This window comes from Rhizobium sp. 268, assembly GCF_036571585.1.
In the GTDB taxonomy this organism is placed as follows: domain Bacteria; phylum Pseudomonadota; class Alphaproteobacteria; order Rhizobiales; family Rhizobiaceae; genus Rhizobium; species Rhizobium redzepovicii.
In genome coordinates, this window is sequence record NZ_JAPPSO010000011.1 from 170665 (window position 1) to 226713 (window position 56049).

Annotated in this window: 56 protein-coding genes (2 of these 56 cut by a window edge); 28 read left to right on the forward strand and 28 right to left on the reverse strand. The window is 61.7% G+C overall.

Annotated features, from left to right (window positions below; genetic code table 11):
* Together OS035_RS22195 and OS035_RS22200 are read right to left on the reverse strand one after the other, a co-directional pair.
* Positions 1-172: the 5' portion of a cell envelope integrity protein TolA gene (locus tag OS035_RS22195; protein WP_183777516.1), read on the reverse strand. Its footprint begins 1178 nt before the window's first position; the window shows 172 of its 1350 coding nt (coding positions 1-172); it begins with the start codon at positions 170-172; its stop codon lies off the left edge, out of view.
* A 57-nt stretch (positions 173-229) separates the two neighbouring features.
* Positions 230-655: a hypothetical protein gene (locus OS035_RS22200; RefSeq protein ID WP_183777515.1), complete on the reverse strand. Its 426-nt coding sequence runs from the start codon at positions 653-655 to the stop codon at positions 230-232.
* Positions 656-831: 176 nt separating this feature from the next.
* On the opposite strand from OS035_RS22200, the gene hemP reads away from it, so the two are divergent.
* From hemP to OS035_RS22235, 7 genes are all read left to right on the forward strand, one after another.
* Positions 832-1014 (forward strand): hemin uptake protein HemP, encoded by a 183-nt coding sequence (gene hemP / locus OS035_RS22205; protein WP_097629192.1) that lies wholly within the window; start codon positions 832-834, stop codon positions 1012-1014.
* A gap of 19 nt (positions 1015-1033) precedes the next feature.
* Positions 1034-2083, forward strand: coding sequence for a hemin-degrading factor (locus tag OS035_RS22210; protein WP_183777514.1), 1050 nt, complete (start codon positions 1034-1036; stop codon positions 2081-2083).
* A 12-nt stretch (positions 2084-2095) separates the two neighbouring features.
* Entirely contained in the window at positions 2096-3025 is a 930-nt protein-coding gene (locus OS035_RS22215; RefSeq protein ID WP_183777513.1) for a heme/hemin ABC transporter substrate-binding protein, read from the forward strand.
* Positions 3026-3027: 2 nt separating this feature from the next.
* Entirely contained in the window at positions 3028-4140 is a 1113-nt protein-coding gene (locus OS035_RS22220; protein WP_183777512.1) for a FecCD family ABC transporter permease, read from the forward strand.
* Positions 4141-4160: 20 nt separating this feature from the next.
* Complete coding sequence (locus tag OS035_RS22225; RefSeq protein ID WP_097629087.1) at positions 4161-4955, forward strand: heme ABC transporter ATP-binding protein; 795 nt, start codon at positions 4161-4163, stop codon at positions 4953-4955.
* 149 nt (positions 4956-5104) lie between these two features.
* Positions 5105-5449 carry a DUF883 family protein gene (locus tag OS035_RS22230; protein WP_003590628.1) on the forward strand — a complete coding sequence of 115 codons (345 nt, stop codon included), beginning with the start codon at positions 5105-5107 and terminating at the stop codon, positions 5447-5449.
* Between the two features lie 9 nt (positions 5450-5458).
* The gene (locus OS035_RS22235) at positions 5459-5857 is read left to right on the forward strand and encodes a hypothetical protein (RefSeq protein ID WP_331814081.1); all 399 of its coding nucleotides are present in this window, start codon (positions 5459-5461) and stop codon (positions 5855-5857) included.
* Between the two features lie 608 nt (positions 5858-6465).
* Here OS035_RS22235 and OS035_RS22240 read toward each other — a convergent pair.
* Together OS035_RS22240 and OS035_RS22245 are read right to left on the reverse strand one after the other, a co-directional pair.
* Entirely contained in the window at positions 6466-7023 is a 558-nt protein-coding gene (locus tag OS035_RS22240; protein WP_003565924.1) for an RNA polymerase sigma factor, read from the reverse strand.
* A 10-nt stretch (positions 7024-7033) separates the two neighbouring features.
* Positions 7034-7240, reverse strand: coding sequence for a NepR family anti-sigma factor (locus OS035_RS22245; RefSeq protein ID WP_097629193.1), 207 nt, complete (start codon positions 7238-7240; stop codon positions 7034-7036).
* Between OS035_RS22245 and OS035_RS22250 the strand changes: the two genes are divergently transcribed.
* From OS035_RS22250 to OS035_RS22275, 6 genes are all read left to right on the forward strand, one after another.
* Positions 7227-7469, forward strand: a complete 243-nt coding sequence (locus OS035_RS22250) for a hypothetical protein (protein WP_331814082.1) — start codon at positions 7227-7229, stop codon at positions 7467-7469. The two genes, OS035_RS22245 and OS035_RS22250, sit on opposite strands and share 14 nt — an antisense overlap.
* Positions 7470-7493: 24 nt before the next feature.
* On the forward strand, positions 7494-8288 hold the full coding sequence (locus OS035_RS22255; RefSeq protein WP_003581798.1) for a response regulator: 795 nt from the start codon (positions 7494-7496) through the stop codon (positions 8286-8288).
* Positions 8289-8479: 191 nt separating this feature from the next.
* Complete coding sequence (locus OS035_RS22260; protein ID WP_179867179.1) at positions 8480-9475, forward strand: sensor histidine kinase; 996 nt, start codon at positions 8480-8482, stop codon at positions 9473-9475.
* 520 nt (positions 9476-9995) lie between these two features.
* Positions 9996-11357, forward strand: coding sequence for an NAD(P)-dependent oxidoreductase (locus tag OS035_RS22265; RefSeq protein ID WP_097629089.1), 1362 nt, complete (start codon positions 9996-9998; stop codon positions 11355-11357).
* 15 nt (positions 11358-11372) lie between these two features.
* Positions 11373-12686 (forward strand): NAD-dependent dihydropyrimidine dehydrogenase subunit PreA, encoded by a 1314-nt coding sequence (gene preA, locus OS035_RS22270; RefSeq protein WP_097629090.1) that lies wholly within the window; start codon positions 11373-11375, stop codon positions 12684-12686.
* Positions 12687-12919: 233 nt separating this feature from the next.
* A complete protein-coding gene (locus OS035_RS22275) occupies positions 12920-13006 on the forward strand; it encodes an SEC-C metal-binding domain-containing protein (RefSeq protein WP_245426883.1) in 87 nt (28 codons plus the stop codon).
* Positions 13007-13133: 127 nt separating this feature from the next.
* On the opposite strand, the gene ftrA is transcribed toward OS035_RS22275, so the two are convergent.
* On the reverse strand, positions 13134-14135 hold the full coding sequence (ftrA, locus tag OS035_RS22280) for a transcriptional regulator FtrA (protein ID WP_097629091.1): 1002 nt from the start codon (positions 14133-14135) through the stop codon (positions 13134-13136).
* A gap of 71 nt (positions 14136-14206) precedes the next feature.
* Here ftrA and OS035_RS22285 point away from each other — a divergent pair, with 71 nt between their 5' ends.
* Positions 14207-14617 (forward strand): rhodanese-like domain-containing protein, encoded by a 411-nt coding sequence (locus tag OS035_RS22285; protein ID WP_097629092.1) that lies wholly within the window; start codon positions 14207-14209, stop codon positions 14615-14617.
* A 35-nt stretch (positions 14618-14652) separates the two neighbouring features.
* Here the strand turns inward: OS035_RS22285 and OS035_RS22290 are convergent, their stop codons facing one another.
* The gene (locus OS035_RS22290; RefSeq protein WP_331814083.1) at positions 14653-15675 is read right to left on the reverse strand and encodes a zinc-dependent alcohol dehydrogenase family protein; all 1023 of its coding nucleotides are present in this window, start codon (positions 15673-15675) and stop codon (positions 14653-14655) included.
* Positions 15676-15778: 103 nt separating this feature from the next.
* On the opposite strand from OS035_RS22290, the gene OS035_RS22295 reads away from it, so the two are divergent.
* The 3 genes from OS035_RS22295 to OS035_RS22305 all read left to right on the forward strand — a co-directional run bounded on the left by OS035_RS22295 (position 15779) and on the right by OS035_RS22305 (position 19958).
* Positions 15779-16678: a LysR family transcriptional regulator gene (locus OS035_RS22295; RefSeq protein WP_097629094.1), complete on the forward strand. Its 900-nt coding sequence runs from the start codon at positions 15779-15781 to the stop codon at positions 16676-16678.
* 176 nt (positions 16679-16854) lie between these two features.
* On the forward strand, positions 16855-17391 hold the full coding sequence (locus OS035_RS22300; RefSeq protein WP_097629095.1) for a biliverdin-producing heme oxygenase: 537 nt from the start codon (positions 16855-16857) through the stop codon (positions 17389-17391).
* Entirely contained in the window at positions 17388-19958 is a 2571-nt protein-coding gene (locus tag OS035_RS22305; RefSeq protein ID WP_097629096.1) for an HWE histidine kinase domain-containing protein, read from the forward strand. Before OS035_RS22300 ends, OS035_RS22305 begins: the two co-directional genes overlap by 4 nt.
* 3 nt (positions 19959-19961) lie before the next feature.
* Here the strand turns inward: OS035_RS22305 and OS035_RS22310 are convergent, their stop codons facing one another.
* Positions 19962-20639 (reverse strand): TetR family transcriptional regulator C-terminal domain-containing protein, encoded by a 678-nt coding sequence (locus tag OS035_RS22310; RefSeq protein WP_003590606.1) that lies wholly within the window; start codon positions 20637-20639, stop codon positions 19962-19964.
* Positions 20640-20913: 274 nt separating this feature from the next.
* Between OS035_RS22310 and OS035_RS22315 the strand changes: the two genes are divergently transcribed.
* Genes OS035_RS22315 through hydA form a run of 3 tightly spaced genes read left to right on the forward strand, consistent with a single transcriptional unit; the run spans position 20914 to position 24209 of the window.
* Complete coding sequence (locus tag OS035_RS22315; protein ID WP_097629097.1) at positions 20914-22167, forward strand: Zn-dependent hydrolase; 1254 nt, start codon at positions 20914-20916, stop codon at positions 22165-22167.
* The gene (locus OS035_RS22320) at positions 22167-22745 is read left to right on the forward strand and encodes an endonuclease domain-containing protein (RefSeq protein ID WP_097629098.1); all 579 of its coding nucleotides are present in this window, start codon (positions 22167-22169) and stop codon (positions 22743-22745) included. Before OS035_RS22315 ends, OS035_RS22320 begins: the two co-directional genes overlap by 1 nt.
* Before the next feature lie 9 nt (positions 22746-22754).
* Positions 22755-24209: a dihydropyrimidinase gene (gene hydA, locus OS035_RS22325; protein WP_097629099.1), complete on the forward strand. Its 1455-nt coding sequence runs from the start codon at positions 22755-22757 to the stop codon at positions 24207-24209.
* A 58-nt stretch (positions 24210-24267) separates the two neighbouring features.
* Here hydA and OS035_RS22330 read toward each other — a convergent pair whose 3' ends face one another.
* Entirely contained in the window at positions 24268-24681 is a 414-nt protein-coding gene (locus tag OS035_RS22330) for a cupin domain-containing protein (RefSeq protein ID WP_012558715.1), read from the reverse strand.
* 94 nt (positions 24682-24775) lie between these two features.
* Between OS035_RS22330 and OS035_RS22335 the strand changes: the two genes are divergently transcribed.
* The 6 genes from OS035_RS22335 (at position 24776) to OS035_RS22360 (ending at position 33789) form a co-directional block, all read left to right on the forward strand.
* On the forward strand, positions 24776-25561 hold the full coding sequence (locus tag OS035_RS22335; protein ID WP_097629100.1) for an ABC transporter ATP-binding protein: 786 nt from the start codon (positions 24776-24778) through the stop codon (positions 25559-25561).
* Between the two features lie 231 nt (positions 25562-25792).
* Positions 25793-26722: an ABC transporter permease gene (locus OS035_RS22340; protein ID WP_183777511.1), complete on the forward strand. Its 930-nt coding sequence runs from the start codon at positions 25793-25795 to the stop codon at positions 26720-26722.
* Positions 26719-27846 carry an ABC transporter permease gene (locus OS035_RS22345; protein ID WP_097629103.1) on the forward strand — a complete coding sequence of 376 codons (1128 nt, stop codon included), beginning with the start codon at positions 26719-26721 and terminating at the stop codon, positions 27844-27846. The genes OS035_RS22340 and OS035_RS22345 overlap by 4 nt, the downstream gene beginning before the upstream one ends.
* A gap of 59 nt (positions 27847-27905) precedes the next feature.
* Positions 27906-28877, forward strand: coding sequence for an ABC transporter substrate-binding protein (locus OS035_RS22350; protein ID WP_097629104.1), 972 nt, complete (start codon positions 27906-27908; stop codon positions 28875-28877).
* A 388-nt stretch (positions 28878-29265) separates the two neighbouring features.
* Positions 29266-30456, forward strand: a complete 1191-nt coding sequence (locus tag OS035_RS22355) for an efflux RND transporter periplasmic adaptor subunit (protein ID WP_183777510.1) — start codon at positions 29266-29268, stop codon at positions 30454-30456.
* A 12-nt stretch (positions 30457-30468) separates the two neighbouring features.
* Positions 30469-33789: an efflux RND transporter permease subunit gene (locus OS035_RS22360; RefSeq protein ID WP_331814084.1), complete on the forward strand. Its 3321-nt coding sequence runs from the start codon at positions 30469-30471 to the stop codon at positions 33787-33789.
* A gap of 105 nt (positions 33790-33894) precedes the next feature.
* Here the strand turns inward: OS035_RS22360 and ureG are convergent, their stop codons facing one another.
* The 19 genes from ureG to OS035_RS22455 form a co-directional block, all read right to left on the reverse strand.
* The gene (gene ureG / locus OS035_RS22365; RefSeq protein WP_003590582.1) at positions 33895-34506 is read right to left on the reverse strand and encodes an urease accessory protein UreG; all 612 of its coding nucleotides are present in this window, start codon (positions 34504-34506) and stop codon (positions 33895-33897) included.
* A gap of 88 nt (positions 34507-34594) precedes the next feature.
* Complete coding sequence (locus OS035_RS22370; RefSeq protein WP_331814085.1) at positions 34595-35266, reverse strand: urease accessory protein UreF; 672 nt, start codon at positions 35264-35266, stop codon at positions 34595-34597.
* A 6-nt stretch (positions 35267-35272) separates the two neighbouring features.
* Positions 35273-35854 (reverse strand): urease accessory protein UreE, encoded by a 582-nt coding sequence (gene ureE / locus OS035_RS22375; protein ID WP_331814086.1) that lies wholly within the window; start codon positions 35852-35854, stop codon positions 35273-35275.
* Positions 35855-35938: 84 nt separating this feature from the next.
* Positions 35939-36802 carry a GGDEF domain-containing protein gene (locus tag OS035_RS22380; RefSeq protein ID WP_097629110.1) on the reverse strand — a complete coding sequence of 288 codons (864 nt, stop codon included), beginning with the start codon at positions 36800-36802 and terminating at the stop codon, positions 35939-35941.
* A 330-nt stretch (positions 36803-37132) separates the two neighbouring features.
* Positions 37133-37804: a TIGR02117 family protein gene (locus OS035_RS22385; RefSeq protein WP_331814087.1), complete on the reverse strand. Its 672-nt coding sequence runs from the start codon at positions 37802-37804 to the stop codon at positions 37133-37135.
* 33 nt (positions 37805-37837) lie between these two features.
* Positions 37838-39550, reverse strand: a complete 1713-nt coding sequence (gene ureC / locus OS035_RS22390; RefSeq protein WP_183777504.1) for an urease subunit alpha — start codon at positions 39548-39550, stop codon at positions 37838-37840.
* A gap of 3 nt (positions 39551-39553) precedes the next feature.
* Positions 39554-40192, reverse strand: a complete 639-nt coding sequence (locus tag OS035_RS22395) for a Urease operon accessory protein (RefSeq protein WP_331814088.1) — start codon at positions 40190-40192, stop codon at positions 39554-39556.
* 1 nt (position 40193) lies between these two features.
* Complete coding sequence (locus tag OS035_RS22400) at positions 40194-40601, reverse strand: lysozyme inhibitor LprI family protein (RefSeq protein WP_331814089.1); 408 nt, start codon at positions 40599-40601, stop codon at positions 40194-40196.
* A 12-nt stretch (positions 40602-40613) separates the two neighbouring features.
* On the reverse strand, positions 40614-40919 hold the full coding sequence (locus OS035_RS22405) for an urease subunit beta (protein ID WP_097629114.1): 306 nt from the start codon (positions 40917-40919) through the stop codon (positions 40614-40616).
* Positions 40920-40928: 9 nt separating this feature from the next.
* Positions 40929-41180: a DUF1272 domain-containing protein gene (locus OS035_RS22410; protein WP_097629115.1), complete on the reverse strand. Its 252-nt coding sequence runs from the start codon at positions 41178-41180 to the stop codon at positions 40929-40931.
* Positions 41181-41190: 10 nt separating this feature from the next.
* On the reverse strand, positions 41191-41493 hold the full coding sequence (locus OS035_RS22415; protein WP_003561955.1) for an urease subunit gamma: 303 nt from the start codon (positions 41491-41493) through the stop codon (positions 41191-41193).
* A 20-nt stretch (positions 41494-41513) separates the two neighbouring features.
* Positions 41514-42335: an urease accessory protein UreD gene (locus OS035_RS22420; RefSeq protein ID WP_097629116.1), complete on the reverse strand. Its 822-nt coding sequence runs from the start codon at positions 42333-42335 to the stop codon at positions 41514-41516.
* A gap of 148 nt (positions 42336-42483) precedes the next feature.
* Complete coding sequence (urtE, locus tag OS035_RS22425; protein ID WP_097629196.1) at positions 42484-43179, reverse strand: urea ABC transporter ATP-binding subunit UrtE; 696 nt, start codon at positions 43177-43179, stop codon at positions 42484-42486.
* A gap of 18 nt (positions 43180-43197) precedes the next feature.
* Positions 43198-43716 (reverse strand): hypothetical protein, encoded by a 519-nt coding sequence (locus OS035_RS22430; RefSeq protein ID WP_097629197.1) that lies wholly within the window; start codon positions 43714-43716, stop codon positions 43198-43200.
* A gap of 76 nt (positions 43717-43792) precedes the next feature.
* Positions 43793-44548 (reverse strand): urea ABC transporter ATP-binding protein UrtD, encoded by a 756-nt coding sequence (urtD, locus tag OS035_RS22435; RefSeq protein ID WP_183853035.1) that lies wholly within the window; start codon positions 44546-44548, stop codon positions 43793-43795.
* A gap of 5 nt (positions 44549-44553) precedes the next feature.
* Positions 44554-45717, reverse strand: coding sequence for an urea ABC transporter permease subunit UrtC (urtC, locus tag OS035_RS22440; protein ID WP_097629117.1), 1164 nt, complete (start codon positions 45715-45717; stop codon positions 44554-44556).
* Complete coding sequence (urtB, locus tag OS035_RS22445) at positions 45714-47366, reverse strand: urea ABC transporter permease subunit UrtB (protein ID WP_097629118.1); 1653 nt, start codon at positions 47364-47366, stop codon at positions 45714-45716. Before urtB ends, urtC begins: the two co-directional genes overlap by 4 nt.
* Before the next feature lie 114 nt (positions 47367-47480).
* Positions 47481-48773 carry an urea ABC transporter substrate-binding protein gene (gene urtA / locus OS035_RS22450; protein ID WP_054182904.1) on the reverse strand — a complete coding sequence of 431 codons (1293 nt, stop codon included), beginning with the start codon at positions 48771-48773 and terminating at the stop codon, positions 47481-47483.
* 189 nt (positions 48774-48962) lie between these two features.
* Positions 48963-50867, reverse strand: coding sequence for a phosphatase PAP2 family protein (locus OS035_RS22455; protein ID WP_097629120.1), 1905 nt, complete (start codon positions 50865-50867; stop codon positions 48963-48965).
* 177 nt (positions 50868-51044) lie between these two features.
* Between OS035_RS22455 and OS035_RS22460 the strand changes: the two genes are divergently transcribed.
* Complete coding sequence (locus tag OS035_RS22460; protein WP_097629121.1) at positions 51045-54431, forward strand: hybrid sensor histidine kinase/response regulator; 3387 nt, start codon at positions 51045-51047, stop codon at positions 54429-54431.
* Positions 54424-55341 carry a response regulator transcription factor gene (locus OS035_RS22465; RefSeq protein WP_097629122.1) on the forward strand — a complete coding sequence of 306 codons (918 nt, stop codon included), beginning with the start codon at positions 54424-54426 and terminating at the stop codon, positions 55339-55341. Before OS035_RS22460 ends, OS035_RS22465 begins: the two co-directional genes overlap by 8 nt.
* Before the next feature lie 115 nt (positions 55342-55456).
* Here OS035_RS22465 and OS035_RS22470 read toward each other — a convergent pair whose 3' ends face one another.
* Positions 55457-56049, reverse strand: partial view of a branched-chain amino acid ABC transporter substrate-binding protein gene (locus tag OS035_RS22470; protein WP_097629123.1) — the 3' portion only. It continues 529 nt past the right edge of the window; 593 of the gene's 1122 nt are visible here — the last part of the coding sequence; its start codon lies off the right edge, out of view; its stop codon occupies positions 55457-55459.

Sequence of the window (56049 nt, forward strand, 5' to 3'; positions counted from 1 at the left end):
CAAAACGCGTGTAGTGGATCACCGTTTCGCCGGCTGGCTGCAGCTGGGCATTGCGCAGTTCGGAAAGCTCATGGCCAGGATGCATGCCGGGCATATTGTCGTTCAGGCTACTATCGGCGTCCGCCTCCCCGATGAGCACCTGTCTCGATCTGGACTTCGCTGAAATCGCCATTGTGTACGCCTTAGACAGCCTGAAACATGTCCGCCGGAGATCATCCCCGGCGTTATCTTAGCCCGCGAAGGGAACCGAAATCTGCGAGCGGGTGACGAGACCCTTCATGCATTCGCCCGCAGCCGGCCCGTCGCAGACTGGCGTGTCGTTGATCAGGATGCGGGTCACGCTCTCGCATTTGACATTCGGCATATCGAACTGGCGCACGCGCTTCTTGCCCTGCGGCAGATCGCGGAAATCGAGCACGGTGATGCGGTCGACGGCATTCTTGTCGTTGAAGAAGGCTAGCTCGAAGGAGACCTTGTTGATGGCGGCGGGCAACTGATTCAGCGCCACGAAGGTCATCATGCAGCCCTTTTGCGAGGGCGCGAGCGCATTGAGTTCGACATCGAGGGAAGATGCCGGTGCCGCCTCCTGCGCCTGACATACGCTTGAAATCGCCATCGCCATGCCGGCTGCAACAGCCGCAAACCTACCTGTCATAAAACCTTCTCCGTCATCGGCCCGAGCCGCCCGCAGGCAGCTCCTATCAGCAATTTCGAAAACTTGACCGTAATAGTATCCTATTGCATCTTTAAAAAACTATGAGTAAGAAAGTCAAGATAAATGTCATCGCAACCGGGCCTCAGATCCCCGGCCTCACGGAATTGCCAACCGAAATGATGGTTGAAAAGCCAGATAACTTTAAGCACGTGCCGCTGCCGAGCGAGCCCGCGGCGCAGCACCGGATCCTCGAAAGCGCAGATCTTTTCCGCGGCACGAACGAGATCATGATCAGACACGAGGGCGTGACCTATCGCCTGAAGATCACCCGTCAGGGCAAGCTCATTCTCAATAAGTAAGGCCAATAGTAGGTAAGACATGACCGAACAGACAAGACCGGCGCCAGCCGAAATCCGGGCGTTTCGCGCCAAAAATCCGAAGATGCGCGAGCGCGATATCGCCGCCCAGCTGAAGATTTCCGAGGCGGCCCTCGTCGCCGCCGAAACCGGCATCAGCGTCACCCGCATCGATGGCAGTGCGCTGAAATTTCTCGAACGCGTCGCGAGCCTCGGCGAAGTGATGGCGCTGTCGCGCAACGAAAGTGCCGTGCACGAAAAGATCGGCGTCTTCGAAAACATCAAAAGCGGCATACAGGCCGCAATCGTTCTCGGCGAGAATATCGACCTGCGCATCTTCCCGAGCCGCTGGGAACATGGCTTCGCCGTATCGAAGAAGGATGGCGATCAGCTGCGCCTTAGCCTGCAATATTTCGACAAGGCGGGCAACGCCGTGCACAAGGTGCACCTGCGCCCCAATTCGAATGTCGAGGCCTATCACGCGCTGATCGCCGCGTTGAAGCTGGAAGACCAGTCGCAGGACTTCGTCGAGGCCGAGACCTCAGAGACCGTCGATGAAACCGCCGACGTCAGCCGCGACGAGCTGCGCGACAACTGGAGCAGGCTCACTGACACGCACGAGTTCTTCGGCATGTTGAAGCGCCTGAAGATCGGCCGCCAGGCGGCCGTGCGCAGCGTCGGCGACGACTATGCCTGGAAGCTCGATAACAGCGCGACCGCGGAGATGATGCATGCCTCGGTGAAATCCGGCCTGCCGATCATGTGCTTCGTCGCCAATGACGGCATCGTCCAGATCCATTCCGGCCCGATCTTCAACGTTCAGGCCATGGGCCCATGGATCAATATCATGGACCCGACCTTCCATCTGCATCTGCGCCAGGATCACATCGCCGAGACTTGGGCGGTGCGCAAGCCGACCAAGGACGGCCACGTCACCTCGCTTGAGGCTTACAATATGCAAGGCGAGATGATCATCCAGTTCTTCGGCAAACGGAAGGAAGGGTCCGACGAACACGCCGAGTGGCGCGAGATCATGGAAAACCTGCCGCGGGCAGCAAGTGTCGCCGCATAAAGGATTGCAACGATGACGATGCGTAACAATCTGCGCCGGATCCGCCCCTGGCAATTGGCCCTGACGGCGGCCGTCATGGCACTGCCGCTGATCCCGTCGGCACCGGCGCTCAAAGGCCTCGCCTTCGTCCGCCCCGCCCACGCCGAGGAAAAGAAGCTCGACACCTCGCGCCTGGTTTCCGTCGGCGGCGATATCACCGAGATCGTCTATGCGCTCGGCGAGGAAAGCCGGTTGATCGCCCGCGACACGACCAGCACCTATCCGGAGGCGGCGCTGAAGCTGCCCAACTTCGGTTACATGCGGGCGCTCTCGCCTGAAGGCATCCTTGCCATGAACCCGACGGCGATCATCGCCGTCGAGGGGTCAGGCCCGAAGGAGGCGCTGGCCGTCCTGAAAAATGCCAGCGTGCCCTTCGAGACCGTGCCGAGCCCTTTTACCCGCGATGGCATCATCGCCAAGATCGATCGCGTCGGCGCGCTGCTTAACGTGCCCGAAAAGGCGAAGACGCTTGAGGAAAATGTAGCGGCTGATCTCGATGCGGCGATCACTGAGGCCGAAAAGCGCCCGGAGGCCGAACGCAAGCGCGTTCTCTTCATCCTCAGCGCCCAGAACGGCCGGATCATGGCATCGGGCACCGGCACGGCGGCCGATGGCATCGTCAAGCTCGCCGGCGCCATCAACGCCATCGGCGCATTCCCAGGTTACAAGCCGCTGACGGACGAAGCGATCATCGAAGCCAAGCCCGACATCATCCTGATGATGAACCGCGGCGATGGCGCCGGCACCACGAACGAGGACTTGCTGGCTCAGCCGGCGATCGCGTTGACGCCGGCTGGCGAGAAGAAGGCGATCATCCGCATGGACGGCATCTACCTGCTCGGCTTCGGCCCGCGCACCGCAGCCGCCGCGCGTGAGCTCAACGCGGCGATCTACGGGGGCTGATCATGGCGCTGCCGCAAGCCATGATGGAACAAAGGCGCCCACTGCCGATGGCGGAGATCAGCGCAAACCGGCAGGCGGGCGACAGAACGAGGCTCTCCTCTTTGGTCATCGTGTTGCTCGTTATCGGCTCGGTCTTCTCGATGCTGTTTTCGGTAACGACGGGCGCCTCGGATGCCTCGATCCTCGACGTTGTCGGCAACATGGCCGGTTCCGAGGCAGCACTGAGCACACGTGACCGGATCATCATCTTCGACATCCGTCTGCCAAGAGCGATCCTCGGCTTCCTGATCGGCGCCTCGCTGGCCGTTTCCGGCACGGTGATGCAGGGGCTGTTCCGCAATCCGCTAGCCGATCCCGGCCTCGTCGGCGTCTCTTCAGGCGCAAGCCTCGGTGCGGTCACCATGATCGTGCTCGGCGGCAGCCTTGCAGCGCCGCTTCAGGCACTTCTCGGCATCTATGCCCTGCCGGCGGGCGCCTTTGGCGGCGGTCTCTTCACGACGCTGCTGCTCTACAGGATCGCTACACGTCACGGCCAGACCTCGGTGGCGACGATGCTGCTGGCCGGCATCGCGCTCGGCGCGCTCACGCTCGCCCTCACCGGCCTGCTGATCTACCTGGCCAACGACCAGCAGCTGCGCGACCTGACATTCTGGAGCATGGGATCGCTGGCCGGCGCCACATGGACGAAGATCGCCGCCGCCGTGCCGATCATCCTGTTGTCTTTCACCGCCCTGCCCTTCATGGCTCGCGGCCTCAATGCCATCACGCTCGGCGAGGCCGCCGCCTTTCATATGGGCGTGCCGGTGCAGCGGCTGAAGAATGTCGCTGTCGTCGGCGTCGCCGCAGCGACCGGTGCGTCCGTCGCCGCCAGCGGCGGCATCGGTTTCGTCGGCATCGTCGTGCCGCATATCCTGCGTATGGCGATCGGCCCGGACCATCGTTTCCTGCTGCCGGCCGCAGCTCTGCTCGGTGGCTCTCTGCTGATTTTCGCCGATGTCCTGGCGCGCACCTTGGTCGCCCCGGCCGAGCTGCCGATCGGCATCATCACCGCGGCAGTCGGCGGGCCGTTCTTCCTGTGGATTCTGCTGAGGCAGCGTTCGCGCCTTGCCCTGTGAGCGCTGTCGTGAGTGACGAGATGATCGAAGTGTCCGGCCTCTCCGTGCGCCTTTCCGGCAAGACCATCATCAGCGACGTCACTTTTACGGCCAAGGCCGGCGAGCTGACGGCGATCGCCGGGCCGAACGGGTCCGGCAAGACGACGACGATGAAAGCCATATCGGGCGAGCTTACCTATGGTGGCTCGGTGCGCATCGGCGGCGACGAGGTGAAGGAGCTGAAACCCTGGCAGCTTGCCGCCATTCGCGGTGTGCTGCCGCAGGCAAGCACCATCTCCTTTCCCTTCACCGTGCGCGAGATCGTCCGCATGGGCCTCACATCGGGCATCAACCTCAATCCCGACAAGGCCGAGCAGACGGCAGCCGCCGCACTTGCATCAGTCGACTTGACCGGCTTCGAAGGCCGTTTTTATCAAGAACTATCCGGCGGCGAGCAGCAGCGCGTTCAGCTTGCCCGCGTGCTCTGCCAGATCGCCGAGCCTGTCGTCGACGGCAAACCTTGCTGGCTGCTGCTCGACGAGCCGGTCTCAAGTCTCGACATCAGCCACCAGCTAACGATCATGACGCTTGCCCGCAATTTCTGCGAACGCGGCGGCGGCGTCATCGCCGTCATGCATGATCTCAACCTGACAGCGCTCTTCGCCGACCGCATCGTGCTGATGAAATCCGGCCGCCTCGCCGTTGCCGGCGGCATCGGTGACGTTTTGAGGGACGAGAACATGCTCTCGGTATTTGGCTGCGCGCTACGAATCAACCAGGTGCCGGCCGACGGCACGCCCTTCATACTCGCCCACAGCGCCGTTTCCCAGCGCTGACCGCCCGCGCGGCGGAACTTTTGCCCGCCCGGGACGTTTTTCGGCAGTGATTTGGGTCAATGCCGCGCGATATCTTTCATGCAACGGACGGTGGTGACCCCAGTGCGAAATAGGCGGGCTTGCGCGCGCCCCAGCCAATGGAGACAGCCATGAGCTATTCTATCTTCCAGTCCGGCCGCAGCCGCCGCAACGGCACCTTTCACAATCTGGAATCCGGCATCGAGGAGCAGGTCGAGGCGCTGCGCGACGAACTCGCGGAACTGACGCGCCTGGTCGGCAAGAATTCACGTCACCAGAGCGAGAAAATCCGCAGCCAGGCTGGCGCCGGTTATGAGGAACTGCTCAGCCGCAGCGAGGATCTCTTACGCGAATTGCAGCACGGCTATGAGCGCGGCACGACCGAAATGCGCGACACCGTGCGCAAACATCCGCTGGCAACCCTCGGTGCGGCAGCCGCTTTCGGCCTCGCCATCGCCTTCCTAGCCCGCCGCTGAGGAAGCGCAATGCCGTCGATCCTCAGTCTCGTGACGGGCGCAAGCGTGCACCGAACCGTTGCACGCGCCAAGCGCAATAGCATCATCGTCGCGCTCGCCGCGCTTTTTCTCCTCACCGCCTATGCGCTGGCTGTGACCGCCGGCGCCATCTGGCTCGCCGGCATCTACGGCGCGTTAGGCGCGGTTCTCTTTCTCGCCGCCTGCGCACTGCTGATCGCCATCATTGCGCTAGTGGTGATGGCGGTTATCAATACCCGGGAAAAGCGTCGCGCCCGCGAGCGCCGCGCCGCACTGGAATCGATGGCAGCAGTCGGCCTCGGCCTAATCCGCGCCCAGCCGCTCCTGACCGCCGGCGTACTGGCGGCCATCGTCGCGGCCAATCTGGTGGGGACGAAGCGGGAGGATTGACGGCTGGGACAAGGCGTCCACCCTGACCCCTTTGCCAAAACCAGGGAGAAGACCACTCAATTGGTATGGGATGGATGCTTTAACGGTTCATCCCATCTCTCCAGCCTTCAGTTTCCTGCTGTCCGGAGCGGCGCGCGAAGTCCACTCATGCGTCGGCCGTTGAGCATCAAGCCGGAGGAGTCTGGGGCAGGCCAGAGCCGGATAGCTGCTCTACACTCCGATTGCCAGCCCCTCGGGAGAGTTTTATCTCGAGTGGGTATTGGCTATGCCACGTTGTATGCGGTTTAACAGTTCGTGGAGAACTGCTCATGAACGCCGGTACTCCTCCTCGTGCGCCAGTGAAAAAATAGGCAAGGACGGTCAGCCCATCCTCCCTCATTCCTGTGCTCGTAACAGGGATCCAGCCACGGAGCGTCCGCGCCGTGAATGAATTGATCACCGAAAAAAGTCTTTCGCGCCCAAGGACTTGGGCGCGCTGGATTCCTGTGACGAGCACAGGAATTAGTTGGAGAGGGAGTGCCCTGATGGCGTCGGCCAAGCAGATGCTCGTTCTGCTCGGCAACCGACAACGCCAGAAAAGCCGGAGCCTAACAGGGCAACCGGCTTGCTCAAAACGCAAACGCCTTCGACGTCAGCGGTGCAGAGGTAGCATCCGGGCCGAAATCGGCTTCGCCTGAAATCTGCAGCAATTCCTGCAGCCGCTGGCGGGCGCGGTTGACGCGGCTCTTGATGGTGCCGACGGCGCAGCCGCAGATTTCGGCCGCTTCCTCGTAGGAAAAACCCGAGGCACCGACGAGGATGATCGCCTCGCGCTGATCCGGCGGCAGCTGGTCGAGCGCCTTCTTGAAGTCCTGCAGATCGAGGGCGCCGTATTGCGAGGGGTGCATCGCCATCGATTCCGTGAACAGCCCGTCGCTGTCTTGGATCTCGCGGCCGCTCTTGCGCATCTGGCTATAGAGTTCGTTACGCAGGATCGTGAAGAGCCAAGCCTTCATATTGGTGCCCATCTCGAAATGATCCTGCTTGGCCCAGGCCTTCATGATGGTGTCCTGGACGAGATCATCGGCACGATCATGCCGCCCGATCAGCGAAATGGCGAAGGCGCGGAGACTTGGGAGGGCCGCCAGCAGTTCCCGCTTGAAGCTGGGTTGCGCTTTATCTTCCATGCGCATGATCCTATTCGGCCATCTTGGCAGAAGCCATCATTTCGGCATGGTCAAGCTTTTCGAGAAGGTCGAGGAAACGATCGGGAATCGCCTCCTCCTGCGCGGAGGCATAGAGCGACCGTAGCCTGACGCCGATCTGATTGTTCGGGTCCAGGATATCGCTTGCCCGCAGCTCCAGCTTGCGCTGATCGGCTGCATCTTTCTTGCGTGTCGTCATCAATTCGTCTTCTCGCCGGTTGTCTGTTGAGGCGCGCACGGGGCTGATCGCGATTTCAACCATCGACACCGAGCCTTCGCTTGTCGATGTCGCTGGCATATTTTGCTGGATGGGTCAAAACGCTACGCCCTTTCTTCGTCGGCTTGATAATGCGGCGCGACAAAAAAAGTTCCTGCCGTTCCGGAACTTTTTTATCAAGGCGGCGTTAATCGGTCATTGGAGCCAATGACCGGCCTGCATACGGGAGCCCTTAATGACACTTTCCACTCGAATTGCGCCGCACCTGCCTTATCTGCGCCGCTATTCCCGCGCCCTTACCGGCACTCAGACTTCGGGCGACGCTTATGTCGCCGCCGTCCTCGAAGCTATCATCGCCGATCTCACCATTTTCCCGGATACGGCGAATGACCGGGTGGCACTCTACAAACTGTTTACACAATTGTTTGGTTCCACCGCCGTCCAGATTCCAGAGCCGACTTCGCCCTATGCCTGGGAACAGCGCGCCACCCTGAACCTATCCAAGGTTTCGCCGGGCGCCAGACAGGCCTTCCTGCTTGCCTCCGTGGAGAATTTCCGCGTCGCCGAGATCGGCGAAATCCTGGAACTCGACGAACAGGACGTCATGCGTCTGCTCGACATGGCCTCGCAGGAGATTTCCCGTCAGGTCGCGACCGACATCATGATCATCGAGGACGAACCGCTGATCGCCATGGATATCGAGCAAATGGTCGAAAGCCTCGGCCATCGCGTCACCGGCATTGCCCGCACCCATGCCGAGGCAGTGGCGCTCTACAACAAGACCAAACCGAGCATGGTGCTGGCCGACATCCAACTGGCCGACGGCAGCTCCGGCATCGACGCCGTCAACGACATTCTCAAGACCTCGAGCGTGCCGGTGATCTTCATTACCGCCTTCCCGGAAAGGCTTCTGACCGGCGAGCGCCCGGAACCGACTTTCCTTGTTACCAAGCCGTTCAACCCAGACATGGTCAAGGCGTTGATCAGCCAAGCTCTTTTCTTCAACGAATCGACCAGAGTGGCCGCCTGAGACGCAATTTTCCGGCCTTCGGAACCAAATCGCCAAAGCAGACGTTCCGGTGCTACCGGGACGCTCCGCTGCTTTAACGGTTTTTGCAGCGCTTTGTTCTAAAGTTGACGGGCGGCGTCTCTATGGGCGCTTCCTTCAGCAACGTTCAAGATGTCACAAGGAAAGGCGGCCGAGTGAGTACGACTGAACCATTGTCCGGCATGCCTTTTACCTTCGAGGGCAAAGCCGCAATGATGGAGCGCGCGCTCGGCAGCGCCGGGATTTCAATCCTCTGCCAGGATGCCCGGCTGGCAATCTTCTATGCCGAAAATCTGCCGCCTCATTTCGCTGCACTTTTCACGCCCGGCGACGGTGATGCTGCCCTGTTCGGCGACGCGCACGGCCGGTATCTGACGGCGCTGAAATACAAGGTGCTGGAAACCGGTATGCCCAACAATGCCGAGGTCGAAATCGACGTCGACGGCGAAATGCGCACCTATGAGTTGAAGATCCAGCGCACCGGCAAACGCGGCACCCATGGACTTCTGTCGGTGATGGCGGAAGTCACCGAAAGCCGGCATCGTGAAAAAGTCCTGAAATCGCTGTTGCGCGAACTTTCGCACCGCTCCAAGAACCTTCTCGCCATCATCCAGGGCATCGCCACGCAGACGGCGCGCAACACGCTCTCCCTCGACAGCTTCCTGCTCAAATTCCGCGGACGGCTGCAATCGCTGTCCAACTCGCAGGATCTGATCACCGATTCAAGCTGGCGCGGTGCCTATCTCTTCGAACTAGCCGAAAAGCAATTCGCTCCCTACTGGCCGGAAACGGCCGGCTCCATGCCGATCTACGGCATCAATGCCCATCTGACACCGAATGCCGCCGTGCATCTCGGGCTCGCCCTCCACGAACTCATCGTTAACTCCGCCTCCTATGGCGCGATATCCGGTGGCGCCGCCTCGATCACCTTGAATTGCCGCGACGCCATGATCGGCGACAGGAAGGCGATTGAAGTCACCTGGGCCGAGGTGCTGCAGAACCAGGCGGAAGTCCACGAATTCAGCGACAACAGCTTCGGCCGCACCGTGCTCGAGCGTGTCGTGCCCTCGTCGGTCAACGGCAAGGCGGAGCTCAATCTCGTTCCCGGCCGCATCGAATATCGTCTGACTATTCCGGAAACCGAATTCGAAATCTTCAAGCGCGTGTGAAAGCCTGACGCCTAAAGCGCGTCGCGTCAAATTTGATCATGCGACGCGCTTTAGCTCTTTGTTTTTACGCATCTCGTTGCCGCAAAACCGCTGCACACTTTTGCGCGACATGCTCCAGGAAACGGGACTGCCGAACGGAAAAACAGCCGGTGCGAGGGCGGCGCACCGGCTGTCTTCACTCACCGGGAGGGGACCGTGAGTACGTCCGGATAGTGGGTTGGGGGCGCGCATGTTGGGTCGATGCGATCACCATCCGGATATCGCAATAACGACGACCTCCGACATTGGTTCCCTCCACCGACAAAAATATTGGACTTTTTTGAATCTTTTTTCGGATGTGCTTCTGCCGCCGCCCGCGCAATCATTTTACCGATAGGCACGTGCATAAATTAAGGCGATAAAACAGATACTTGCCTCGATGCGTCGAAGGCAAGTCCGTCAAAATTTTACCGTTTGATAAATTTTTAAACCTGAGTTACGCTTCCCTCACAGGCCGTTTACCAATAATGAGGGAACTTCAATGGAACGACTGGAAACTGGGATTCATGCCGGCCGGCTTTCGCCCGCCGAGTATGAGGCTAATTTTTCCGATCTTCATCCGCGCCTCGACAATCACGAGGCGCTGGTCGCCGCCGACCGCTGTTATTTCTGTTATGACGCGCCGTGCATGACGGCCTGTCCCACCTCGATCGACATTCCGCTGTTCATCCGCCAGATTTCGACCGGCAATCCGATCGGCTCGGCCAAGACGATCTTCGACCAGAACATCCTCGGCGGCATGTGCGCCCGCGTCTGTCCCACCGAAGAGCTGTGCGAACAGGCCTGTGTGCGCAACACGGCCGAAGAACGCCCTGTCGAGATCGGCCGCCTGCAGCGTTATGCGACCGATACCGCCATGCAGGCCGGCAGGCAGTTCTACGCCAGGGCCGAAGCATCAGGCAAGACGATCGCCGTCGTCGGCGCCGGACCGGCCGGCCTTGCCGCCGCCCATCGACTGGCCGTGAAAGGCCATTCCGTCGTCATCTATGATGCCAGGGAAAAATCCGGCGGCCTCAATGAATACGGCATCGCCACCTATAAGACGGTCGACGATTTCGCCCAGGCGGAAGTCGACTATGTGCTTTCGATCGGCGGCATCGAGGTTCGCCACGGCGCCCTTCTCGGCCGCGATTTTTCGCTTGCCGATCTGCAGGCGCAATATGACGCCGTCTTCCTCGGCATCGGCCTTGCCGGCGTTAATGCGCTGCGCATCGACGGCGAGAACCTCGCCGGCGTCGACGACGCCGTCGATTTCATCGCCGCACTGCGCCAAGCCGAAGACAAGAGCCAGATCGCCATCGGTCGCCGTGTCGTCGTCCTCGGCGGCGGCATGACGGCGATCGACGCTGCCGTCCAGGCCAAGCTGCTCGGCGCCGAGGAGGTGACGATCTGTTACCGCCGTGGCAAGGAGCACATGAACGCGTCGGAATATGAGCAGGATCTGGCAAGCTCCAAGGGTGTCATCATCCGCCACTGGCTGGCGCCGAAATCGATCCTTTCGCAGGACGGCAAGGTCGCCGCCATCGAGGTGGAATATACCAGGATCCTCGAAGGTCGCCTCATCGGCACCGGCGAAACCGGCGTGATCGCCGCCGACCAGATCTTCAAGGCGATCGGCCAGAGCTTTGATGCCTCCGGCCTCGGTTCGCTGCGCATGGAATCCGGCCGCATCGCCGTCGATGCCGAAGGCCACACCTCGCTCGACGGTGTCTGGGCCGGCGGCGACTGCGTCTTCGGCGGCGACGATCTCACGGTTTCCGCCGTCGCTCACGGCCGCGACGCGGCTGAATCCATCCATCGCACCCTCACCGCAGCAGCCGCTCCGGCTGTCGCGGTTGCCTGAAGGGGAGAATGAAAAATGGCTGATCTCCGCAATAATTTCGTCGGCATCAAGTCGCCTAACCCGTTCTGGCTGGCCTCCGCGCCGCCGACCGACAAGGCTTATAACGTCGAGCGCGCCTTCAAGGCCGGCTGGGGCGGTGTGGTCTGGAAGACGCTCGGCGAGGAAGGCCCGCCCGTCGTCAACGTCAACGGCCCGCGCTACGGCGCGATCTGGGGCGCCGACCGCCGCCTGCTGGGCCTCAACAATATCGAGCTCATCACCGACCGCGACCTCTACACCAATCTCAGGGAAATGAAACAGGTCAAGATGAACTGGCCTGATCGGGCGCTGATCGCCTCGATCATGGTGCCCTGCGAGGAACAGGCCTGGAAATCGATCCTGCCGCTCGTCGAAGAGACCGGCGCCGACGGCGTCGAACTCAATTTCGGCTGTCCGCACGGCATGTCGGAGCGCGGCATGGGCTCCGCCGTCGGCCAGGTGCCGGAATATATCGAGATGGTCGTGCGCTGGTGCAAGCAGTACACCCGCATGCCCATCATCACCAAGCTGACGCCGAATATCACCGATGTCCGCCGCCCCGCCCGCGCCGCCAAGGCCGGCGGCACCGATGCCGTCTCGCTGATCAACACGATCAATTCGATCGTCTCGGTCGATCTCGACAACTTCGCCCCAAACCCGACAGTAGGCGGCAAGGGCAGCCATGGCGGCTATTGCGGCCCGGCGGTCAAGCCGATCGCGCTGAACATGGTGGCCGAGATCGCCCGCGATCCCGAAACCTACGGCCTGCCGATCTCCGGCATCGGCGGCATCACCACCTGGCGGGACGCCGCCGAATTCCTCGTTCTCGGCGCCGGCAACGTCCAGGTCTGCACCGCGGCGATGACCTACGGTTTCAAGATCGTGCAGGAGATGATTTCCGGTCTTTCCGACTGGATGGACGAAAAAGGCCATCGCAGCCTCGACGATATCACCGGCCGCGCCGTACCTAACGTCACCGACTGGCAGTATCTGAACCTCAACTATATCGCCAAGGCGAAGATCGACCAGGACGCCTGCATCAAATGCGGCCGCTGCCACATCGCCTGCGAGGACACCTCCCACCAGGCGATCACCAACGTCGTCAACGGCCTGCGCCATTTCGAAGTGATCGAGGAGGAATGCGTCGGCTGCAATCTCTGCGTCAACGTCTGTCCGGTCGAGAACTGCATCACCATGGAGCCGCTTGCCGCCGGCACCCTCGACAAACGCACCGGCCGTACTGTCGACCCGAACTACGCCAACTGGACGACACACCCGAACAACCCGATGGCCCGCCAGGCGGCGGAGTGATCGGTCTGACACGCCGCGGAGAAAACCACTCCGCGGCGTTGCCCGGAGCCGGTAATAGAGTTAGGGGGTTCATGCTGCACGATCGCAGCGTGTAACCGCAGAGGAGGCAGCCATGGCTCGCAAACACCTCACCGACTTCAGCTTTTGAGGTCACGTCGAAACGACGTAAATCCTTCCCGTCCGAAGCCCGGGTCAAGACCGGCTCGCAGATCATTCATGGCGACGTTGAACTGATCGAAAAACTCGGCCGCAACGATCCCTGCCCCTGCGGTTCCAGGAGGCGGCTTCAAGAACTGCTGCCTACGATCCGGCCGCTTTGACGGCATCGAAAGGGATCACTATTTTTAGAGACCGCGATTGAACGTGGACGGCGCCCTCCATCGAAGGGCGCCGTCTATTGCCGCGTTCAGGTCGCGAAGTGAGACAGAAATGCAAGCGTGAGGTGGGTCAAAGACCGAACGACCGCCTGTAAGCGCTCGGGCTCGTCCCGAGCCGCTTGCGAAAATGATGCCGCATCGTCGCCAGCGTGCCGAAGCCGCTTGATATCGCGATGTCGTCGAGCGACACCGCAAGCTCTTTCTCGAGAAGGTCACGGGCATGGCGCAGCCGCTCCTTCAGCAGCCATTCGCCGACACTGAGACCCGTCGTCGCCTCGAACCGGCGCTGGAAGGTGCGCATGCTCATGCCCGCTCTTTTCGCAAGCAGGCTGATCGGCTGCTCCTTAGAAAGATTTCCACGCATCCATTCGATCAGCGGTCCCAAGCGAATGCCCTCACGCTCTTCAGGAACCGGCGCGCTGATGAACTGCGCCTGTCCGCCTTCGCGGTGCGGCGGCACGACAAGGCGGCGGGCGACGCTGTTTGCCGCCTCCGCGCCGAAATCGCCACGCACCACATGCAGGCAGAGATCAATGCCGGCAGCACTGCCCGCGGCCGTCAGCAGGCTGCCTTCATCGATGTAGAGAACGCCGGCATCGAGCGCAATATCGGGATAACGCGCGGCGATCGGAGCGACGTAGCGCCAATGCGTCGTCGCTTTGCGGTTGGCAAGCAGTCCGCATCCGGCCAGAACCGCAATGCCGGAGCAGAGCGACATGATGCGCGCGCCGCGCTGATGCGCTGCCCTCAGCGCTGCGGCGAGCGGCTCGGGCACCGGCGCATCTATCGCCCGCCAGCCTGGCACGACGATCAGATCCGCCTCATCAAGCACCTCCAGGCCATTGTTGACCCCGACCGTCAGCCCTCCTGCAGCGCGAAGCGGCCCGGGCTCGATGCCGCAGACAAGAAAACGATACCAGCCTTCGCCCATCTCCGGGCGCGGCAGGCCGAAGACCTCGTAGGCGATGCCGAATTCGAAGGTGCAGAGCCCGTCATAGGCAAGGGCTGCGACCAACGGTCCTGTCGTCTGCTGTGGTGAAAAGTTTGGCATGATCTTTACGCTGTCGGTCATGATGGCCAATTTCGCAAAGCTCTAGCATCGGCGATACCAGGCGGCAACTCCAACATGGAAAGGAAAGACCGATGCCAAGCCCCGTCGCCGAAATCCCTGCCGCCGAGCCTGATCTCGCAGCATCCCACTATGCCGCCAAGCTCGCCTTCGAAACCGATTGCTCGGATGTCCACGCCGCCTTTGCCGGCGCCAAAGTCGATTTCATTCTCCTCGACGTGCGCTCGCCGGCACTGTTTGCGCAGTCCCACCTGCCGGGAGCGGTCAACCTGCCGCACGGCAAGATGACCGCGCACCGCATGTCGGAATGGGCAAAGGACACCCTCTTCGTCGTCTATTGCGCCGGTCCCCATTGCAACGGCGCCGACAAGGCCGCTTTCCGCCTCGCCAGGTTGGGCCTCAAGGCCAAGCTGATGATCGGCGGCATGACCGGCTGGGCCGACGAGGGTTTCGCCTTCGAAAGCCAAGCCGTTGCCGCCGAATAGAAAACCGCTCCCCTCTGAGGGAAGGGAGCGCATTCTCAGAACTCGATGACGACCTTGCCGAACGGGCCGCGATAGAGATGATCGAGCGCCTGCGGCAATTCCTCGAAAGAATAGCGCCTGTCGATCGCGGGCTTCAGCCCGGTCTGATCGACAGCCCGCACCATATCCTCCAGCGCCCGGCGATGGCCGACGGTAATTCCCTGCACGACAGGCGCTTTGAGAAGCAATGGCGCCACGGGAGCCGACACTTCGAAACCTTCGAACACGCCGATCACCGAAATGCGGCCGTTGACCGCCACAGCCTTCAGCGCCTGGCCGAGATGCGGCCCGCCTACGATTTCGAGCACATGGTCGGCGCCATAATCGCCGGTCAGTTGATAGAGCTGCTCCACCCAGTTGCCCTCGTGCCGGTTGATCAGATGATCGGCGCCGAGGGCCGATGCACGTTCGAGCTTTTCGCCGCTGCCTGATGTGATGAAGACTTCGGCGCCATGCGCCTTGGCAATCTGCAGACCGAAGAGCGCTACACCGCCGGTCCCTTGGACCACCACCTTGTCGCCAGCCTTGAGCTTGGCGCATTCGACGAGCGCAAACCAAGCCGTCAGTCCAGCGCACGGCAATGTGCTTGCTTCGGCCGCATCGAGCGTTTTCGGTGCAAGCGAAAACCATTCCTCGGAAAGCACCGTGTGCTCGGAAAGTACACCAGGATAAAAGCCCCCGCGCGTCTGGTAAGGCGGGTTGCGGGCAGTACCAGGCCCGCGTCCGTCGATCCAATCCGGGGAAAAGGTGGAGATCACCCGATCGCCGGGTTTGAAGCGGGTGACCTCAGGCCCGACGGCATCGACCACGCCTGCCATGTCCGAGGCCGGCACGAAGGGGAATTGCAATGGCAGACCCATGCCGCTCTCAAGCACCAGCCTGTCGCGGAAATTGAGGGAGACGGCCTGCGTGCGCACCCGGATCATCGCGCCTGACACCTCGGGAATTCTACCCTCGCCGATCTTCAGATTGGCCAGCGGGCCGATGGCATCGGTCTGCCATTGTCTTGTCTTCTGCATTTTTATGCTCCTTCTCGATGGGCGGAGCAGCAGATATATCGTTGAATATTCCTCTCTAGTTGCGATATTAAATCGTCAGAATGGTGCCGTTTGGGAAACAAAGATGGAGCAGTTGAAGGGAATTTCGATTTTTGTCGAGACTGTCGAGGCTGGCGGTTTCTCTGCCGCCGCCGACCGGCTCCATCTCACCCGCTCGGCGGTCAGCAAGACGATTGCAAGGCTGGAAGAACGGCTCGGCGTCCGGCTCTTCAACCGCACGACCCGTGCCCAGAACCTGACTGACGAAGGCCGATTCTTCTACGAGCGCTGTCTGAGAGCGGTCGAGGAAATCCGCATCGGCGAGGCCCAGCTTGAATCGGGCAAGCGCGAAGTCCGCGGCCGTCTGCGCGTATCGATGCCGATGCTGTTTGGCCGCCATTGCGCCGCCCCGATCCTGGCCCGCCTGCTCGAAGACCATCCGGATCTCGAACTTGACCTCTCCTTCAGCGATCGCGTCGTCGATCTTCTGGAAGACGGTTTCGACCTCGCCGTTCGCAACGGCCCGCTGAAAGACAATCCCGACCTGATGGCGCGGGCGATCGCCCGACAGCCCATGACCGTCTGCGCTTCGCCCGCTTATCTGGAAAAATACGGGGTGCCGCAAACATTGGACGATATCGCCCATCACCAGGGCATCGTCTATCGCCGGGGTGATAACGACAAAGCTTGGACCTTTCCAGCTGTCGCGGGGCCTGCACGCGAAATTCTGCCGAAATCGCGACTGCGGCTCGACGATCTCGCCTCGATAGCCGACGCCGCTGTCGCAGGCCGAGGGCTTGCCTGGCTGACTTGCTGGCTGGTGCGCGACAGGGTCTTGTCGGGCGAACTTGTGCGGGTTCTGACCGATAGGCCGCCAAGCATCTTCGACGCCTATGCCGTCTGGCCGAGATCGCCCGTCATGCTGCCGAAGGTGCGCCTAGCCATCGATATGCTGGCGGCCGATCTACCGCGCCTGATGGGCTGACGTCCGGCTGCGCCTTTTCAACATTCGAAGGAGGCGAACAACGAGCTGCGAAGAAGAGGGGAAGCCCATGTTTTTCTATGGGTTTGTCTGGAAATACAGCGATGCTGCAATATATCGCCAATTTGCCATCCGGCATGAACGGCATCCTATGCCATATTCCTTAGAACACGGTCCGCATGTCACTTCGCAGCGTACTCCGCGCACAAACAGCAGATTGCCACGCCGAGGTAGACAGGCTTTTCGGCACGTTCGATCTCTCCCATAGACAGCAATACAGGACATTCCTTCGCGCCCATGCCCGGATCGTGCCGGCCACCGAAGATGCCCTTGAGGATGCGGGGATCATCGGCCTGCTGCCCGACTGGCCGGAACGACGGCGCACGCAGCTGCTGTTGGCCGATATCCGGAAACTCGGCGATCCGTTGCCCCCGCTCCTTCCGCCGCCGGCATTGCACGGCGAGGCAGCGCTCTGGGGCGCCCTCTACGTGCTCGAAGGCTCCAAGCTCGGGGGCGCCCTGCTTGCCAAATCCGTGCCCGACCACCTGCCCGGCAGCTACCTCACACCGCAAGGTCCGAAGGGCGCCACGAGGATCTTCATGGATCGTCTCGATGCCAGCGGCATAGACGATCCCGCGGCCGCCATTTCCGCTGCCCGCGATGTTTTCGGCCTCTTTTTCAAAGCCGGGCAACTCGAACTGGAATCCGTCCCATGAGCGGCACGTTTGAACCGGTCGACCTCACCAACTGCGACCGCGAGCCGATCCATCAGCTCGGCGCGGTTCAGCCCTTCGGCTTTCTGCTGGCGATATCCTCGGACTGGATTGTCACGCGCGCCTCGGCAAATCTGGCGGAGTTCCTCGGAATTACCCAGGCCGACGCGCTCGGTCGTCCTGTCACCTCGCTGATCACGCCAGAGTCGCTCCACACAATCCGCAACAAGCTGACCACGCTGCGCGGTTCCGACGTCGTCGAGCGCATTTTCGGGATCGCCCTGACATCCGCTCATGACAGGTTCGATCTTGCCGTGCACATGAGTGACAGCGGGGTCATCATCGAAGGCGAGCGCTGTCAGGAAGACAGGCACGACGCCCCCTCCCTTTCCATGCGCAGCATGATGTCCCGTCTCGACCACACGGAAACGATGGAGGCTTTCTTTCGCGACGGGGCAAGACAGGCGCGCGCCCTGACCGGCTTCGATCGGGTCATGGTCTATCGCTTCGACGACAGCGGCTCCGGCGAAGTCGTGGCCGAAGCCGCCCGGGCCGGCATCGGTTCGTTCCTCGGACTGCACTATCCGGCATCCGACATTCCGGTGCAGGCGCGGGCGCTCTATCTGCGCAACCTGTTCCGCATCATTGCCGATGTCGACGCCGCTCCGGTCCCGATCCTGCCGCAACTCAACGAGAACGGACAGCCGCTCGATCTCTCTATGTCGGTATTGCGTTCGGTCTCGCCGATCCACATCGAATATTTGAAAAACATGGGCGTCGGCGCCTCGCTCTCCATATCGATCGTCGTTGACGGTAGGCTCTGGGGCCTGTTTGCCTGCCATCATTACGGTCCGCGCCTGCCCTCGGCCCAAAGCCGCTCGACCGCCGAACTGTTCGGCCAGATGTTTGCGTCGCGACTTGAAAGCCGCGAACGGCGGCTGGCGCTTGACTATGAGACCAAGGCACGCCGGATCGCCGACCGGCTTCTTACCTCCGTGGCCGACAATGCCAGCTTGCTCGACGATCCGGCCTGGCTGATCGAAGCGCTTGCCGACGCCATTCCTGCCGACGGCATCGGCGTCTGGATCAACGGCCGGCTGGCGCTTGCCGGCATCGGGCCGAATGAGAAAAGCTTCGCGGCCCTTGTCCGCCATCTCAACCGCAATGCCGCCGGCCGCATCTATTCCGTCGACAGGCTCGCCGAAACCTATCCAGATCTCGACCTCGACGAAGCGGTGGCAGGCATGCTCGCCATCCCGATCTCGCGCTCGCCGCGCGACTATGTCGTGCTTTTCCGCCAGGAGCTGGTGCGCACCGTCCGCTGGGGCGGCGACCCGCATAAGCCGGTGGAGTATGGTCCCAATGGCCCGCGCCTGACGCCGCGCAAGAGTTTCGAAGCCTGGTCGGAACTGGTGCGCGGCCGCTCCCTGCCTTTCACGGAGGCCGAGCGCCGGGTCGCCGAAACGATCCGCATCACGCTGATCGAAGTGGTGTTGCGCCTCACCGACGAGGCCAGCATGGCGCGCCAAGCCGCCAACGAGCGCCAGGAACTGCTGATCGCCGAACTGAACCATCGTGTCCGCAACATACTGAGCCTCATTACCGGCATCATTCGGCAATCGCAGGCGACGTCGGTCAGCGTTGGCGATTACATCCGCCAGATCGAGGGCCGCGTCCAGTCGCTCGCCCGCGCTCATGACCAGATCACCCGCGATCATTGGGCGCCGGCTTCGCTGCGGCAATTGCTGCTGGCCGAAACGGCCGCCTATCTCGGCAAGAACGCCCAACGTATTCAGTTGAGCGGAACGGACGTGCTGCTGGAACCGCAGGCCTTCTCCACTGCAGCCCTTGTTTTCCATGAACTGATGACCAACAGCGCCAAATATGGCAGCCTTTCCGGCACCGGCAGCGGCACCGTCCAACTCGGTTGGCACCGCGACGACGAAGGCAATCTGCACATTACCTGGCGGGAAAAGAACGGTCCGCCGGTCGTCGAACCCAAACGCCACGGTTTCGGTTCGACGATCATCCGCCGCTCGATTCCCTATGACCTCGGCGGCAAGGCGGAAGTTCGCTACAACAGAAATGGGGTCGAAGCAGATTTCTCTATTCCGGCCCGATATGTTGTCACAGCGACGAGCGAACGGTCAGATCCGGCTGCGACCGGCGCGGCCGATCATAAGACGATTGCCGGCGATCATCGACCGCTCTCCGGCCTGAACGTCCTGCTGGTGGAAAACAACCTGATCATTGCCATGGATGGAGAGGACATCCTGCGCCGCCTCGGCGCCGACGTGGCAACGGCGCCCAGTGTCGCCGAGGCGATGGAGATCCTGGCCGGCCAGTCCTTTGACCTGGCGCTTCTCGACGTCAATCTCGGCGATGAGACGAGTTTCGGAATAGCCGACCGACTGGCAGCTGAAGGCGTGCCCTTCGCTTTTGCCACAGGCTATGGGGAAGGCATTGCCCAGGCAAACAGCCACTCGGACGCGCCCGTGCTGCAGAAGCCCTATACGATGGACGGTGTGACAGACACCCTCGCCCGTCTGCCGCTTCTGAAAAAGCAATAAACGTCAACTCTCGGAGCGATCCGGGCGGAGCCCGCCGATGAAGAGCTGTTCCAGAAACCGCGCAGCATCCTCGAAGCGCCCCTCTCCGGAATGCTCCTGTCCGAGCACGGCACGCACCTGGACGTCGAAATCCGCGTAATGCTGCGTCGTCGACCAGATGGAGAAGATCAGGTGGTAGGGATCACATTTGGCGATCTTGCCTGATTTCGTCCAGGCGCGGATGACCTCCGCCTTCTCGTCGACCAGTTCCTTCAGCGGCCCCTTCAGCTCGTCCTCGATATGCGGAGCGCCCTGCAGCACCTCATTGGCGAAGAGCCGGCTTTCACGCGGAAAATCGCGGGCCATCTCCAGCTTGCGTCTGATATAGCTGCGGATTTCCTCTTCCGGATTGCCTTCGGCGTCGAAGGCGCGCAGCGGCTCCAGCCAGGTGTAGAGCACGCGATCGATCAGCGCCCGGTGCATCGCTTCCTTGGTGCGAAAATAATAGAGCAGGTTGGGTTTCGACATGCCGGCCACTTCGGCGATCTGGTCAATGGTCGAGCCGCGAAAGCCGCTTGCCGAAAACACGTCGAGCGCCGCCTCCAGGATCTGCTCTTCCTTCTCCTCCTGAATTCGCGTCCGCCTCAGGGTTTTCGCTGCTCTCGGTATGGTCACAGGCTGTCGTTTCCCCTTGAAATTCAACTTCTTCGCTCAAGTTTTAGCAGGAGGAACCCCTGCCGCTTTCTTGAGCAACTGCCCGTATTTTTATCGGCAATTTTCGTGATTTTCGTCTTGAGCCCGGCGGTGGAAGTTGTAATGTTTACCAATCGGTCAAATTATCCGCCAGATGAAAAACAAAGGCAACTGGCGATTTTCCGGCGCTCGACAAAACCAATAAGAGGCGTTGGAATAGACCACGGGAACAGGCGGGCATGCCACTTCACATGGCTGCCGCAAACAGGTGAGGGCTTGAAGAATGGTGGCAGCACCAGGCGAGAACATGCGCGTCAATGGCGACCGTCTCTGGGACAGTCTCATGGACATGGCGAAGATCGGCCCCGGCATTGCCGGCGGCAACAATCGTCAGACGCTGACGGATTCGGATGCCGAGGGCCGAAGCCTTTTCAAGACATGGTGCGACGACGCGGGCCTCGCCATGGGCATCGACCAGATGGGCACGATGTTCGCTACCCGCCCCGGCACTGATCCCGATGCCCTGCCCGTCTATGTCGGTTCGCATCTCGACACCCAGCCGACCGGCGGCAAATATGACGGCGTGCTCGGCGTGCTGGCTGCCCTCGAAGTCGTGCGCACCATGAACGATCTCGGCATCAAGACCAAACATCCCATTGTCGTCACCAACTGGACGAACGAGGAAGGCGCGCGTTTTGCCCCTGCCATGCTGGCCTCAGGCGTCTTCGCAGGCGTGCACAGCCTGGACTTTGCCTATAATCGCAAGGATCCCGAGGGCAATCTCTTCGGCGACGAACTGAAACGCATCGGCTGGCTCGGTGACGAAGAGGTCGGTGCCCGCAAGATGCACGCCTATTTCGAATATCACATCGAGCAAGGCCCGATCCTTGAGGCCGAAGACAAGCAGATAGGCGTCGTCACTCACTGTCAGGGCCTGTGGTGGCTGGAATTCACGCTAACCGGCAAGGAAGCCCATACCGGCTCGACGCCGATGAACATGCGCGTCAATGCCGGTCTTGCCATGTCGCGCATCCTGGAAATGGTTCAAGGCGTGGCGATGGGCGAGCAGCCGGGCGCCGTCGGCGGTGTCGGCCAGATGTTCTTTTCGCCGAACTCCCGCAACGTGCTGCCCGGCAAGGTCGTCTTCACCGTCGACATCCGCTCGCCCGACAAGGCCAAGCTCGACCGCATGCGGGCAAAGATCGAGGCCGAAGCGCCTGGCATCTGCGATGCGCTGGGTGTCGGCTGTTCCGTCGAGGCGATCGGCCATTTCGCGCCTGTTACCTTCGACGAAAAGCTCGTCACCGCAGTTCGCTCCGCCGCCGAACGCCTCGGCTACACCCACATGAACCTCATCTCCGGCGCCGGCCACGACGCCTGCTGGGCCGCCAAGGTCGCGCCTGCGACCATGGTCATGTGCCCCTGCGTCGGCGGCCTCTCGCACAATGAAGCGGAAGAGATTTCCAAGGAATGGGCGACGGCGGGCGCCGACGTGCTGTTCCATGCCGTCGTGGAGACGGCGGAGATCGTGGTGTGATGTCTAACGTCGCGCCCGGAGCCCCCTCATCCGCCCTTCGGGCACCTTCTCCCCGAGGGGAGAAGGGGGAAGCCGCAACGTCAGCCGCTCCCCTCTCCCCAGCGGGGAGACGGTGGCCCGAAGGGTCGGATGAGGGGGCTCCGGGCGCGACTAGAATTATCAAACAGGATATCCGTAAACATCGCCCAGCGAATACCGGACAAGCCCGCCAGCTTCGCCGCAACGAAACCGAAGAGGAATACCACCTCTGGGGTGACTTACGCGCACGACGCCTGAACCGCTACAAATTCGCGCGACAAGTTCCGGTCGGCCCCTTCATCGTCGATTTCCTCTGTCGCGAAGAGCGGATGATTGTAGAAGTCGATGGCTTCCAGGATGCCGAGAGCGCGACCGATCAACGCCGAACGGAATGGCTCAATACCAATGGTTATTCCGTGCTGCGCTTCTGGAATCAGGAAATCTCGCGTGAGCGGCGCTGGGTCCTGGAAACAATCCTGGCAGCACTGCAGGGCCGACTCGAACTCAGCTCCGAATTGCCGAACTTCTATTTCGCCAGCCGCTTCACAGATCAAGGATAGGGAACGATCATGACAACAGTCATCAAAAACGGCACCATCGTCACGGCCGACCTCACCTACAAGGCTGACGTCAAGATCGACGGTGGCAAGATCGTCGAGATCGGTCCGAACCTCTCGGGCGACGAGACGCTCGACGCCTCCGGCTGTTATGTCATGCCGGGTGGCATCGATCCGCACACCCATCTCGAAATGCCCTTCATGGGCACCTATTCCTCCGACGATTTCGAGAGCGGTACGCGCGCGGCGCTTTCCGGCGGCACGACCATGGTGGTCGATTTCGCCCTACCCGCTCCCGGCCAGTCGCTGCTGGAAGCGCTGACCATGTGGGACAACAAGTCGACGCGGGCCAATTGCGATTATTCCTTCCACATGGCGGTCACCTGGTGGAGCGAGCAGGTCTTCAAGGAGATGGAGACCATCGTCCGCGACAAGGGCATCAACACCTTCAAGCACTTCATGGCTTACAAGGGCGCGCTGATGGTCGACGACGACGAGATGTTCGCCTCGTTCCAGCGCTGCGCCGAACTCGGGGCGCTGCCGCTGGTGCATGCCGAAAACGGCGACGTCGTCGCCTCGATGTCGGCAAAGCTGCTTGCCGAGGGCAACAACGGCCCCGAAGCGCATGCCTATTCCCGCCCCGCCGAGGTGGAGGGCGAGGCCACCAACCGCGCCATCATGATCGCCGACATGGCCGGCTGCCCGGTCTATATCGTCCATACCTCCTGCGAGCAGGCGCATGAAGCGATCCGCCGTGCTCGCGCCAAGGGCATGCGTGTCTACGGCGAACCGCTGATCCAGCACCTGACGCTCGACGAGAGCGAATATTCCAATCCAGACTGGGACCACGCCGCCCGCCGCGTCATGTCGCCGCCCTTCCGCAACAAGCAGCACCAGGACTCACTCTGGGCCGGGCTTGCCTCCGGCTCGCTGCAGGTGGTCGCCACCGATCACTGCGCCTTCACCACGGCGCAGAAGCGTTTCGGCGTCGGTGATTTCACCAAGATCCCGAACGGCACTGGTGGCCTTGAAGACCGCATGCCGATGCTTTGGACCCGCGGCGTCAACACCGGCCGGCTGACGATGAACGAGTTCGTCGCCGTCACCTCGACCAACATCGCCAAGATCCTCAACATCTACCCGAAGAAAGGCGCGATCCTCGTCGGCGCCGATGCCGATATCGTCGTCTGGGATCCGAAGCGATCGAAGACCATCTCGTCCAAGAGCCAGCAGTCGGCGATCGACTACAACGTCTTCGAAGGCAAGGAAGTGACCGGCCTGCCGCGCTACACGCTGACGCGCGGCGTCGTCGCGATCGAGGAAAGCACCATCAAGACCCAGGAGGGCCATGGTGAATTCGTCCGGCGCGAACCGGTGACGGCCGTCAGCAAGGCACTCTCCACCTGGAAGGAGATCACCGCCCCCCGCAAGGTGACGCGCAGCGGCATTCCTGCGACCGGCGTGTGACGATGCTCCATGACCAAACCGCCATCAACCGGAGAACGGCGCCTTCATGTCGATGACCTCATGCCGGCACCAGCGCATCCAACTCCGGCAGCAGCACGACGCTTTCCTGCTCGTTCGGATCGGTGCGGGCGATGATCGCCGTGCACGGCGTGCTGCTGAGGTTTGCCGGCATATGCGGCACGCCGGCCGGGATGTAGAAGAGTTCGCCGGCATGGACGATAACGTGCTGCTCGAGCCGGTCTCCGTACCAGGTATGAGCCTCGCCGGAGAGCATGTAGATCGCCGTCTCATGCGCCTCGTGCAGATGCGCCTTGGCGCGCACGCCGGGCGGGATCGTCAGCAGGTGCATGCAGATGCCCTTGGCGCCCACCGTCTCGGCCGCGATCCCTTGGAAATAGCTGAGCCCCTGCTTGCCGTCATAGGCATGGTTGGGCCGAACGATGTGGCAGGTGGGTTTTGATGTCGCGTCCATTCTCTTCCTCCATAAAATGTGCCGCCGGCATGGCCTGCGGCGATGGTAACATGCAAACCGCCTCCCCGCGGCGAAAACAAGAACGGTCGCATTGATGCAAGCACCCTCCGTCGTATCCGCCAAGGATCTCTGTCTCACCTACCAGGCGAATGACGGCCCGGTGCGGGCTCTCAGCGATGTCAATCTCGATGTCCGCAAGGGCGATTTCGTCTCTTTCATCGGCCCCTCCGGCTGCGGCAAGACCACCTTCCTGCGTGTCATCGCCGATCTCGAAAAGAGCACTTCGGGCGAGATTTCGATCAACGGCATGACGCCGGAAGAAGCCCGCAAGGCCCGCGCCTACGGCTACGTCTTCCAGGCACCGGCGCTCTATCCCTGGCGCACCATCGAAAACAATATCGCCCTGCCGTTGGAGATCATGGGTTATTCCGGCGCCGACCGGACGAGGCGCATCGCTGAGGCGCTCGATCTTGTCAGCCTCACCGGCTTCGAGAAGAAATTTCCCTGGCAGCTTTCCGGCGGCATGCAGCAACGCGCCTCGATCGCCCGCGCGCTGGCCTTCGACGCCGACCTGTTGCTGATGGACGAGCCCTTCGGCGCGCTCGACGAGATCGTCCGCGACCATCTCAACGAAGAGCTCCTGAAACTCTGGGCCCGCACCAATAAGACCATCTGTTTCGTCACCCATTCCATCCCCGAGGCGGTCTACCTCTCGACCAAGATTGTGGTGATGTCGCCGCGCCCCGGCCGCGTGACCGACGTAATCGACTCGACGCTGCCGGCCGAGCGCCCGCTCGATATCCGTGACACCCCGGAATTCCTGGAGATCGCCCATCGTGTCCGCGAAGGGTTGAGGACGGGGCATAGCCATGAGGTTTAGGCGGTTGAGTTCGAGGCTTACCCTCCTCTGCCCTGCCGGGCATCTCCCTCACAAAGGGGGAGATCGGCAAGAGGATAGCACGTCGGTCGTCACTGATTCCACGCTGGATCAGGGGCCCTTCGTTGTTTGGAGAAGCCGTTTCCGCATATCGATCTCCCCCCTTGTGGGGGAGATGCCCGGCAGGGCAGAGGGAGGTGGCTACGCATTCGACCTCAAATGGGGGCAGTCGCTATGACACCCGACACCCTCAAAAACAAGATTGTCCCCGTCACCACCATCCTGCTTGCTCTTATCGCCATCTGGTATGTCGCAGCCGTTCTCATGAATGCGCCGTTCCAGCGCGATATGGACAGCCGCGCCGGCGCCACACCGACGACGCTCGAATTCATCGGCAAGACGCTGGCGCAGCCGAAGCCGATCTTGCCGGCGCCGCATCAGGTGGCGCAGAACGTTTATGAGAACACCGTCCTGCGCAGCCTTTCGAGCAATCGCAGCCTCGTCTATCACAGCTGGGTGACGCTCTCCTCCACCCTGCTCGGCTTCGGCTTCGGCATGCTGCTCGGCATTCTTCTTGCGGTGCTGATCGTGCACAACCGCGCCATGGACCGCTCGCTGATGCCCTGGCTGGTGGCGAGCCAAACCATCCCGATCCTCGCCATCGCGCCGATGATCGTCATCATCTCCTACAATGTGCTGACCGGTGACAATGCGCTTGCGCATCTGTTAAACCTCGATTCCGACGCCTCCCGCCTCGTCTCCAAGGCGCTGATTTCCACCTACCTTTCATTCTTTCCCGTCGCCGTCGGCATGGTGAAGGGCTTGCGGTCACCTGAGATCATGCATCTCGACCTGATGCGCACCTATTATGCGAGCCCGATGCAGACCTTCTGGAAGTTGCGGGTTCCGGCCTCGATCCCCTTCCTCTTCACCTCGATGAAGGTCGCGATCGCCGCCAGCCTCGTTGGCGCCATCGTCGGCGAACTGCCGACAGGTGCGGTTGCCGGCATCGGCTCGAAGCTGCTGGCCGGCTCTTATTACAGCCAGACCATCGATATCTGGGCGGCTCTCGTCGCCGGGTCGCTGCTGGCAGGCATCCTGGTTGCGATCGTCGGCCTTGCGGCGAAGATCGTCGACCGTGCCATGGGCGGGAGGCCGGCATGAGACATCTGACCTTCTCTTGGCAGGGCGTGACCGCCCTCCTCTTCTGCATGGCAGCGCTTGTCACCCTGCCGCTTTTGGCCGAAGGCGCGGCGCAGCCCTTCACCGACGGCACGGCAAGCCTTGTCTTCACCATCGTCATGGCGGCTGCCCTGCTGTCCTTTGCACCGCAGCCGCCGGCCTATCGCGCCACCGTGCTGTTCATCGGCGCGCATGGCGCCGCCTGGATGCTGCTTTCCGCTCTCTCCGGCAATGAGGGCATGGCAACGCGGGCTTATTTCCTGCTGTTGTTTTCCTGCTGGCTGCTTGCCTGGCGATGCGTAACCGAGCTGTCGAAACTGCAGCCCGTCACTGCTTTGGGCAAATCGGCGCTCCAGTTGCTGATCCCGGCGATCTTCGGCGCCTGGATCCTCATCCTCTGGGAAGCCGCGACGCGCGGCGCCGGCATTCCCTTCATCATCCTGCCGCCGCCGAGCGCCATCGGCGCCCGTATCATGGCCTCTCTGCCGATCCTCGGTGCTGATGTCAGGCAGACGATCTTCAAGGCGGTGCTGATCGGTTATATCGTCGGCTGCCTCAGCGGCTTTGCCGTCGCGGTGCTGGCCGACCGCATCACCTTCCTGCGCCGTGGCCTGCTGCCGATCGGCAACATGGTGTCGGCCCTGCCGATCATCGGCGTGGCCCCGGTCATGGTCATGTGGTTCGGCTTCGACTGGCCGTCGAAAGCAGCCGTCGTCATCATCATGACTTTCTTCCCGATGCTGGTGAATACCGTCGCCGGCCTTGCCGCCTCCGGCAGCATGGAGCGCGACCTGATGCGCACTTATGCCTCGAGCGACTGGCAGACGCTGCTCAAGCTCAAGCTTCCGGCCGCCATGCCCTTCATTTTCAACGCACTGAAGATCAACTCGACGCTGGCGCTGATTGGTGCCATCGTTGCCGAATTCTTCGGAACGCCGATCGTCGGCATGGGCTTTCGCATCTCCACAGAGATCGGCCGCATGAATGTCGACATGGTTTGGGCGGAAATCGCTATCGCGGCGCTGGCCGGATCGATCTTTTATGGCATCATCGCCCTGACCGAACGGGCGGTGACGTTCTGGCATCCGTCTATCCGTGGTGGCTAGGCGCGCCCGGGCTTCGCAAATGGGGTACGGGCATAACTTCAGAGGGTAAGGATAAGAAAATGAAAAAGTTGATGGTTGCAATGATGGCGAGCGCGATGACGCTTGCCGCTGCCCAGGCGATGGCCGCCGACAAGGTGGTGCTGCAGCTGAAATGGGTCACGCAGAGCCAGTTCGGCGGTTATTACGTTGCCAAGGACAAGGGCTTCTACAAGGAAGAAGGCCTCGACGTCGATATCAAGCCGGGCGGCCCCGATATCGCCCCTGAGCAGGTGATCGCCGGCGGCGGCGCCGATGTCATCGTCGATTGGATGGGCGGCGCCCTGGTTGCCCGCGAAAAGGGCGTTCCGCTCGTCAACATCGCCCAGCCCTATCAGAAATCGGGCCTGGAGATGATTTGCCGCAAGGATGGCCCGGTCAAGACCGAAGCCGACTTCAAGGGCCACACGCTCGGCGTCTGGTTCTTCGGTAACGAATATCCTTTCTTCGCTTGGATGAACAAGCTGGGTCTGTCGACGGAAGGTGGCGCGAACGGCGTCACCGTGCTGAAGCAGAGCTTCGACGTGCAGCCGCTCGTCCAGAAGCAGGCCGACTGCATCTCTGTGATGACCTACAATGAATACTGGCAGGCGATCGATGCTGGCTTCAAGCCGGAGGAACTGACGGTCTTCAACTATACCGAGATGGGCAACGACCTGTTGGAAGACGGCCTCTATGCGATGGAAGACAAGCTGAAGGATCCGGCCTTCAAGGAGAAGATGGTCAAGTTCGTCCGCGCCTCAATGAAGGGCTGGAAATATGCGACCGAAAATCCGGACGAAGCCGCCGAGATCGTCATGGACAATGGCGGTCAGGACGACAATCACCAGAAGCGGATGATGGGCGAAGTCGCCAAGCTGGTCGGTGACGGCTCAGGCAAGCTGGACGAAGCGCTCTATGCCCGCACCACAAAGGCGCTGCTCGACCAGAAGATCATCAACAAGGAGCCCTCCGGCGCCTGGACGCACGACATTACCGACGCCGCAGCCAAGTAATCGCGGCAAACAATGCGAAAACGAAACGCGCGGGAGATCTCCGCGCCTTTCTTTTATCCACCTGATAAAAAACACCTTGCAACTGTCGCATTTGTCGGGCGTCAAACGTCATAGGGGAACAGGATCAATCATCGTCATGTTCACATAACCCTCCGGTGATTGATTCAGGTTTCGATGGTAATTATTATCGGCTCATGGGGAATTGTTTTCTGCCGGGCTTGCATATCGAGCAAATCGATACCAATTAAAAGCCGATTTGCCGGCGAGGGACGAAGACGGCAATTGTGCGGATACCCCTGAGAATGCAGGAAAGGCAGTGGCCTGGTCGCGAGCTGAGTGGCAGACGCGCGAGTTCGGCTAAGCTTGTTACAAGATTGGACGAAGACGCATGGCACGCAAGCCGATTGAAATTCTAGGCGCCGCTACCTTTTTTGCAGCAGCTCTCGCTGCATCCACGGCATTTTCGCAGGAAAAGCCGGTCGAAAAACCGCAGCAGAATCTGCCGGCGATCGTCGTCACCAAGGCTGTGAATCGCACGCTCGTCGACCGTGTCATCGGCACGGGAACGATCAAGCCCGTCGAGGAAGTTTATATTCAACCGCAGGTCGAAGGCCTGTCGATCCGTACGTTGAAAGCCGATGTCGGCGACAAGGTTGAGGCGGAAAGCACGTTGGCGACGCTCAACGACGACGCGCTGGTGCTGGAGAAGAGCCAGATGATGGCGACGAAAGCCAAGGGTGAGGCAAGCCTCGCCCAGCTGCGCGCCCAGCTCATCGAGGCGCAGGCCAATGCCGAACAAGCAAGGCAGCAGCAGGCCCGCGCCCAGGAAATGGTCAAGAAGGGTACGGTTTCCACCGCTCAGGTCGAGCAGGCCGATGCGACGGCCGCCGCCGCCAATGCCCGCGTCGTCTCCGCCGAACAGGCGATCGAGGTTGCCGAGGCCGATCTCAAGGTCTTCGACAGCCAGATCGCCGATGCGGATCTGAAGCTGGCGCGCACCGATGTGAAGACGCCGGTGGCCGGCACGGTCTCGGCGAAGAACGCCAAGGTCGGCGCCATTGCCGCCGGCAACGGCGACCCGCTGTTCACCCTCATCCGCGACGGCGATGTCGAGCTTGTCGCAGAGGTCGCCGAAAGCGACATCGTCAGGGTCGTGGCCGGCCAGAAGGCAGCGATTTCGCTTTCCGGCAGCCGCGAGAAGCTATCTGGCGCCGTGCGCCTGGTATCGCCGACCGTCGATCCCACCACCCGCCTCGGTCTCGTCCACATCTCGATCGACGACGACAGCAAGGCGCGCTCCGGCATGTATGGCAGCGCCGAGATCATCGTTCGCGAGACGGAGGGCGTATCGCTTCCGCTGACCGCCGTGCTCACCGGCAACGAAGGCTCGTCGGCCCGCAAGGTCGAGGATGGCGTGGTGAAATTCGCCAAGGTCGAGACCGGCATCCAGGACGGTGCCTATGTCGAGATCGTCGATGGATTGAAGAGCGGCGACGAGGTCGTGGCCAAGGCGGGCGCTTACGTCCGTGACGGCGACCACATCACGCCGGTGCGTGAACAGCCCCCGGCTTCCAACTAAAGAGACCATCCGATGAATTTTTCAGCCTGGTCCATTCGAAACCCGATCGCGCCGCTGCTGGCCTTCTGCCTGTTGATATTCATCGGCATGCAGTCCTTCAATAAGCTGCCGATCACGCGCTTCCCGAACATCGACGTTCCGCTTGTTTCGATCAGCGTCACGCAGAGCGGCGCTTCGCCGGCCGAACTCGAAATGCAGGTGACGAAGGAGATCGAAGACGCAATCGCCTCCATCACCGGCATCGACGAAATCCAGTCGACGGTGACCGACGGCAGCTCGCAGACCAACGTCATGTTCCGCATGGAAGTGCCGACGGAACAGGCCGTGCAGGACGTCAAGGATGCGATCGACCGCATTCGCAGCGATCTGCCGGCGACCGCCGAGGCACCGATCGTCACCAAGGTCGATGTCGAGGGCCAGGCGATCCAGACCTTCGCAGTGTCCTCTCCCGATATGTCACTGGAAGAACTCTCCTGGTTCGTCGACGATACTGTCAAGCGTGCGTTGCAGGGTCAGGCCGGCATCGGCCGCGTCGACCGTTACGGCGGCGCCGAGCGCGAAGTGCGCATCGAACTCACCCCCGGCAAGCTCGATGCACACGGCATCACCGCCGCCAGCGTCAACCAACAGCTGCGCGGCACCAACGTCGATCTCGGCTCCGGCCGCGGCCAGGTGGCCGGCAGCGAACAGGCAATCCGCGTTCTCGGCGACGCCCGCAACGTCGCCGAACTTGCCGATACGACCATTGCGCTGCCGAACGGCCGTTTCGTCAAGCTGTCCGATCTCGGCGTCATCAAGGACACCTACGAGGAGCCGAAATCCTTCTCGCGCTTCAACGATACGCCTGTTGTCACCTTCGGCGTCTTCCGCTCGAAGGGCGCCAGCGAAGTCAGCGTCGCCGAAACCGTCGCGCAGAGCCTCGACAAGGTCCGCAGCGAAAACCCGAACGTGAAGATCGAACTGATCGACGATTCGGTTTATTTCACCTACGGCAACTACGAAGCCGCCATCCACACGCTGCTCGAAGGCGCGCTGCTTGCGGTCATCGTCGTTCTGCTGTTCCTCCGGAACTGGCGCGCGACGCTGATTTCGGCCATCGCCCTGCCGCTTTCGGCGATCCCGACCTTCTGGGTCATGGACATGATGGGCTTCTCGCTGAACCTCGTCAGCTTCCTCGCCCTGACGCTGGCGACAGGTATTCTGGTGGACGACGCGATCGTCGAAATCGAGAACATTGCCCGCCATATCAAGATGGGCAAGACGCCCTACCGGGCGGCGATCGAGGCGGCCGATGAAATCGGCCTTGCCGTCATCGCCACCACCTTCACCATCATCGCCGTCTTCGTGCCGGTTTCATTCATGCCGGGCATTCCCGGCCAATACTTCATCCAGTTCGGCCTGACCGTCGCCTTCTCCGTCTTCTTCTCGCTGATGGTCGCACGCCTCATCACCCCGATGATGGCCGCCTATCTGATGCGTGCAGAAGATGGCGTCGACGACCATCATGACAATGACAGCCTGCTGATGCGTGGATACACCCGACTCATCCGCGGCACGACGGGGCGTTGGTACACCCGTTATGCGACCTTGCTTGTCGCGTTTGGCTTCCTGATCGGCTCGGTTTTGCTGCTGATGCAGGTTCCGGGCAGCTTCCTGCCGCCCGAAGACGCTTCACGAATCGTTCTCTCCGTCGAATTGCCGCCCAATGCAAGGCTTGACGACACCGAGAAGACGACGGATGCGATCTATGACAGGGTCAAGGATATCAACGGCGTCGAAAGCGTCTTCGTCCTCGGCGGCGCATCTCCGAAGGGCGACCTCGAACTGCGTCGTGCAACCATCACGCTGGCACTCCATAAGCTCGACCAATCGCTGATCAAGAAGATGGTCAACGACGGGCTCGGCCACATCCCCCTCATCGGCCCGATGCTGCCGAAAGTGGAAGTCCACGGCCGCGAGCGTCCGCAATGGAATATTGAAAAGGAAGTCTTCGCCAAGCTGCGCGACATTCCCGACGTTCATATCCTGAAGCTTAACGACCGCGGCGAACGCGACCTCTCCTTCAACTTCCTTTCCAAGAACGAGAAGGACCTGAACGACGCCGTCGGCATCCTGGAATCCAAGCTCCGCGCCGATCCGCTGCTTGCCAATGTCAGCGCCGACGGCGCCCTGCCTCGTCCGGAACTGCAGGTCTATCCACGCAAGGACGAAGCCGCACGCCTCGGCATCACGCCGCAGCAGATTTCCGAGACGATCCGTGTCGCCACCATCGGCGATGTCGATGCCGCCCTTGCCAAGATCTCGCTCGACGATCGCCAGATCCCGATTCGGGTGCAGGCGGCAGTTGACATGCGCCGCGATCTCTCAGCCATCCGCGCATTGAAGATCCAGACCGCCAGCGGCGGCACAGTTCCGCTCGCGAGCGTCGCCAATATCGACTACTCCGAGGGCGTAAGCTCGATCAAGCGCAACAACCGTTACCGCGTCGTCTCAATCGGCTCCGATCTGCCGCAGGGTGTAGCCCTCGACACGGCTTCGGCCCGTTTCCGCGAGATCGTCAAATCAGCCAACATCCCGGCCTCTGTGCACCTTGCCGAAAGCGGCGACACCAAGGTGCAGACCGAGATGCAGCAGAGCTTCGTCAACGCCATGTTGATGGGTCTGTTGCTGGTGTTGACGGTGCTGATCCTGCTTTTCAAGGACGTGATCCAGCCCTTCACCATCCTGTTCTCGCTGCCGCTTGCCATCGGCGGCGTCGCGGCGGCTCTGATCATCACCAGCAATCCGCTGTCGATGCCCGTCATGATCGGCATTCTGATGCTGATGGGTGTCGTCACCAAGAACGCCATCCTGCTCGTCGATTTCGCGATCGAGATGCGCCATCAGGGCATGGCTCGTGTCGAGGCCATGGTCGAAGCCGGCCGCAAGCGCGCCCGGCCGATCATCATGACCTCGATCGCCATGTCGGCGGGCATGCTGCCTTCGGCGCTCGGTGTCGGCGAAGGCGGCTCGTTCCGCGCGCCGATGGCGATCGCGGTGATCGGCGGCATCATCGTCTCAACAGTGCTATCGCTGGTCGTCGTGCCCTCCTTCTTCCTGATCATGGACGATCTGTCCCGCCTGCTCGGCTGGATGTTCGGACGCCTGGTCGGCCGGAAGGACGACGAGGAACTGCCGCTGTCGCGCGAGGAACTCACCCGTGTTACCCGCGAGAACCGCGGCGACATCGACTCGCTGGAGGAGCGGCTGACCGCAATCGAAAAGCCGGAAAGCAAGCGCAAGAGCGCCAAAGACACCAACGTGCTCCGCTTGCCGCCTTTCGCAGCAGAATGAGCAAAACTCAGAACATGAACGGGCCGGGAGTGATCTCCCGGCCCGTTTCATTTTGCCGTTCGCGCCGCCATCCGCAGCGTCGGTCGACAGCGGCAGGTCTTCTCGTCAGAGCCCGCCCTGCTCCCTGAGAAAACTGACGATCGAGCTAACGCCGTCACCGCGTTTCATGTCGGAGAAGACGAAGGGGCGGCTTGCGCGCATGCGCGTCGCATCCCGGTCCATTACCTCGAGATCGGCACCGACATAGGGCGCCAGATCCTTCTTGTTGATGACGAGAAGGTCCGACCGGGTGATGCCGGGCCCGCCCTTGCGCGGGATTTCCTCGCCCTGGCAGACGGAGATGACATAGATGGTGATATCGGCAAGATCGGGCGAGAAGGTCGCCGCCAGATTGTCGCCGCCGGATTCGATGAAGACCACGTCGAGATCCGGGATCCGCTGGTTGAGGCCGGCGATCGCCTGAAGATTAATCGTCGCATCCTCGCGAATGGCGGTGTGCGGGCAGCCGCCGGTCTCGACGCCGACGATCCGGTCCGAAGGCAGTGCCTGCATGCGCACCAGCGCCTCGGCATCCTCGGTCGTGTAGATGTCGTTGGTGACGACGGCGACGGAATAGTCGTCGCGCATCGCCTTGCAGAGCTTTTCAGTCAGCGCCGTCTTGCCCGAACCGACCGGTCCGCCGATGCCGACCCGCAGAGGTCCGTTTCTTGATTTCATATGCCTTACTCCAATCGAACCCGATGATAGCGACGCCGAGGCCACACGCCACCGTCAAATGACGCAGATGCTCGGATAATTTACGCCATCACGAACGGAACAGCCGCGTCGCCTGCGTCTCATGCCGCAGGCCGGCAATATCAGCCTGCACCGTCGCCGAGCCGAGATCGTCGAGCGACGAGACCGCTGCCCGCCGCGTGACCTCGGTGATGCTCTCTTCAAGACCGGCAAGCACGGCAACACCGTCCTTCTGGCCGGTGAAGCCGAGGCGGATGCCTGAGGAAACCGCCTGCGAGGCATAGGCATGCAGGAAGACGGCGAGCGCCTTCTCAGCCCCGATGCCGTGCGCGCCGGTGACAGCCCCGACCGCGACGGGATAGGCCGCCTTGTCAGGCAGCCTTTCGAACACACCATCCGGCCAGGCGCGTGCCGCCGTCAGGAAGGCCTCGCCGAGCAGCATAGTTTCCTGATGGCGCTCGCGCGATCCGGACAGCGCCTCCGCGAGCGCAGCGATCTCGGCAAGGCGCTCAGGCTCTTCCTGGAACCTGTGGCTTTCGGCCAAAAGTACCGCATCGTTCCAAACCGAGCCATGGCCGATCAGCGTGCCGATCCAGGCCGCCAGCGAGGCGGCATCGGTGACCAGCCCGTCGGCCACCGCCCGCTCCAGCCCGCCCGAATAGGCAAAGCTGCCGACCGGAAAGGCCGGCGAAAGCCATGCCGTCAGGCGCAACAATGCGTGCAGCTCACGATCTCCAGTCATCGAGCCTCAGTCGTGTTTATGGTCGTGATGATGCCCGTGATCGTGGTCATGGCCGTGATCACATCCCGGCCCATGCACATGCTCGTGGCCGTGATCATCTTTGGGCTCATGCCCGTGGTCATGCGCCGCATGACCGTGATCGTGCGAATGCGCGTCATGGGAATGATAGGCGCCGCGCGCCGGCTGGAAGGGTTCGTCGATGTCGAGGACGGTAGCGCCGAGCCCCTGCAGCATGCTGCGGATGACGTGGTCGCGCAGGATGACGATACGGTCTTCCTCGATCTGCGCCGCGAGATGGCGGTTGCCGAGATGCCAGGCAAGCTCGACCAGATGTGTGCGATCGCGGCCGCGAATTTCGAAGAGCTTCTCATCGGCCGCGAGAATCTCGATCAGTTCACCGTCGTCGCGCACCAGCAGGTCGCCATTGGCGAAAAGCACCGGGGCCTTGAGATCGAGCATGACCATCTCGCCATTTTCCAGATGCAGCAGCTTGCGGCGCAGATGGCGCAGATCGTGCGGCAGCTTGACCTGGGCGATCGGATGGGAGGACGGGGTTCCGGCGGGAAGATAGGAGGTAACGCGCTGCATGATATGTCCGTTTTGCTGAGGCGACCATGCAAAATAGCCTTTCCCGATGCAAGCACCAATGGCCTTTGTGCCCGCTTCGGGCTTTTATATTCCGTAAGCCTGCATCACGTTGTCGCTCTCGGTTCCCCTGCCCTTGGCCTCGAGGCCACTATCGGCGAGCCCGTGCCAGGCATGATGCAGGCCTTCCCGCTCGTGTACGACGCGATTGCGCCCGAGCGCCTTGGCGAGATAGAGCGCGCGGTCTGCCGACGCATAGACCGCCTGCTTGTTGCGGCCGGCGGCGAGATCGGCAACACCGCCGGAAACGGTAATACGGATATCGTGCCCTTCGGCCGCGATGGCGCCGCTTGCGATCCGGGCCCGGACACCTTCGATGCGTTCCATCCGCGCCTCCAGCGGCTTGCCGGAGATGATGATGCCGAACTCCTCCCCGCCCAATCTTGCGACGACGGACATTTCATCGAAGGCGGATATGAGTATGGCCGAGACCGCGGTGATGACGGCATCGCCGCAGCCATGGCCGAAGCGATCGTTGATCGCCTTGAAGCGGTCGACATCGAAAATAACAAGCGAGGCGTCGCCTTCGGTGTACTCGAGCGCCTCTGTGAAAGCGCGCCGGTTCAAAAGTCCCGAAAGCGTGTCCGTTCGGCTGAGCTTTTCGAACTCCGCCCGCGACAGCGTCAGTTCGTGCAGGGCAAAACCGGCGGCCAGCGACAGCATGCCGGAAACCGTCCCGCCGACAAGCCAGGAAAAAATGACGCCGAAGCCGATCGCGTTCGAAAGCGTCACCGGCAGCAGCCCGAGAAAATCGAGCGGCGGGATCGTCACTGCCATGATGATGCCGGAGAGAAGGACTGTCAGAAAGCTCATCTTCAATGCAAAGACATAGACGTTCCCGCGATATTGGAAATTGCCGAAATCGGCCTGCAGCGACATCCAGTTTCTCATGAGAATCGACCTTCCTGCCCGGCGTTCCAAGGCATTGATAGGAGCCAAATTGCTGCGGGTGTCTTAATCGACTCGTTAAAATTCGAACGGTTTCGGACCTTTCGGTGGACAGATTTTTTCTAGCAGGAGATGCAGCCCTCCAATCCCTGAATCGGACAGGGCGATGAGACAGTTAGCCGTTTGATTTAAAACAGCTTTATCAACCAAGAAGATGGAGCTGTCCCAGAATGGCCTAACTGAGTAAAATACCGGCTTTTCCACCGATTTTTACAACCGAACGGAGAGTATGATACACAATTCACTTTAAGAGCGGATCGCCTGGCGATTGGCTCAATTGTAGACACCGAGAGACAATCGCAATGATTGTGGAAGCGGATTCCATAAGCCGGTCCTAAGTCCCGCCGAGCGGAGCGCGGCAGCCGTCCACGTGTTGCAGCCGAAGAGCGCGTTGAAATATCCGTTGGCCTCGAAGAACCGGTCGATCTCGCCGTAACCCGCATCCGGAATGCCCGCCACCACGCCCCCATTTCGAACGAAGCTGTCCGCGATGAAATTCCGCAGCCGCGCCATTTGATCGTCGCCGATATTGAACGCCGCAACGGCCGGCTGCGGCTCAGCGATGCGACCGGCAAGATCGACATGCAACACCGAACGGTCCATCGTCAGCGCCCGCAGCACCGGCAGCGGCTTCAGCTCCGACCAGCTCGGGGTTTCCAGATAGAAGGCGCGGCCGCCCCAGCCGACGATGAGCCACTCCGCATCCGGATGGCCGAGCGGAAAACCGGTCTCGGCGAGAAAGGAAAAGGCAGCTCGCGTCTCCTCGTCGAGCGGAATGGCAATATCAGTATGGATCGGTCCGGACAGCAGCAGAATCCGATGCGTCGCCGCCGCAGACGACGCCCCGACGGTGGCAATCAGCGGCCGGGGAACGAAGGTCCCGCAGGCCGCCAGAAACACGAGCAGAAACACGGCCCGCAACAGCCAGCGGATGCCTGTTATCATCGGCGCCATCCGTCGCACAGAGGGCCGTGTGGCCTAAAACAGGAAATAGCGCTGCGCCATCGGCAACACCGTCGCCGGCTCGCATGTGAGCAACTCGCCGTTCGCCCTGACCTCGTAGGTCTCCGGATCGACTTCGATTTCCGGCGTCAGGTCGTTGTGGATCATCGACGCCTTGGAGATGCCGCCGCGCGTATTCTTCACCGCGACAAGTTGCTTGGCGACGCCGAGCCGGCCCTTCAGGCCAGCATCGACTGAGGCCTGACTGACGAAAGTGACGGAGGAATTGGTGAGGCTCCGGCCGTAGGAGGCGAACATCGGCCGGTAATGCACCGGCTGCGGCGTCGGGATCGAGGCATTCGGATCGCCCATCGGTGCTGCCGCGATCGAGCCGCCGAGCAGCACCATGTCGGGCTTCACGCCGAAGAAGGCCGGATTCCACAGCACAAGGTCGGCGCGCTTGCCGACTTCGACAGAGCCGATCTCGTGGCTGAGCCCATGGGCAATCGCCGGGTTGATCGTATATTTGGCGATATAGCGGCGGACGCGGAAATTGTCGTTATTGCCCTTTTCCTCCTTCAGCCGGCCGCGCTGGCGCTTCATCTTGTCGGCAGTCTGCCAGGTGCGGATCGCCACCTCGCCGACGCGACCCATGGCCTGGCTGTCGGACGAAATGATCGAAAAGGCGCCGATATCGTGCAATATGTCTTCGGCAGCGATCGTCTCCTTGCGGATGCGGCTTTCGGCGAAAGCGATATCCTCGGGGATCGACGGCGACAGGTGATGGCAGACCATCAGCATGTCGAGATGCTCGGCGATGGTGTTGACAGTATAGGGCCGCGTCGGATTGGTGGACGACGGGATGACGTTCGGCTGGCCGCAAATCTTGATGATGTCGGGCGCGTGACCGCCGCCCGCCCCTTCCGTGTGAAAGGCATGAATGGTGCGGCCCTTGATGGCGCCGATCGTATCCTCGACGAAGCCGCTTTCGTTCAGCGTATCGGTGTGGATCATCACCTGCACGTCATATTCGTCGGCGACCGACAGGCAGCAGTCGATGGCGCCTGGAGTCGTGCCCCAGTCCTCATGCAGCTTCAGCGAGGTGGCGCCGGCCAGCACCATCTCGGTCAGCGCCCCTGGCAGCGAGGCATTGCCCTTGCCGGCAAAGGCAAGGTTCATCGGGAAGGCGTCGGCCGCTTCGATCATCCGGGCGAGATGCCAGGGACCGGGCGTGCAGGTGGTGGCGAGCGTGCCGTGCGCCGGTCCCGTGCCACCGCCGAGCATGCAGGTCATGCCCGACATCAGCGCTTCCTCGATCTGCTGCGGCGCGATGAAGTGGATATGGCTGTCCATGCCGCCAGCGGTGACGATCTTGCCTTCGGCGGCGATCGCCTCCGTGCCCGGGCCGACGATGATATTGACGCCGGGCTGCATATCGGGATTGCCCGCCTTGCCGATGGCGACGATGCGCCCGTCCTTCAGCCCGATATCGGCCTTGTAGATGCCGGAGTGATCGACGATCACCGCATTGGTGATGACGGTATCGACCGCGCCGTCCGCTCGCGTCACCTGACTCTGGCCCATGCCGTCGCGGATCACCTTGCCGCCGCCGAACTTCACCTCTTCGCCATAGGTGGTGAAATCCTTTTCGATCTCGATGAAGAGTTCCGTATCGGCAAGGCGCACTTTGTCGCCGGTGGTCGGTCCGAACATGCCGGCATAGGCGGCGCGCGAGATCTTGTAGGGCATCCATCAGGCTCCGTAGGAGGAAGAGACAAGCGTTTTTCCGCCGAGCCGCTTGAGGCGGCCCAGGGCAATATAACTATCGACGAGCTGTCGTTCGGCCGCAAACGGGTGCCACTCCCAGCCGACGTGACCGAAGCCGGCCAACATCACCTCGGCTTCGGGAAATTTGCTCAGCACTTCGGCAATAACGATCATGCCGCTGCTCGGCACGACATAGGGTGCCGGCGCGAAAGCCGAGAGCGCCGCATCGACCACCTCGTGGATCGATTTGTCGATGACGACGTGCGTCTTGCCAGTCTCTGTGCAGAAGGCGCCGAATGCCTCCGTATAGTCGTCGCCGAAATCGTCGAGATCAGGATGCGAGACGGCAAGCGGCGCCCGCATCGCGGCGAATTTTTCCGGGTCGCGCACGCTCCAGACTTCGCGGGCCGAAACCACGCCGGGATGGGTGCGCCATTGTAGGGAACCGAGCATCGCCTTTGCGGGCCGGCCGGTATTGCACACCGCGACGGCGTCCGTCCTGCTACCGCCGGTCCCATAGGAACGGCAATCGTTAAAGCGGACGACGAAATCAGCGGCATCGATCACGCCTGCTTCCGCCTCCGCGACCTCGCCATTGCCGACGATTACGATTTTCCTGATCACCTTAGTTGCTCATCGTGTCTTCGAGCTCTTTCAGCTCTTTCGTGCGTTTGTCGGTGATGTTGGCGAGGCACCCGGCGACCAGCATCGGCTCCATCGTGCCGCCGCGGGCCTGGAAACCGAAGGCGTCGCACTCGGCGTCTCGATAATCGATCCAGGCGCGCTGCGCCTTGACCAGCGCCTGCTCCGCGCCCTTCATGTCGCCGTCGAGATCCTTGTCGACCGCCGCCACGGCGGCGCGGGTCTTCTTGTATTGTACATTCAAAGCCTTGTCGGCGGTCTCGTGGCGCGCCGCCTCGCAAGAGGTCATATCGGATTGCGTCTGGGGATTCTGGCAATCGACATCCTGAGCGGAAGCGCTACCAGCCATCAGCAGCATCGCCGCCCCGATGAGGCAGAAGTTCAAACGCATGCATCCCTCCCGTTAGAGCTTGCCCATCACCAGCTGACGGAAGCCATAGACCTCGCGCTTGCCGGAAAGCGGGATCAGCGTCACCGAGCGCGTCTGTCCCGGCTCGAAGCGCACCGCCGTTCCCGCCGGAATATCCAGTCGCTTGCCATGCGCCGCCGCCCGATCGAAGGAGAGTCCGGCATTGGTCTCGGCGAAATGATAGTGGCTGCCGACCTGCACCGGCCGATCACCGGTGTTCGAAACCTCCATCGTCACCGTCGGCGCGCCGGCATTCAGTTCGATGTCGCCGCTTGCGGCAATGATCTCACCCGGTATCATCTTATCTCCTTAAGCAGCCCTGGGCGCGCAGCCCTCGGCCTTCAGCACACGCTTCGTCGACGCCGGATGTTTGGCGAGCCTATCAGCCGGCCGGATGGGTCTGGCGACGAGATTGCCGCCGCAGTTGGGACAGACGCCCTTCAGCACGCGATCAACGCAATCGGCGCAGAAGGTGCATTCATAGGTGCAGATCCGTGCCTCCGCGCTCTCCGGCGGCAAATCCTTGTCGCAGCATTCGCAATTGGGCCTGAGCTCGAGCATATCGGTCTCCCTACCGGATCGGTTCGTGTACGGTAACGAGCTTGGTTCCGTCCGGAAAGGTCGCCTCCACCTGCACGTCATGGATCATCTCGGCAATCCCCTCCATCACCTGATCACGGCCGATCACATGAGCGCCGGCCTCCATCAGCTCAGCGACCGGACGACCGTCACGGGCGCCTTCGACGACGAAGTCGCTGATCAGCGCAATCGCTTCCGGGTAGTTCAGCTTGACGCCGCGCTCCAGCCGCCGCCGGGCCACCATCGCTGCCATCGATATCAGCAGCTTGTCTTTTTCTCTCGGAGTGAGGTTCATCTTCTACCTGCTTATTGAACTCATAGATTCCAGACTTTCGGCACGGGCGCACCATTGCGCAAGGCGGAAATGACCGGGATCAGGATTTTTCTCAGCGAAAAGCCGTCGGCTGCCGCAAGACGGACGACGAGCTTGCCGTCCCAGGCGCTCGCACCGCCCATCGCGCCTTCGACGAGCGGCCGCACCTTGCCGAGATAGGCTTCCGCAAGCGGCCCGGCATAAAGCAGCGTCGCAAAAGCCACCTGTCCGCCGAGCACCGCCTGACGCGCCGCCAGAGCGGCCACCCCTTCGGAAAGCCTCAGTTCTTCCGCATGGATCAGCCGACCCGAGCGGCGGATGCGCCAGCGGTCCCGGAAAAGCCCGGTCGTCACCGTCTCGCCCATCGCCTTGCGGCCGAGCAGTATGGCCTCGACGGCCAAAAATTCTGCGCTCTTGTCGAGATCGACATCCAGCCGGCGAAAAAGTGCGGAACGATCAAAGAGGATCGTTTCCTGCGGCAGCCAGTCGACGCGGGCCTGGGCTCCGACATTGATATTGGTCGTCACCTCGGCTGTGCCGGCCGATGCCTTGTAGATCTTCTCGCAGGCCTGAGTGGTGACGTCGATGCGCGTGTCCGCTCCGGCCTCAACGCTCCAATCCATCCGATCGCCGCCGGTCAGTCCACCAGCGGTGTTAATGATGACGGCTTCCATCGAGGCATCGAAGGTATCGGGCAGGCGGATCTTCGCCGCGCCCTCCTGATAGAGCTCACGCAGACGCGTGCGGCCGTCGAGCAGCTTTGCCGCCAGATGCCCGCGTCCTTCCGCTCTTTGCGGTCGCGTGCCTGCCGCCGCAATCATCATAACGTCCCTTTCGGTCGCGCCACCGGTTCGTTCGATTGCGCAGGTGACGGAAAGCAAGCAATTCCCATGCCGTCCTAGGATACCCGCAACGGACCCGGCAAATTTGAAAGGCGCTGCGCCACCTGCCGAAAAATGCAGCAGTTGCCGATCAGACGGTCAGATGACGGCGGGCCTCCGGCGTATCCAGTGTTTCGGCGAGGCCTTGATGGACGATCTCGCCGCGGTCCATGATGTAGACGTAATCGGCAAGCTCCCGGCAGAAGTCGAGATATTGTTCGACGAGCAGGATCGCCATGCCGGTGGAATCGCGGAGATAACGGATCGCCCGGCCGATATCCTTGATGATCGACGGCTGAATGCCCTCGGTCGGCTCGTCGAGCACGAGAATCCGAGGCCGCGTCACCATAGCGCGGCCGATCGCCAGCTGCTGCTGCTGGCCGCCGGAAAGATCGCCGCCGCGGCGCGACAGCATCGACTTCAGCACCGGGAAGAGGCTGAAGATGTCATCGGGGATATTCCGGTCGCGACGGCCGAGCGGGGCGAAGCCGGTTTCGAGATTTTCCTTGACCGTCAGCAGCGGGAAAATCTCCCGCCCCTGCGGCACATAGCCGATGCCCTGCTTGGCGCGGGCAAAGGGCGGCAGGCCGTTCAGCCTGGTATCGTTGAAGGTGACGGTGCCGGCCGACAGCGGATGCTGGCCGGTCACGGCGCGCAGAAGCGAACTCTTGCCGACGCCGTTGCGCCCCAGCACGCAGGTGATCTTGCCCATCTCCGCCTTGATGGAGATGCCGCGCAGTGCCTGCGCCGCGCCATAATGCAGATTCGCGTTGTCGACTGTCAGCATCCGTTCACCCATTCCCCATCAGTTCATCAGCGTCCGCCTCAGCATCTGCAGGGCGTACTCCTGTTCCTTCGTTTTCTCGCCGCCGGCAACGGCCACGTCCTCGGCAATGCCGATCAACTGCTGACGCTCTTGCATATCGAGCGCCTTCATCCAGAGATCCCGGAACCGGCGGATCGGGTCTTCGGGGCTGGTGACGTTCTTGGACGCCCAATCGGCGAAAACCAGCACCTCCTCCATATCGCCCGGCCGAATGATGCCTTTCATGCGGCTGCGGACCACATCCTTCGCAGCGTCGAGATACATCGGCTTCTCCTTGGCGAGGCAGAAGAAGAAGGCCACTGCCGCAATCGCCGGATCGGCGATCGAGGCCAGCGGCGCTGCCTCCGCCTGCTTGCGCAACTTTCCACGCTTATAGGCGCCCCGCATCCGCTCGACGGAATCGATGATCTCGCTTCCCGCCTCACGCACCATCTTAAAACGCCAATACCAGATGACCGCGCCGCTGACCGCCGCGACCAGAATACCGAGAAAAGCCATGATGAAACCCCACAAAAAACCCCGCCCGTTTTAGAGCGTTTTCTTTTGTCAGGTTCAAGCCTCTAAGTTGCATGGATCACCGGCCCAAATAGTTCTCGATCACCTTCGGATCCGAGCTGACGAAATCGATCGATCCCTCAGCCAGCACCGAGCCTTCCGCAAGGCACGTCACCTTGACGCCGAGGTCGCGGATGAAGCCCATGTCGTGCTCGACGACGACCACCGAGCGGGTCCGGGCGATGTCCTTGAGCAGGATTGCCGTTTCCGCCGTTTCGGCATCTGTCATGCCAGCAACCGGTTCGTCGACCAGCAGCAGCTTCGGCTCCTGCGCCAACAGCATGCCGATCTCCAGCCATTGCTTCTGCCCATGCGAGAGGTTGGCGGCGAATTCGTCGCGCCGATGCGTCAGCCGCACCGTTTCGAGGATCTCTTCGATGCGTGCTTTGTCCTCGCCCGAAAGGCGATAGAACAGCGTCGAGAACACGCCGCGGCGGCGGTTCAGCGCCAGTTCCAGATTGTCCCATACTGTGTGGCTTTCGAAGACCGTCGGCTTCTGGAATTTGCGGCCGATGCCGAGCTCGGCAATATCCGCCTCGTCCTTTTTGGTGAGGTCGATCGTGCCGTTGAAAAACACCTCGCCCTCATCGGGCCTGGTCTTGCCGGTGATGATATCCATCATCGTCGTCTTGCCGGCCCCGTTCGGGCCGATGATGGCGCGCAGTTCACCGGGCTCGATGACGATCGACAGCGAATTCAGCGCCTTGAAGCCGTCGAAGGAAACCGAGACGCCGTTGAGGTAAAGCACGCTGTTGGGTTTGACGTCGGGGATCATGGCGCTCACTCCGCGGCCTGGATTTTCGGTTCGATGACGTCTTCCTGCGCCACCGGTGGGGCAGCCTTGGAGACGGCTTTCCGCCTGCCGAGATATTGAGCGATCGTGCCGACGACACCTTTCGGCAGAAACAGCGTGACGGCGACGAAAAGACCACCGAGCGCAAACAGCCAGAACTCCGGGAAGAGGCCGGTGAAGATCGTCTTGCCGCCGTTGACGAGGATCGCGCCGATGATCGGTCCGATCAGCGTCGCCCGCCCGCCGACCGCCGTCCAGATGACCACTTCGATCGAGTTGGCGGGGGCGAATTCGCCGGGATTGATGATGCCGACCTGTGGCACATAGAGCGCGCCGGCAATGCCCGCCATCATCGCCGAGACGACGAAAGTGAAGAGCTTGAAGTGTTCGACGCGGTAACCGAGGAAGCGCGTGCGGCTTTCGGCATCGCGCACCCCGACCAGCACCTTGCCGAACTTCGAGCGCACGATCGCTGAGGCAAGCAGCAGCGACAGCGCCAGCAAGACCGCGGTTGCCGCAAAGAGGGCTGCACGCGTGCCGTCAGCCTGGACGTTGAAGCCGATAATATCCTTGAAATCGGTCAGGCCGTTATTGCCGCCGAAGCCCATGTCGTTGCGGAAAAAAGCCAGCAGCAGCGCGTAGGTCATCGCCTGGGTGATGATCGAGAGATAGACGCCATTGACGCGTGAGCGGAAGGCGAACCAGCCGAAGACAAAGGCGAGCAGGCCGGGCACGACGAGCACCATCAGCGCCGCAAACCAGAAATGGTTGAAGCCGTACCAGAACCAGGGCAGATCCTTCCAATTCAGGAACACCATGAAATCGGGCAGGATGGGGTCGCCGTAGCTGCCGCGCGTGCCGATCTGGCGCATCAGATACATGCCCATCGCATAACCGCCAAGCGCAAAGAAGGCGCCGTGGCCGAGCGAGAGAATGCCGCAGAAGCCCCAGACGAGATCGAGCGCCAGCGCCAGCAGCGCATAGGTCAGATACTTGCCGAACAGCGACATGATGTAGGTCGGCACATGCAGCGGATTGGTCGGCCCGGTCATCAGGTTGAGGACCGGCACGAGAGCGGCGACCAGAAGCAGCAGCGCGATGGCAATGACGATCTTGCGATCCAGTGACCGGAGAAGGAAGGCCGTTATCATGCTTCCACCGCCCTTCCTTTGAGTGCGAAGAGCCCGCGCGGACGCTTCTGGATGAAAAGAATGATGAGGACGAGCACCAGGATCTTGCCGAGCACGGCACCGGCGAAGGGCTCGAGGAACTTGTTGACGACGCCGAGCGAGAGCGCGCCGACGAGCGTGCCCCAGAGATTGCCGACACCGCCGAAGACGACGACCATGAAGCTGTCGATGATGTAGGATTGGCCGAGGTTCGGAGAGACGTTGTCGATCTGGCTGAGCGCCACGCCGGCGATACCGGCGATGCCCGAACCGAGAGCGAAGGTGAAGGCATCGACCCAGCCGGTGCGGATGCCCATCGAGGACGCCATGCGGCGGTTCTGCGTGACGGCGCGCATCTGCAGTCCGAAGGCTGACCGCTTGAGCAGCAGGAGCAGCGTCACGAAGACAACCATCGAAAAGACGATGATCCACAGTCGATTCCAGGTGATCGAGAGCCCGCCGAGATCGAAGACGCCGGACATCCAGGTTGGATTGCGGACCTCGCGGTTGGTCGGGCCGAAGATGCTGCGCACGGCCTGCTGCAGGATCAGCGACACGCCCCATGTGGCGAGCAGCGTTTCGAGCGGGCGGCCGTAGAGATAGCGGATGACGGCGCGCTCGATGACCAGGCCGACGAAGCCGGTAAAGACGAAGGCGGCGGGCACGGCAAAGGCAAGTGAATAATCCGCCACGCCCGGGAAGGCCGAGGTGATGTATTCCTGCACGACATAGGTCGTATAGGCCCCGATCATCACCATCTCGCCATGTGCCATGTTGATGACGCCCATGACGCCGAAGGTGATGGCAAGGCCGATCGCCGCAAGCAGCAGCACCGAGCCGAGCGACAAGCCGTACCAGACGTTCTGGGCGACATCCCACAACGCCAGGCTGCGATTGATGGTGCTGATATTGGCCTGGATCGCCGGCTTCAAATCGTCAGGCGCGGTTTCGAGCGTGGTCGTGAGGATGGTCAGCGCATCACGATTGCCGCGAGCCGCGATCGTATCGATCGCAGCCTTCTTGTCTTCGACGCTCGCATCGGTCTTCAGCAGCAGCACTGCGCGCGCCGCTTCCATCGTATTCTTGATCTCGGCGTCCTTTTCAGCCGCAAGCGCCGCGTTCAGCAGGTCGAGATTGGCGGGATCGGCATCTTTCAGCAGGCCCTGTGCCGCGGCGAGCCGCGCCGAGCGGTCCGGGCTCATCAGCGTCAGCTGGCTGGTGGCGGCGCCGATGACGCCGCGAAGCGCATTGTTGATCTTGACCTTGATCATCATGTCAGGGTCGACATCGGCAGCGGCTTCGCCGGTGATTGGATCGGAATAGGTCGGTTCGTCATCGGTGCCGCCCTGGAGGAGCACCGGGCCGCCGTCGGAATTGACGTAGAGAAGGCCCTCGCTCAACTGCTCCAGGATCTGACCGACATGCGGGTCCTTGGAGGCGACCAGCGTCTTGATGGCCGCTTCGCGCTCCGGAAAATCGCCGACGCCGAGCGCATCGATGAGCACGTGGATATCGTCCTCGGCGCGAACTTCGCTCGATGTTGGCAGGCCGGGAACCGCGAGGCCGATAAATGTCAGGCCCGAGAATGTCAGGCAGAGCGTGATGAGGAAAATCTTTATGGCGCGATACATCGGCTTTCTCGCCCTTGATAGTGTTGGCCTCGCGGCACAATCGCTGGGACGGAGCTTCCGCCCGGTGTTGAACCGGACGGAAGTCTTCAGGCAATCATCTGATCGGGGTCGTACTCAGGAACCCTTGCCGCCGCACTTGCCGGTGGCAACGTTGAAGTTGCCGCAGGACATCGGCTTGCGCCAATCGGAGATCAGGTCCTTGGAGTCGGGCAGGTAATCCGACCATTCGTCGCCAACAACGGCGGGGGTCTGCTGGACGATTTCGAACTGGCCGTTGGCCTGGATTTCACCGATCAGCACCGGCTTGGTGATGTGGTGGTTCGGCATGACGGTCGCATAACCACCCGAGAGGTTCGGAACGCTGACACCGATGATGGAGTCGAGAACCTTGTCGGTATCGGTCGTGCCGGCAGCCTGGACGGCCTTCACCCATGCGTTGAAGCCGATATAGGCAGCCTCCATCGGATCGTTCGTCACGCGCTTGTCGTTCTTGGTGTAAGCGTGCCAGTCCTTGATGAACTTCTTGTTGGCCGGGCTTTCCACAGACTCGAAATAGTTCCAGGCAGCGAGATGGCCGACGAGCGGCTTGGTGTCGAGACCGGCAAGCTCTTCTTCGCCGACGGAGAAGGCGACGACGGGAATGTCGGTTGCCTTGATACCCTTGTTGCCCAGTTCCTTGTAGAACGGAACGTTGGCGTCGCCGTTGATCGTCGAGACGACGGCGGTCTTCTTGCCGGCCGAACCGAATTCCTTGATCTTGGAAACTTCGGTCTGCCAGTCGGAAAAACCGAACGGCGTGTAGTTGGTCATGATGTCTTCTTTCGGAATACCCTTCGAAATCAGGTATGCCTCGAGAATCTTGTTGGTCGTGCGCGGATAAACGTAGTCGGTCCCTTCAAGAACGAAGCGCTTGACGCCTTCTTTTTCCATCAGGTAGTCGACGGCCGGAATGGCCTGCTGGTTCGGAGCAGCACCGGTGTAGAAGATGTTGCGCGAGGATTCTTCGCCCTCATACTGCACGGGGTAGAAGAGCAGCGAATTCAGCTCTTCGAAAACCGGCAGAACGGACTTGCGCGACGAGGACGTCCAGCAACCGAAGACAGCGGCAACCTTGTCCTTCTGGATCAGTTCGCGGGCTTTTTCGGCAAACAGCGGCCAGTCGGAAGCCGGATCGACAACAACCGCCTCGAGCTTCTTGCCAAGAAGGCCGCCCTTTTTGTTCTGCTCGTCGATGAGCATCAACATGGCGTCTTTCAGGGTGGTTTCGGAAATCGCCATGGTGCCGGAAAGCGAATGCAGCACGCCGACTTTAATCGTGTCGTCGGCGGCAAGTGCGCCCTGGAAGGCGGCCGATGCCGCCATGACGGCACCGAGCGCAGCGCCGGTGATCGTGGATCTGAGATTCATCTGGTTGAGCCCCTCTTCTTGTTCCGCAACAGGCCGGAAACGGAATTTAACTGTTGCCGAGGGGACTATCGGGTGCTGCATCACAAAAACACATACGCAAAATGACGTAGGTGCAGGGGGCAAACGAGCAGGCCGGAAAGCCAAGAGCATCCCCGCAGTTGGGAATGCCCTCTCGGTTCGCAAAGAAAATTATCCTTCGATCGTCAGTGTGACTGAGGTCGGACCGTAAGAGAGGCTCGCCTTATGGCCGGAGATGGTGAGCTTGCCGAAGGTGCCGGAAAGGGTGCCGGCCTTCAGGATCTCGATCTTCGTTCCGGTCGCCGGGACAAAACCATCGGCAAGCGTCACGTCGAGATCGCCGGCCAGCGCTGCTTTGCCCTCGATCGCCAGCGTGCCGGCGCCGTTTGCACCGAGCGCCAGTTTCGCCGTCGCATTGGCTGACTGCTGATAGTCCCCGCTTACGGCCAACGGCTTGTCGGCCGCCACGACGAGCGAACCGCCATCGACCATCAGTCCGCCGGAGCCGAAAGCCGAGGACGACCCGGCCACCAGCGCGCCCTCTTCGAGCACGGTGCCGCCGGCATAGCTGTTGGCGCCGGATAGTCCGAGAATGCCGCTGCCGCGCTTCACCAGCTTGCCCTTGCCGCCGATGTCGTTGCGCCAGCTATCGATCGCACTGAAGCCGCCCTTTGCAGCATCCATCGTCACGGTCACATCTTGATCGAAGGCGCCGTAACCGTCGGCGGCGGCAAACAGGTTGAGGCGGCCATAACCTTCCGCGTCGTCGAGGAGCGGATAGCCGGAGGCGATCTCCGTCGTCTTCAACACGTCGCGGCGCTGCTCGCCATCGAGATAGGGCAGACGCGTTTCGAGAAGCGCTTCGGCACCCTCCGGCACGCCGGGCGGCTGATCGGTCGGATGGATCGTCGGCAGGCCGTAGCTCAGGCGCTGCAGCACATAGGCGCGATTGGCGTCATGATCGGCAAAACGGTCTGCGGCGGTCGGCGCCGCATGCGCAGCAACTTCGAGCGCACCCGCGTCGGCAACGCCCGATTTGGCGATGAGCCAGGACTGTGTCTGGGCATAAGCATCGCTCTTCAACCCGGCATTGTCGGCCTTGTTCAGATTGTAGACGACCGTCGCGGTGCCAAGCATGCGGCCGCCCATCACGTCGAGAGGGGAATGCATGCCGGCAAGGATGCGATCCTCACCCAGCTCGCTGGCGCGCGTGATCATTTCCTGGAAGCGTTGCGGCGCGAGATAGGCCATGGCGAGCGCATCCCGCCAGGCTTCCGCCGTATGTCCGCTTGGGAAGCCGCCGTCCTCGACCGGCTTGCCGCTCTTGGCAGGCTCAAGCGTCGGGACGACCGAAACGTCCTGGCTCCAGCGGTAGGGACGGCCATATTTGAAGTAGCGCTTGGCGGGCTCCGTCGAGCCGTCACCGCTGGCGGCGTTGATGAAGTCGATTGCGAGGCCCATGTCCGGATTGGCATCGGTCTTGTTTTCGGTGTCCGGCTTGCTGCCGGCGCCGCGATTGTTGCCCTTGTCGTCATATTTGACGGTCGTCGCATCGGCGGCCACCGCGGTGATCGTGGTGGTCTGCTTGGAGCCGGCCTTCCAGGCGTCGGTCAGCGGACCAAGGCCATCGACGATGCTGGCATTCTTGCCCCGCCGGTCGTCGAGATAGGCGGCCACGGCCTGATCGGCCGTCCGCGCCTTGGTCACCTTGACGACATAGGCGATGTTCGCATCATGGACGAGTTTGTTGATGACCTGACCATCGGTCTTGCTGAGCGGAATGCCATCCCAATCCGTCTTGGCAACCGCCGGGCAATTGTCCTTGGCCGGCGCTTCGACGCCCGCATCAACGAAAGGCGTGCGCGGCGTCCAGACTTCGAGGAAACCGGAGAGAAGGTGAACGGCGGCATTGGTGTCCACCGTCGAGAAGCAGGCGTCACCGCGCTTGTTGGTGTTTCCGGTCTCGGCATAAGGCGCGTCTACCGCCGTGGCCTGCTCTGCGACGGCGAGCGACGGCACGATCGAAACGAGGCAGACGAGGGCGGTGCTCAGGCGGAAAAAGCTTGAAACAAACATAGGTGATACCTGAAATGGTTGAAGGAACGGCGGGAGAGTTAGAGGCTTGGTGTGACAGACCGGCTTCAAAAATATGGCGGTTCCGTGAATCTGCCAGTGCTCCGCCCTTGCCTTTCTCACCCATCCCGCCAAAACTGTTTCGAGACGATAGGCCAACCGGAATGCCGGAAGGAAGACATGGCAGCCCGCCAACGCATCATTCCGGTAAGACGCGAATATAATCGCTGGGTCGCCAACCAGACGCTGGAAGATTATGCGCTGCGCTTCACCGCAAAAAGCGCCCGTCATTTCTCCTCGCAGCGCATCGCCCAGACGGCGATCGGCGCGATCTCGTTCCTGGCGCTGGAAGCGATCGGCGGCGCCATCACCCTCTCCTACGGCACCACCAACGCCTTCTATGCCATCATCGTCGCTTCGATCGCCATGCTGGCGATCGGCCTGCCGATCAGCCGATACGCCATCCGCCATGGCGTCGACATCGATCTTCTGACGCGCGGCGCCGGCTTCGGCTACATCGGCTCGACCATCACCTCGCTGATCTATGCGAGCTTCACCTTCATGCTGTTTGCGATCGAGGCCTCGATTATGTCCGGGGCGCTGGAACTCACCCTCGGCATCCCACTCTGGATCGGCTACATCCTCAGCGCCGTCATGGTGATCCCGCTGGTGACGCACGGCGTGCGGCTGATCAGCAAGTTCCAGTTGATGACACAACCCTTCTGGATCGTGCTGAACATTCTGCCCTTCATCTTCATCGCCTTCATGGACTGGCAGAAATTCGATCTCTGGCGCGCCTTTGCCGGCATCCATCATGCCTCAGGGCCGCCCGGCACCGTCGCCGATTTCGATCTGGTGGAGTTCGGCGCCGCCTCCGCCGTCATCCTCGCCCTTATGTCACAGATCGGCGAACAGGCCGACTTCCTGCGCTTCCTGCCGCCGGAGCCGCGGCGCAAGTGGCGCCATCGCCTCGCTGTCTTTCTCGCCGGCCCCGGCTGGGTCGTCATCGGCGCGCCGAAGCTGCTTGCGGGATCGTTCCTGGTCGTGCTGACCCTGGCCTCGGGCGTGCCAGTCGATCGCGCCGCCGACCCGGCGCAGATGTATCTGACCGCTTTCGGCTACATGGTCCCCTGGCAGAATGCCGCGCTGTTGCTAATGGCCGCCTTCGTCGTCGTCTCGCAGCTGAAGATCAACGTGATGAATGCCTATGCCGGCTCGCTCGCCTGGTCGAACTTTTTCTCGCGGCTGACCCACAGCCATCCCGGCCGCGTCATCTGGCTGGTCTTCAACGTCGCGATTGCCCTGCTTTTGATGGAACTTGGCATCTACCGGCTGCTGGAGGAGACGCTCGGCATTTTCTCGATCATCGCCATGGCCTGGCTCTGCACGATCTCCGCCGATCTCTTCATCAACAAGCCGCTTGGCCTCGCGCCGCCCGGCATCGAGTTCAAACGCGCCCATCTCTACGACATCAACCCGGTCGGGCTCGGCGCCATGACGCTGTCGGCGACAGTATCGCTGATTGCCCATTTCGGCGCCTTCGGCGCGACGGCCGCCTCGCTCGCTCCCTATATCACCCTCGTCATCGCGCTCATCGCCTCTCCCGCGCTCGCCTGGGCGACGAAAGGCAGGTTCTACCTCGCCCGCAAGCCGCGCCACAGCTGGAAGAACCTGACGAGCATCACCTGCTCCGTCTGCGAGCATCCTTTCGAGCCGGAGGATATGGCCTGGTGCCCGGCCTATGCCGCGCCGATCTGTTCGCTCTGCTGCTCGCTCGACAGCCGCTGCCACGACATGTGCAAGCCTGCCGCCCGTCTCAACGCCCAGGTCGGCACCGTCGCCAAGGCGCTGCTGCCGGAAACCGTGCTTGGCAAGCTGACGACGCGCCTCGGCCGCTACGGCATCGCCGTCGTGCTGGCCTTGACCGCCATCGGCGCGATCCTGGCGATGATCGCTCATCAGGTCGCCGCCGCCTCGCCCGAGACGGCTGAGGTCGTCAACCGCACCATCCTGATCGTCTTCTTCGTCTTCTCGGTGATTTCAGGCGTCGTCTGCTGGTTCTATGTGCTCGCCCATGACAGCCGCGTCGTCGCCGAGGAGGAATCCTCGCGCCAAAACACGCTGCTGCTCAAGGAGATCGCCGCCCACAAGAAGACCGATACCGCCTTGCAGAGCGCCAAGGAGACAGCCGAGGCGGCCAACCGCGCCAAGAGCCGCTATGTCGTCGGGTTGAGCCACGAACTGCGCACGCCGTTGAACGCCGTGCTCGGCTATGCCCAGATCCTCGAGCGCGACGAAACCATCCCGGCGCCGCGCCAATCCTCGATCAAGGTCATCCGCCGCAGTGCCGAGCATCTCTCCGGCCTGATCGACGGGCTGCTCGATATTTCCAAGATCGAGGCGGGCCGGCTGCAGGTCTATTCCAACGAGATCAACATCCAGGATTTCCTCGACCAGATCGTCGACATGTTCCGCCCGCAGGCGCAGGCAAAAGGGCTTGCCTTCATCCACGACCGCGCGCCGGCCTTGCCGCAATTTGTCCGCACCGACGAAAAGCGGTTGCGCCAGATCCTCGTCAACCTGCTCTCCAATGCCATCAAATTTACCGACGAAGGCAGCGTCACCTTCGATGTCGCCTATCGCAACCAGGTTGCGACCTTCACCGTCACCGATACCGGCCGCGGCATCGCTGAAAAGGATCTGACGCGCATCTACGAACCCTTCCAGCGCGGCGAGGCCGAAAGCGTGCGGCCGATGCCGGGCCTCGGCCTCGGCCTCACCATCACCCGGCTTCTAACCAACACGCTCGGCGGCGAGATTGCGGTCTCGAGCATCAAGGACGAGGGCTCGACGTTCCGCGTCCGCCTCATGCTGTCGGCGGTCATGCGCGCCGTGGCCGCCGCGCCCCAGGAAAAGCGCATCGCCGGATATGATGGCCCGCGCCGCACGGTGGTTGTCGTCGACGATAACGAGGATCATCGCGAGATGATGCGCGAAATCCTGGCGCCTCTCGATTTCATCGTTCTGACGGCGGCGGGCGGCGCCGAATGCCTGACGCTGATCGAAGGCATCATGCCTGATCTTTTCCTCGTCGATATCCTGATGCCCGGCATGAACGGCTGGCAGCTCGTCTCGCGTCTGCGCGAGGCCGGCCAGACGGCACCGATGCTGATGCTTTCGGCCAATATCGGTGATGCCGCCGTGCTCAGCGACAGCGACGACAGCCACAATGATGCGATCGGCAAACCGGTCGACATCCGCCAGCTGCGCGACAAGCTGGCATTGCATCTTGGCCTGAAATGGGTCTATGCCGACGCAGCAGCAGCCGTTCCTGTTAAGACCGAAGCGCCGATGCTGAGCCCGGGTGCCGCCCATGTGCAGGAATTGCTGCGGCTCGGCGAAATCGGCTATATCAGAGGCATCGAGGCCAAGCTTTCGGATCTTGCCAAGGTGGAAGAAAATCAGCCATTCACCGAGAAACTCTACGCCTATGTCGCCGTCTTCGATCTCGCCGGCTTCATGACCTTCCTGCATGACTTCGACGAAAAGGTGGAACCCATTGGCTGAGCCGGCCCTGCCCCGCGACATCGTTCTGCTCGTCGACGACTCGCCCGAAGCGCTCGGCTTCCTGACCGACGCGCTCGAACAATCTGGCTTCTCCGTGCTGATCGCCACATCGGGCGCGGCGGCACTTGGCATCGTCGAGCGCATCACGCCCGATCTCATCCTGCTCGACGCCGTCATGCCCGCCATGGATGGCTTCGAGACCTGCCGCAGGCTGAAGGCGAATGCGGCGGTGGCGCAGGTGCCCGTCATTTTCATGACCGGCCTGACCGAGACCGAGCATGTCGTGCACGCGCTGGAATCCGGTGGTGTAGACTATCTTGCCAAGCCGATCAATATCGACGAGTTGCGCGCCCGCATCCGTGTGCATCTGCGCAATGCCCGCTCGGCGCAGAGCGCCCGGGTTGCACTCGACGCCGCCGGCCGCCATCTGCTGGCGGTCAAGGGCGACGGGGCAATCCATTGGTCTACGCCGCAGGCAACACGGCTGGTCAATGCCGCCATGGGCAGCGACGAGGGCATGGAAATCGTCGTCCGCCATATAGCCGGCTGGATGCGCGACCGCGCGGCCGCAGTGCGCGACGGCATCATCTCGATCGCCCATGCCGGCCAGGCGGCGCTGCAGCTTGCTTTTCTCGGCGCGATCGGCCCGGACGAATATCTTTTCCGCCTCACCGCCGCCAATCAGCGCAGCGACGACGAGATGCTGCGCCAGCGCTTCTCGCTCACCCAGCGCGAATCCGAAGTGCTGCTCTGGATCGCCAAGGGCAAGGCCAACCGCGACATCGGCGAAATATTGGGACTGTCGGCACGCACCGTCAACAAACACCTCGAACAGATCTACGTGAAACTCGGCGTCGAGAACCGGGCGTCAGCTGCGGTAAAAGCCACACACGTGCTGCACGAGATCTGAGCAAAGTCGGGCGGCACAGCGCCCTCGCCGCGGCAGCCCGAGATTGAAACCTCCGCAAAACAAAGAAGCCCGGTCGAAACCGGGCTTCAATCTCATGCAAAAAGGGAAGGCAAGCTTACATGCCCTGCGGCACGTAGGTGTACTTGCCGTCTGCGCCCTTCTTCCATTCGTACATGATGTACCCAGGAATCTTCGGGTCACCCTTTTCGTCGAACGAAATGTCGCCGAGAACCGTCGTGAACGGACCCTTTTCCTTCATGGCCGTGGCAACGGCTTCAGGATCGACCGAACCGGCAGCCTTGGCGGCACCGGCGATCGCCTGCATCGCAGCGTAGGAATAGAGCGTGTAGGCTTCCGGGTTGAAACCGGCAGCCTTGAACTTTTCGACGAGTTCCTTGTTGGCCGGGTTCAGTGTCGGATCAGGACCGAAGGTGTTCAGCGTACCGGCAACGGCGTCGCCAGCGATCGAGGCCAGTTCGTTCGAAACGATACCGTCGCCCGAAACCAGCGTTGCCTTCAGGCCCTGATCTGCGGCCTGACGAATGATAAGACCGGCTTCGGTGTGCAGACCGCCCCAATAGATGATCGAGACGCCGGCTTCCTTCATCTTGGCGATGAGGGCCGAGAAGTCCTTATCGCCGACGTTGATGCCTTCATACATGACTTCCGTCACACCGGCGGCATTCATCGCCTTCTTGGTTTCATCGG

Excerpts from the sequence above, each read along its gene's own strand:
- OS035_RS22200 (WP_183777515.1), bottom strand. The coding sequence starts at position 655 with ATGACAGGTAGGTTTGCGGCTGTTGCAGCCGGCATGGCGATGGCGATT.
- hemP (WP_097629192.1), top strand. The coding sequence starts at position 832 with ATGATGGTTGAAAAGCCAGATAACTTTAAGCACGTGCCGCTGCCGAGC.
- OS035_RS22210 (WP_183777514.1), top strand. The coding sequence starts at position 1,034 with ATGACCGAACAGACAAGACCGGCGCCAGCCGAAATCCGGGCGTTTCGC.
- OS035_RS22215 (WP_183777513.1), top strand. The coding sequence starts at position 2,096 with ATGACGATGCGTAACAATCTGCGCCGGATCCGCCCCTGGCAATTGGCC.
- OS035_RS22220 (WP_183777512.1), top strand. The coding sequence starts at position 3,028 with ATGGCGCTGCCGCAAGCCATGATGGAACAAAGGCGCCCACTGCCGATG.
- OS035_RS22225 (WP_097629087.1), top strand. The coding sequence starts at position 4,161 with ATGATCGAAGTGTCCGGCCTCTCCGTGCGCCTTTCCGGCAAGACCATC.
- OS035_RS22230 (WP_003590628.1), top strand. The coding sequence starts at position 5,105 with ATGAGCTATTCTATCTTCCAGTCCGGCCGCAGCCGCCGCAACGGCACC.
- OS035_RS22235 (WP_331814081.1), top strand. The coding sequence starts at position 5,459 with ATGCCGTCGATCCTCAGTCTCGTGACGGGCGCAAGCGTGCACCGAACC.
- OS035_RS22240 (WP_003565924.1), bottom strand. The coding sequence starts at position 7,023 with ATGGAAGATAAAGCGCAACCCAGCTTCAAGCGGGAACTGCTGGCGGCC.
- OS035_RS22245 (WP_097629193.1), bottom strand. The coding sequence starts at position 7,240 with ATGACGACACGCAAGAAAGATGCAGCCGATCAGCGCAAGCTGGAGCTG.
- OS035_RS22255 (WP_003581798.1), top strand. The coding sequence starts at position 7,494 with ATGACACTTTCCACTCGAATTGCGCCGCACCTGCCTTATCTGCGCCGC.
- OS035_RS22265 (WP_097629089.1), top strand. The coding sequence starts at position 9,996 with ATGGAACGACTGGAAACTGGGATTCATGCCGGCCGGCTTTCGCCCGCC.
- preA (WP_097629090.1), top strand. The coding sequence starts at position 11,373 with ATGGCTGATCTCCGCAATAATTTCGTCGGCATCAAGTCGCCTAACCCG.
- ftrA (WP_097629091.1), bottom strand. The coding sequence starts at position 14,135 with ATGACCGACAGCGTAAAGATCATGCCAAACTTTTCACCACAGCAGACG.
- OS035_RS22285 (WP_097629092.1), top strand. The coding sequence starts at position 14,207 with ATGCCAAGCCCCGTCGCCGAAATCCCTGCCGCCGAGCCTGATCTCGCA.
- OS035_RS22290 (WP_331814083.1), bottom strand. The coding sequence starts at position 15,675 with ATGCAGAAGACAAGACAATGGCAGACCGATGCCATCGGCCCGCTGGCC.
- OS035_RS22295 (WP_097629094.1), top strand. The coding sequence starts at position 15,779 with ATGGAGCAGTTGAAGGGAATTTCGATTTTTGTCGAGACTGTCGAGGCT.
- OS035_RS22300 (WP_097629095.1), top strand. The coding sequence starts at position 16,855 with ATGTCACTTCGCAGCGTACTCCGCGCACAAACAGCAGATTGCCACGCC.
- OS035_RS22305 (WP_097629096.1), top strand. The coding sequence starts at position 17,388 with ATGAGCGGCACGTTTGAACCGGTCGACCTCACCAACTGCGACCGCGAG.
- OS035_RS22315 (WP_097629097.1), top strand. The coding sequence starts at position 20,914 with ATGGTGGCAGCACCAGGCGAGAACATGCGCGTCAATGGCGACCGTCTC.
- OS035_RS22320 (WP_097629098.1), top strand. The coding sequence starts at position 22,167 with ATGTCTAACGTCGCGCCCGGAGCCCCCTCATCCGCCCTTCGGGCACCT.
- hydA (WP_097629099.1), top strand. The coding sequence starts at position 22,755 with ATGACAACAGTCATCAAAAACGGCACCATCGTCACGGCCGACCTCACC.
- OS035_RS22330 (WP_012558715.1), bottom strand. The coding sequence starts at position 24,681 with ATGGACGCGACATCAAAACCCACCTGCCACATCGTTCGGCCCAACCAT.
- OS035_RS22335 (WP_097629100.1), top strand. The coding sequence starts at position 24,776 with ATGCAAGCACCCTCCGTCGTATCCGCCAAGGATCTCTGTCTCACCTAC.
- OS035_RS22340 (WP_183777511.1), top strand. The coding sequence starts at position 25,793 with ATGACACCCGACACCCTCAAAAACAAGATTGTCCCCGTCACCACCATC.
- OS035_RS22345 (WP_097629103.1), top strand. The coding sequence starts at position 26,719 with ATGAGACATCTGACCTTCTCTTGGCAGGGCGTGACCGCCCTCCTCTTC.
- OS035_RS22350 (WP_097629104.1), top strand. The coding sequence starts at position 27,906 with ATGAAAAAGTTGATGGTTGCAATGATGGCGAGCGCGATGACGCTTGCC.
- OS035_RS22355 (WP_183777510.1), top strand. The coding sequence starts at position 29,266 with ATGGCACGCAAGCCGATTGAAATTCTAGGCGCCGCTACCTTTTTTGCA.
- OS035_RS22360 (WP_331814084.1), top strand. The coding sequence starts at position 30,469 with ATGAATTTTTCAGCCTGGTCCATTCGAAACCCGATCGCGCCGCTGCTG.
- ureG (WP_003590582.1), bottom strand. The coding sequence starts at position 34,506 with ATGAAATCAAGAAACGGACCTCTGCGGGTCGGCATCGGCGGACCGGTC.
- OS035_RS22370 (WP_331814085.1), bottom strand. The coding sequence starts at position 35,266 with ATGACTGGAGATCGTGAGCTGCACGCATTGTTGCGCCTGACGGCATGG.
- ureE (WP_331814086.1), bottom strand. The coding sequence starts at position 35,854 with ATGCAGCGCGTTACCTCCTATCTTCCCGCCGGAACCCCGTCCTCCCAT.
- OS035_RS22380 (WP_097629110.1), bottom strand. The coding sequence starts at position 36,802 with ATGAGAAACTGGATGTCGCTGCAGGCCGATTTCGGCAATTTCCAATAT.
- OS035_RS22385 (WP_331814087.1), bottom strand. The coding sequence starts at position 37,804 with ATGATAACAGGCATCCGCTGGCTGTTGCGGGCCGTGTTTCTGCTCGTG.
- ureC (WP_183777504.1), bottom strand. The coding sequence starts at position 39,550 with ATGCCCTACAAGATCTCGCGCGCCGCCTATGCCGGCATGTTCGGACCG.
- OS035_RS22400 (WP_331814089.1), bottom strand. The coding sequence starts at position 40,601 with ATGCGTTTGAACTTCTGCCTCATCGGGGCGGCGATGCTGCTGATGGCT.
- OS035_RS22405 (WP_097629114.1), bottom strand. The coding sequence starts at position 40,919 with ATGATACCGGGTGAGATCATTGCCGCAAGCGGCGACATCGAACTGAAT.
- OS035_RS22410 (WP_097629115.1), bottom strand. The coding sequence starts at position 41,180 with ATGCTCGAGCTCAGGCCCAATTGCGAATGCTGCGACAAGGATTTGCCG.
- OS035_RS22415 (WP_003561955.1), bottom strand. The coding sequence starts at position 41,493 with ATGAACCTCACTCCGAGAGAAAAAGACAAGCTGCTGATATCGATGGCA.
- OS035_RS22420 (WP_097629116.1), bottom strand. The coding sequence starts at position 42,335 with ATGATGATTGCGGCGGCAGGCACGCGACCGCAAAGAGCGGAAGGACGC.
- urtE (WP_097629196.1), bottom strand. The coding sequence starts at position 43,179 with ATGCTGACAGTCGACAACGCGAATCTGCATTATGGCGCGGCGCAGGCA.
- OS035_RS22430 (WP_097629197.1), bottom strand. The coding sequence starts at position 43,716 with ATGGCTTTTCTCGGTATTCTGGTCGCGGCGGTCAGCGGCGCGGTCATC.
- urtD (WP_183853035.1), bottom strand. The coding sequence starts at position 44,548 with ATGATCCCCGACGTCAAACCCAACAGCGTGCTTTACCTCAACGGCGTC.
- urtC (WP_097629117.1), bottom strand. The coding sequence starts at position 45,717 with ATGATAACGGCCTTCCTTCTCCGGTCACTGGATCGCAAGATCGTCATT.
- urtB (WP_097629118.1), bottom strand. The coding sequence starts at position 47,366 with ATGTATCGCGCCATAAAGATTTTCCTCATCACGCTCTGCCTGACATTC.
- urtA (WP_054182904.1), bottom strand. The coding sequence starts at position 48,773 with ATGAATCTCAGATCCACGATCACCGGCGCTGCGCTCGGTGCCGTCATG.
- OS035_RS22455 (WP_097629120.1), bottom strand. The coding sequence starts at position 50,867 with ATGTTTGTTTCAAGCTTTTTCCGCCTGAGCACCGCCCTCGTCTGCCTC.
- OS035_RS22460 (WP_097629121.1), top strand. The coding sequence starts at position 51,045 with ATGGCAGCCCGCCAACGCATCATTCCGGTAAGACGCGAATATAATCGC.